The following is a 55971-nucleotide window of genomic DNA, read 5'->3' as shown; positions in this document are numbered from 1 at the left end:
GACGAGGTCGCCGGGGCGGGGCTTGGCGGGGTACAGGGGAGCCGTCATCGGCAGATCGTAGGGGTCAAGTGGGCGTGGGTGCAGATTATTTACGCCCGGGTGGGAGAGGCCGTGTGACGGCCCTTGCGCGGCTCGTGGGCCCCCGTCACGTCCCGGTGTCGAACGCGCGGCGCGCGGCGCGGCGCCAGCGGTTGGCGGGGAGGGCCGGGCGCAGGGCGGCGAACGCGCCGCAGTACTTGGTGAAGACGGCCGGCCGTACACCGTGGGAGTGCAGCAGGAGATCCGCCTCGGTGAGATGCCCCGCCGTCTTCGTCTCGACCAGGACGAGGCCCGGGTCGCAGCGCACCGTCCGGCCCGCGCGCAGGTCCTCGCAGACCAGCCCGGCGTCGCAGGTGATGCGTTCGCCGTCGGCCACCAGGGTCGCGCGGAGATAGTCGGTGCTCAGCGACGGGTGCAGCGTGGTCGGGGAGTCGATGCCGTAGGCGCGGTGGAGGGTGTCGGCGAGGAAGGCCCGGCCGCGGCCGTCGAGGGGGGTGTCCTCGCCGGTCAACGGCCGGCGGTGTTTGACGGTGTCTCCGCGCCGGCCCTTGAGTTTGATCTCGAACTGCCGCTCTCCCGAGTCCTGGTACACCCGCTCGCGGATCTTGAAGCGGAGCCGTCGGCCCTGCCGGTGGTCGTGGAACGAGCGCAGCCCGGGGGTGTCGTAGTAGACCGAGTGGTACCGGAAGGTGCGGCGGTCGTCGATGGTCAGGGCGCGGAACGGGCCGCCGGGCCGCCGGGGGTCGGTCAGCCGCTCGACCATCCGGAGGTAGACGTCGACGGGCACGAGATAGCTCCGGTCGAAACGGGCGAGCAGCTCGGCCCGCTCGTTGACCTCGGCGAGGGAGATGGCTCCGGTGCCGTGGGCCGCCTCGCCGATGGCCCGCACGGCCGCGGCCGTCGGCGGTGCCTGCGCGAGGGTGCTCATGCCGCCTCCCACGCGGGGGCGGTCGCGCGTACGGTCTCCGACGGCTCGGCCCGGCGGGTGTCCGCCCCCGGCTCGGGCTCGCGGTAGCGGACGTCGACGACCGTCAGATCGCGGACGAAGTCGACCTCCATGACCGTCCAGTGCAGCGGCTCGCCGAGTCGTCGGGCGAGATCGGCGCGCAGCGCGGCGGGGTCGCTGTGGACGGCGTCGAGCGTGACGAGCGTGCGACGGGAGCGGGCGAGCAGCCGGGGGTGGTCGGCGCCGTAGATGACGAGGAGCAGCAGGGCGCTCAGCGCGGCGGCGAGCGGGAACGCCAGGTGCGGCAGGCCGCAGATGAGGCCGAGGACGAGCGTGGTGAAGTAGTAGGCGACCTCCTCGTGCTGAACGGAGTCGGAGCGGAGCCTGATGATCGACAGCACGCCGAAGAGCCCGAAGCCGAGTGCGGTGCCACCGTTGCCGCCCACCTCCGCGAGGGCCGCGACGACGGTGAACAGGGCGACGTTCAGGGCCAGATAGGCCGGTACGAGATCGCGCCGCCGGTGTCGCGGACAGTAGATGGCGAAGGTCAGCAGGCACACGGCGGCGAGGTCGAGCCCCAGATGCGCGGCGAGGTGTCGTAGGGATTCCATGGCTTCGCTCTCTCCGGACGTTCGAAGGAATGCGGACGTAGAGAGAACTCTGGGTGAACAAGTGCACACATGTGAGTGGACATTGCGGATCGTTGACGGAACCGGATGCGGACTGTCCGGAAGGACACCCGTCCTGTCGCATTCGACGTTCTTGCGATGCGGTGTCCCACCTCTCACCCCTGCCCCGGGCCTGTCCCCCGTGGGGACCCCGGGCGAACGCCCGGCTCAGTCCGCCGCCGGGGCGCGCAGGGCGAGGATGGCCATGTCGTCGTGCCCGTCGCTCGGCCGCGCCGCGACCACGGCCTCACCCAGCGACTCCAGCGGCAGCCGGGCGTGTGCCGCCGCCACCTCGGCGACCGCCCGCAGACCCTCCTCCGGATCGCGGCCCGGGTGTTCGACCAGACCGTCGGTGAACATCAGCACCGTGGCCCCCGGAGGCAGCACATGCCGGTGGTCATGGCGGGCGAAAGCGGTGTCGACCCCGATCGGTACGTCCGGCTGCCCCTCGAGGTAACGCGCGGCGCCGTCCGCCGTGACCACCAGCGGCGGCGGATGACCGGCGCTGCTCCACACGATCGCCCACCCGTCGTCGTGGGGTTCGAGCCGGGCCAGGCACACGGTCGCCATGGTGGGTTCGGCGACGGCCTGCAGGGTGCGGTCGAGCCTGCCCAGCAGCTCGCTGGGCAGCACGCCCGAGTCGTAGGCGAGGGCGCGCAGCATATTGCGGACCTGCGCCATGGCGGCGGCCGCCCGTACGTCGTGGCCGACGACATCGCCCACGATCATCGCCCGGGCCCCGTCGGGCAGCAGGAAGGCGTCGTACCAGTCGCCTCCGATCAGGGCCGGCTCGGCCGCGGGCCGGTACAGGGACCAGGACGTGAAGGGCGCGAGCTCGGGCAGGCTCGGCAGCAGCAGCCGCTGGAACTGCTCGGCGGCCGTACGGATCTGGCCGTAGAGCCGGGCGTTCTCGATGGCCACGCCCGCCGCGCCGGCGAGGGCGATCACGACGGCCTCGTCATCGGCGTCGAACGGCTTGCCGTCCTGGCGGTCGGTCAGATACAGGTTGCCGTAGACACGACCGCGCACGCCGATGGCGACCCCGAGCAGTGTGGCCATCGGGGGATGGCCCGGCGGGAAACCCGCGGACATCGGGTGGGTGGTGATGGTGTCGACCCGCAGCGGACGCGGATCGCTGATGAGCAGGCCCAGCAGCCCCAGCCCGTGCGGGAGCGCCACCCCGGCCAGCCGCTCGTTCTCCTCCTGGCCCAGGCCCACGGGGATGAACTCGGCGAGCTCCGTACCCTGCTCGTCGAGCACCCCCAGCGCGCCGTAGCGGGCACCCACCAGCTCCATGGCGGTGGTCACGATGCGACGCAGGACGACCGGCAGCTCCAGCTCGCCGCTGATGGCGAGTACGGCCCCCAGCAGCCCCCGCATCCGCTCCTGGACGCGGGCGAATTCGGCCGGCTGCTCATCGGGCCATGCCGGGTTCGCGCCCAGGAGCACCCGATGGCTCGGGAGCCCGTACCGTGACTCTTCTTCGTCGTCTGCTTCCGCTTCGCCTCTCACCACTGGGCAAGGGTAATGAGTCGGTGCCCGCAAAGGGGTGGGTCGCCGTGGGTCGGGCGTGTGGGAGCGAGCCGCCCGGCGGAGCGCGGACCGTTCTCCTCGGAGTCCACCGGGGTGCGCGTCGGCTCGTGAGGGTGCCTCATACGGCCGCGCCGAAGAGCTGGGTCCAGTAGGTGCCGGCCCGGCTGCCGGTGGCGTAGCCGATGCCGATGTGGGTGAAGTGCGGTGTGAGGATGTTGGCGCGGTGACCCGGGCTCTTCATCCAGCCGCGCAGGACTTCGGCGGGGGAGCGCTGGCCGCAGGCGATGTTCTCGCCGATGCCCCGGTGCGGGCACCTGGCGGCGGCGGCCCGGTCCCATGGTTCGCGCCCTTCGGGAGTGGTGTGGGAGTAGAAGTCACGGCCCGCCATGTCGTCGCTGTGGCCCTGCGCGGCCACGGTGAGCCGCGCGTCGACGGCAAGCGGCCGCAGCCCGGCGGCGGCCCGCTCGGCGTTGGTGAGCGTGACCACCTCCGACGCGAACCGGGCCAGGCCCTCCTCGGTGAACGGCCGGGCCCACACAGCGGTCCAGTAGACGTCCCCCCGGCGGTCGCCGCCGACGGCGTGACCGATGCCGACGTGGGTGAAGTCCCCCTCGCGCAGCGGGAGCCCGCGCTCCGCCCCGGCCAGACAGTAGGCGACGAACTCGTCCGGGGTGCGGGGCCCGGAGACGAGGTGCTCGGCGAGGTTCAGACCCCGGTATCCGCCGGTGGCCATCCGGTGGAAGAGCGAGGTCCCGTCGGGGCCCTCGACACCGAGGCGGCCGTGCGCGGCCATGCTCGCGGCGTGCGCCCGCGCGGCGGTGACCAGGCGGGGTTCGAGGGCCACCGGTGCCGCACCGACCGCCGCCCGCTCGGCGTTGACCAGTCGGAGGAAGGCGGCCTCGTCGCTGGTGGGCTCGAGAAGCGTGGTGGCCGGCGGCTCGGTGTCGTCCAGGACGTCGACGCCGAAATCGCGGGCGACTCCGGCGAGACCGTCCGCGTACCCCTGGCCCAGGGCCCGGAGTTTCCAGCTTGCCCCGCGCCGGTAGAGCTCGGCCAGCAGCAGCACGGTCTCCCGCGTGGGCCCGGGCGGGGTGAAGCGGAGCAGCCCGGTCCCGGTGCTGCCCGTGACGGTCATGACGGGCACCGGCAGCCGGCCGAGCGGTGTGCCGGGCACGGCGGGGCTGACGACGACTGTGACCCGGTCCGCACCCGCCCGCAGCCGCCCGGGGTCGACGACGACGGTGTCCCCGCACAGCCGGGCGCCCGGCGCGGACGGCTGGTTGAAGAACACGAAGTCGGCGTCGCCCGCGACCTTGCCCGAAGCGTCGGTGACGATCACCGACAGGTCGAAGGGCCCCGGTACGTGGATCGAGAGGGCACCGTCCGGCAGCGCCCGATTGCCCCCGGCCGTCAACTCGTTCATCGTGCCCCTCCCGCTGCCGTCAGCCGACACCGAGTCAACGCGCGGCTGGGGGCGAGTGGTTCCGGCCCGGCTACCGTCTCCGACGTGAAGGCGAAGTTCCCTGCGCCTCTGTTCGTGACCCGCATGTGGGCGGTGATCGCGAACAGCCACCCTCTTCCGTACGGTCCCGATGGCCGACGACGCCACCTTGGAAGCCGACGGCAAAGGCCACACCGACCGACTGCCCGCGGTGCCGGTGCCGCGGGCAGGCCGAGGCGCGTGACACCGCGCCGCGTGCCCGTCAGTGACACCCGCGCCCGCCCGTTCGCCGTCAGCCGATGGTGAAGCGGCCACGTCCCTCGACCCGGCCGAGACCGCGCGTGAGGCATCCCCTGACGTCGTTGGTGGGAACCGCGGTGCCGGAGTACGAGCGGCCCGCCATGAGGCCGGAGGTCACCCTGCCGCCGAGGAAGGAGTCGAGGGGGGTATAGCCCTGCCGGCCGCCGGAGGCGGGCCGCACGGCGGACCGTCCCACGACGCCACCGGTGCGGTTCGCCCCCGCGTACCAGGTGACGGTGCCGCTGCCCTTGACGCCCGTCGCCCCGGAGCAGTTCGCGAGGCCGCTGCCGCTCAGGACGAGCCGCCCGGACCTGATCCGTGACCGCCTGCCGCCGGGGGAGACGCAGTCGTTGAGGTGGACGGTGCCGCGGGCGAGGACGCGCCGGGGGGTGGCGGAGACGGCGGGCGACAGCGTGATGCCGGGCGCCGTCCGCAGGGCGCACTTCAGGGTGCCGCCCGCCCGGACGGCGTCGGGTACGGCCCGGCCGGGCGGCCGCGCGGACGCCTCGGCGTGACCCGGCGCGGTGCCGGTCACGAGCAGGACGACGACCGCTCCGGCCGCGGTCGCCACGTCGGCGCCGCGCCGCACCCAGGCGGCAGCGGCGGTGCGGATGATGTGAGCCCTACCGGGCATGTGACCTCTCCTTTTGTCGCAGCGGTCCGTCGCCGCGACGGACGGCCGCGGCGAAGTGAACCCGTCACTCCCGGTCGCGCAAGGTAGCCCAAGCGCTCTCCGTATCGCCACAGTTCACCTGATTCCTTACGCCACACGAGTAACAAGTGATTTGCCGGAACTGCTCGCATTTCGCCAGGATTGCCGCGTCGACGAAGGGGCCCGCATGCGAGGCGAACGTCCGGTGGCCGTACCGAAGGCGCGCGGGGGCGGTGCGGCCGGGTGGTCCGCCCGGCACCCGTGGTGGGTCCTGACGACCGCTGCGGTGCTCGGTGCCCTGCTGGCGTTCGCCGCCCTCGGCACCCCCGACCGGTTGTCCAACGGCGGCTACATCGCCCACGGCACCGAGGCGACCCGTGCCGAGAGCGTGCTCGCCCAGCGATTCGACGCGGGCATTCCGGACCTCGTGCTGCACGTGCTCGCCGACGGGCCCGTCACCGGCCCCGAGGCGGCCGCGGCCGGGCGGGAGTTCGTCCGACAGCTGGCCCGGCGGCCCGGGGTGCGCCAGGTCCTCTCCTACTGGACCCTCGGGGACGCCCGGCTGCTGAGCGAGGACGGGCACGCCGCCCTCGTCGTCGTCGACCTCCAGGGCGACGAGCACGCGACGGCCCGGCGCGCCGCGACGCTGGTGCCGGGGCTGACGGGACCGCACGGGCCGCTGCGGGTCACCGCGACCGGTCCGGCGTGGGTCATGGCGCAAGCCACCGAACTCAGCGGACAAGAGCTCGTCCGGGCCGAACTCATCGGGGTGCCGCTGGCCGCCCTGGTGCTGCTGTTCGCCTTCGGCTCGGCTACCGCCGCCCTGCTGCCCGCGCTGGTCGGAGGGCTCGCGGTGGCCGGCACCTTCGCGGTGCTGCGGCTGCTGACCGCGTTCCTGCCCGTCTCCGCCTTCGCCTCGAACATCACCACGGCACTCGGCTTCGGTCTCGCCGTCGACTACGGGCTCTTCGTCGTCACGCGCTACCGGGAGGAACTGGCCGCCGCCGGCGACCCGGCCCGGGCCGTCATCCGTACCATGCGCACCGCAGGCCGCACCGTGAGCTACTCCGCGGCCACCGTCGTCGTCTGTCTGAGCGCGCTGCTGCTCTTTCCCCTGGGATTCCTGCGGTCCCTGGCCGTCGCGGGGGTGAGCGTGGTCGTGCTGGCGGCGGTCACCACGGCGCTGGTCCTGCCCGCTCTGCTGTCCGTCCTCGGTACCCGTGTCGACCGCGGTGATGTCTTCGCACCCCTGCGCCGGACCCGGCGCGGCACGGTCGTGTCACCGTGGCACCGCGCGGCCCGCGCCGCCACGGCGCGACCGGTGCTGGCAGGTGGCTGCGCGGTCCTCTTCCTCGCTACGCTCGCCCTTCCCTTCGCGCACGTCCGCTTCGGCGTCGCGGACGAGCGCGTACTGCCCGAGCGGGTCGAGTCGCACGCCACCGCCCTCACCGTGGAGCGGGACTTCCATCTGCCGTGGAACCGCACCCTGACCGTGCTCCTGCCGGACGTCGACGCCGTGGACCAGGAGGCGGAACTGGACGCCTACGCCCGCCGCGTCTCCGCCCTGCCCACAGTGGACCAGGTCTCCACCGGCCTCGGCACCTACGACGACGGCCGGCTCACCCAGGGCCCGGACGTCGGAGCGCTCGCCCACATCACCCAGGGCGCGACCTGGCTGGCCGTGACCGGCAGCGGACCGCCGGGACAGGACGAGCGCCTGGTCGAGGAACTGCGCGCCCTGCCGTCCCCCGGCCCCCACCTCGTCGGAGGCCGGCCGGCCCGGGTGCTCGACACCAAGAACGCCGTCTGCGCGGCCCTGCCGACGGCGGCGGCCGTCGTCATCGGCGGGGTCCTCCTGCTGCTGTTCCTCTTCACCGGCTCGGTCCTCATCCCCGTCAAGGCGGTGCTGATGGGGGCGTTGAGCCTGACCGCGAGCTTCGGCGTCATGGTCCATGTCTTCCAGGACGGCCACCTGCGCGGCCTCCTGGGCGACTTCACCGTCACGGGGGAGCTGGAGACCTCCATGCCCGTCCTGGTCTTCGGCGCGGCCTTCGCGCTCTCCATGGACTACGAGCTCTTCCTCGTCTCGCGCATCCAGGAGGAGTACCGGGCCTCGGGCGACCACCGCGGTGCCGTGGTGACCGGCGTCGCCCGCACCGGAAAGATGATCACGACGGCTTCGATGATCTTCGCCGTCGCGCTCCTTCCGCTGGTCACCTCCGAGATCACGCTGCTCAAACTCATCGGATGGGGACTGGCATTGGCCGTCCTGGTCGACGCCACCGTCGTCCGGGGCGTGCTCGTACCGGCCTTCATGCGGCTGACGGGCCACGCCAACTGGTGGGCGCCGCGCCCGCTCGCCGCGCTCCACCGACGGCTGGGCGCCGACCGGTGGCAGGAGCCGCCGCCCCGGCCCGCGGGCGTACCGCCCGCCCGGCACCTCACCCCGGGAGGGCAGCAGTACGAAGCAGTCGGCCGGGCGCCGGGCGAGGGGTCGCCCTGAGACAGGCCTCGTCGTAGCGGCGCAGCACCAAGCGGGCCACCGCCTCGTGCGCGCCCAAGGGCGTGCAGGTGACGCTCGCGCCGCAGGCCGCCGCGCGCCGGGCGAAGAAGCCGGGAGCCAGCAGATAAGGGGCCACCGCCGTGAACCGGTGGCCCCGCGCCCGCAGGGCGGTGACGGCCTCGGCGGGCGTGGGGGACGCACCGCTCAGATACGACGGCACGACCGGGCAGCCGAGCCGCACTTCGAGCAGCCGTGCCGCCTCGGCCGTCGCGGCGTGCGTCGCCGGGTCCCGGGAGCCGGCGGCCGCGAGGACGACGGCCCCGCCCCGCGCGTGCCCCGGCCCGCCGACCTCGCGCAGTCGGTCACCGAGGGCCGTCGTGAGCAGCGGATCCGGGCCGAGGACACGGGCCACGGGAGCCCGGCCGAACCCGGCCGCGGCCAGGGCGGCGGGGATGTCGGTACGGACGTGGTAGCCCGTTCCCAGCAGCAGCGGCACCACGACCGGGGGGCCGTGGAGGGCGTCGAGCGTCTCCGTCAGCCCGGGATCGGCGTGGTCGAGGAAGCCGGCCCTCACCCGCAGTTCCGGCCGCAATGCCTTGACCCGGGAGAGGAGTCGGCGAATGGTCCGGATGCCCGCCGGGTCGCGCGTGCCATGGGCGACGGCGACCAGCACCGGCGTGCGCGCGGGACGACACGCGGGGGTCATTCGGCACCGACCAGCCGATAGCCGCGCTTGGGCACCGTACGGACCAGGTCCGCGTGCGGTCCCAGGGCCGACCGCAACCGGGCTATGGCCACCTCCACCGCGTGCTCGTCGGCGCGGGCGGCGTCCGGCCAGGCGCGGCGCAGCAGCTCACCGCGGCTGAGCACATGTCCGTGCCGCTCGGCCAGGGCCCGCAGCACGGCGGCGAGCAGCGGCGGCAGCCACACCGCCGTGCCGTCGCGGAGCAGCGCGTTGCCCTGGAGCACCAACCGCCCGGGCGGCTCCAGGAGTTCCAGCCGGCCACGTCCCGGCAGTACGTCACCGAGGGTCCGCACCAGCGAGCCCAGCCGGCCCCGCTCCGGGCAGTGCGGCCGAAGGCCGAGCTCCAGCAGGGGCCGCGCGCAGACCGGCCCGACACACACCCCCAGCACGTCCTCGCGCAGCGCCGACAGCAGCGCGTCGTGGCGGCCCAGATCGGCGGCGGTCTCCAGCAGGGCGACCACCGCCGGGGCGCTGGTGAAGGTCAGGGCGTGCACCTCCCCGCGCACGGTCGCCTCCACCAGCCTCCGCAGCGCCTCCGGGTCCTGGGGCGGGCCCCACCGGTAGACCGGCACCTCGATGACCTCCGCGCCGCGTTCGCGCAACGCCGCGGCGAAGCCGTCGAGCGGGGCGCCGTGTTCCTGGACCGCCACCCGCCGGCCGCGCAGATCGCGGGCCAGCAGCCACGTCAGCAGCTCGTGGTTGGCCTCGGAATCGGGGGAGTAGGCCTCGTCCACGCCGCTCGCCCGGACCGCCCCGGTGGCCTTCGGGCCGCGGCTGATGACGGTGGCGTCGCGGCACAGCCGGGTGAGGTCCGCTCCCATGCCCCAGCCGTCGGCGGTGCTCATCCAGCCGCGCCAGCCCAGCCCCGTGGTGGCCACCACGTAGTCCAGTGCCCCGTCGAGGCAGCGCTCGGTGGCCCGGCGCAGCGTGGTGTCGTCCTCGAGCGGGACGATGCTCAGTGCGGGTGCCTCGATGACCCGGGCGCCGCGCCGGCACAGCAGCGCCACCAGCTCCTCCCGGCGGCGTGCGGCCGTCACCCCGATGGTGAAGCCCGTCAGCGGCCCCACGGGTGAGTCGTTCGGTGGCGCGGTGGCCGTGCGGGTAGTCCTCATGCATGCAGGCTGCGCGCCCGGTGTTTCCGCCGGATTGCCCCGCCGTCACACCCGGGTGAGATCCCGGGGCTGCTTTGTTACGGCACATGTCGTGGTCATCACCGAGCCACCCGGGGCGTATGAGGAGCCCGTACCCCGCGCGCAACATCGCGGACGCCGCCGTGAAACGGCCGGGGGCGAACCTGGTCGGCATGACGACGACCGACACGCACTGCCCGTACTGCGCACTGCAGTGCGGCATGGGGCTGCGACGCCCTCCCCCCGGCGCCGGCCCCGGCGTGCCACCCGTGGAGGTCGTCGAGCGTCCCGGCTTCCCCGTCAACCGGGGCGCGCTGTGCGGCAAGGGCCGCACCGCCGCCGCCGTCCTGGACCCCGCCGTGCGGCTGACGGCCCCGCTCGTCCGCGACCCCGCCACCGGCACCCTCGTGCGGGCGTCGTGGGACGAGGCCCTGCACCGGGTCGCGGCCGGGCTCGAGGAGACCGCCACCCGCTATGGGCGTGAGGCCACCGGCGTCTTCGGCGGCGGCGGACTGACCAACGAGAAGGCCTATCTGCTGGGCAAGTTCGCACGCGTCGTGCTGCGCACCCCGCACATCGACTACAACGGCCGCTTCTGCATGTCGTCCGCCGCCGCGGCCCACCGGGCCGCGTTCGGCATCGACCGGGGGCTGCCCTTCCCGGTCGAGGACATCGCCACAGCCGGGTGCGTCATCCTGGTCGGCGCCAACCCCGCCGAGACCATGCCGCCCCTGCTGCGGTACTTCACCGAACTGCGCCGCAACGGCGGCCATCTCATCGTCGTCGACCCGCGCCGCACCCGCACCGCCGAACAGGCCGACACACACCTGCGCCCGGTGCCGGGCACCGACCTCGCGCTCGCCCTGGGACTGCTGCATCTCGCCATCGCCGACGGCCACCTGGACGAGGAGTTCATCGCCGACCGCACCACCGGCTACGAACAGGCCCGGGCGGCGGCCATGGCGCACTGGCCCGAGCGGGTCGAACAGCTCACCGGGGTACCGGTGCCGCTGATGCGCGAGGTGGTCCGCCGGTTCGCCGACGCCCCCACCGCCATGGTCCTCACCGCCCGGGGCGCCGAGCAGCACAGCAAGGGCACCGACACCGTCGGCGCGTGGATCAACCTGTGCCTGGCCACCGGCAAGGCCGGCCGCCCGGGCAGCGGCTACGGCTGTCTGACCGGCCAGGGCAACGGCCAGGGCGGGCGCGAACACGGCCAGAAGGCCGACCAGCTGCCCGGCTACCGCTCCCTCACCGACCCCGCGGCACGCGCCCACGTCGCGAAGGTGTGGGGCGTGGACCCCGGCACGCTGCCGGGCCCCGGGGTGAGCGCGTACGAGCTGCTGGACCGCCTCGGCACCCCCGGCGGCGTCAGGGCCCTGCTGGTGGCGGGCTCCAACCCGGTGGTGTCCGCCCCGCGCGCGTCCCACATCACCGAACGCCTCGCGGCACTGGACTTCCTCGCCGTCAGCGATGTCGTGCTCTCGGAGACCGCGGCGCTGGCCGATGTGGTCCTGCCCGTGGCGCAGTGGGCCGAGGAGACCGGCACCACCACCAACCTGGAGGGCCGGGTCATCCTGCGACAGGCCGCCGTCACCCCGCCCGACGGCGTACGCACCGACCTCGAAGTGCTGCGCGGACTCGCCGCGCGCCTCGGCGTCCCCCAGGGCTTCCCCGACGACCCGCAAGAGGTGTTCGAGGAGCTGCGGCGCGCCTCCGCGGGCGGCCCCGCCGACTACGCGGGCATCAGCTACCGCCGGATCCGGGCCGAGGACGGCGTCTTCTGGCCCTGCCCCCGGCCCACCCACCCGGGCACCCCGCGCCTCTTCCTCGACCGCTTCGCCACCCCCGACGGCCGGGCCCGCTTCGCCGCCGTCTCCCACCGGCCGGCCGCCGAGGAGCCCGACGCCCACTACCCGCTGCACCTGACCACCGGTCGGGTCACCGCCCAGTACCAGAGCGGGGCGCAGACCCGGCGCGTGCCCGAACTCAACGCGGCCGCGCCCGGCCCGTTCGTCGAACTCCACCCCCGCCTCGCCACGCGCCTCGGGGTCACCGACGGCCAACTGCTGGCCGTCACCAGCCGCCGCGGCCGGGCCCTGGCCCCCGCCCGCATCACCGACACCATCCGCCCCGACACCGTCTTCATGCCCTTCCACTGGCCCGGCGCGGGCCGCGCCAACACCCTCACCAACCCCGCACTCGACCCGGTATCGAAAATGCCTGAATTCAAGGTGTGCGCCGTCCGGGTGGAGATAGCGACGACCGGAGAGCAGTCATGAGCCCCCACCGCATCGCGGTCGTCGGCGCCGGCATGGCCGCCGCCCGCTTCGCCCGGCAACTCCGGGCCCACAGCGCCCCCGAGGACATCGAGCTGACGCTCTACGGAGCCGAACCCGACGCCCCCTACAACCGGACCCTGCTCACGGAGGTCCTCACCGGCCGGTACGCCGACGTCGATCTCCCCTACGGACCGGGCACCACGGTCCGTACCGGCACCGAGGTCGTCGCCCTCGACACGGACGCGCACAAGCTCGTCCTCGCGGACGGGGAGCACACCGCCTACGACACCCTGGTCCTGGCCACCGGGGCGAGCCCCGTGCGGCCGTCCCTGGCGGGCTCGCGCACACCGGACGGCGCCCTCCTCGACGGCGTGCACCTCCTGCGCACGCTCACCGACTGCCGGCGCCTCGCTGCGGCCGCCGCCCGGGCCACCCGGGCCGTCGTCATCGGCGGGGGAGTGCTGGGCGTCAGCGCCGCCCGGGCGCTCGCCTCCCTCGGTCCGCACGTCGAGATCGTCCACCGCGAATCCCACCTGATGGACCGGCACCTCGACGCCGAGTCGGCGGCGGCACTGCGTCATCAGCTGACCGGCCTCGGCATCGGCACCCACGTGGGCGAGGAGGCCCGCGCCCTGCACGGCACCGGCCGCCCGGCCGCCGTCGAACTGGCCGACGGCTCCCACCTGCCCACCGACCTCGTGCTCCTGACCTGCGGAGTCCGCCCCCGCACCCACCTGGCCCGGGCCGCCGGGCTCGCCGTGCGCCAAGGGATCGTCGTCGACGACCGCCTGGCGACCTCCGCCCCCGACATCCACGCCCTCGGCGACTGCGCCGAACACCGGGGCGTCGTCCACGGTCTGGCGGATCCCGCCTGGCGGCAGGCGGACACCCTGGCCGCCCTCCTCTCGGGCGCCGACCCGCACGCCCGCTACACCGGCACCCGCCCCCCGACCCGGCTGACGGCGGGCCCCCTGCACCTGGCCGCCTTCGGCGATCCGGCCGCCGAACACCAGGGCGGCCACGAGGTACTGCGCCTCGCCGACGCCACCCGCGGCACCCACAAGAAGCTCGTCCGACGCGGCGACCGGCTGGCGGGCGCCGTCCTGCTCGGCGACCTCACCACCCTCGGCGACCTGCTCGCCGTATGGCAACGCGACGAGGACCTCCCCGCCGACCCCCTGTACCTGATCCACGAAGGAGCCCGCTCGTGACGCGACCGTCCGATGCCACCGACACCCGCCGCCACCTCGTCCTGGTCGGCCACGGCATGGTCGGCCAGCGCTTCCTGGAAGCGCTGTACGAGAAGGAGGGCGCGGACCGCCGGTGGCGCGTCACCGTACTGGCCGAGGAACCCCGGCCCGCCTACGACCGCGTGCACCTCACCGCCACCTTCAACGGCACCCGCGCCGAGGACCTGGCCCTCACCCCGCCCGGCTTCCTCGACACCCACGGCATCGACCTGCGCCTGGGGGAGCCCGCCACCGCCATCGACCGCGAGGGGCGCACCGTCACCACCGCGTCCGGGGCCCGGATCGGCTACGACGCCCTGGTCCTGGCCACCGGCTCCTACCCCTTCGTGCCGCCCGTACCCGGCCACGACGCCGACGGCTGCCACGTCTACCGCACCATCGAGGACGTCGCAGCCATCCGCGCCCGCGCCGCCGGCGCGCGCACCGGAGTCGTCGTCGGCGGCGGACTCCTCGGCCTGGAGGCCGCCGGAGCCCTGCGCGCCCTCGGCCTGCGGACGCACGTCGTCGAATTCGCCCCCCGCCTGATGGCCCTCCAGATCGACGACGCCGGAGGCGCCGCCCTGCGCCGCAAGATCGAAGAGCTGGGCGTGTCCGTCCACACCGGAGCCGGCGCCGAACGGATCGACTCGGGCGCCGACGGCAAGGTCCGCGCCCTGGCCCTCTCCGACGGCACCGTCCTCGACGCGGACCTCGTCGTCTTCTCCGCGGGCGTACGGCCCAGGGACCAGCTCGCCCGCGACTGCGGACTGCCCGTCGGAGAGCGCGGCGGCATCATCGTCGACACCGGCTGCCGCACCGCCGACCCCCGCGTCCACGCCATCGGCGAATGCGCCCTCGCCGCCGACGGCCGGGTCTACGGACTCGTGGCCCCCGGCTACGCCATGGCCGAGACCGCGGCCCGCCGACTGGACGGCGGGGAGGACGAGTTCACCGGCGCCGACACCTCCACCAAACTCAAACTCCTCGGCGTCGACGTCGCCAGCTTCGGCGACGCCCACGGCACCACCGAAGGCGCACTGGACGTCCTCTACGCCGACAGCCGGGCCGGCGTCTACAAGAAACTCGTCATCGGCCCCGACGGCAGCCTGCTCGGCGGCATCCTCGTCGGGGACGCAGACTCCTACGCTACCCTCCGACCGCTCGCCGGGAGCCGCGCCCCCCTGCCCGTACCGCCCGAACAGCTCCTGCTGCCCGACTCGGCCGGACCCGCGGGCGGCCCGGTGGGGGCCGCGGCCCTCCCCGACGACGCGGTCATCTGCTCCTGTCACAACGTCAGCAAGGGCACGATCCGCGCCGCGGTCGGCGAAGGCGGCTGCGCCACGGTCGCCGCCGTCAAGAAGTGCACCAAGGCCGGCACCGGCTGCGGCAGCTGCGAGAAGGCCCTCACCACCCTCGTCACCGACGAACTCGCCGCCACCGGCACCGAGACGGCCCGGGGCCTGTGCGAACACTTCAGCCACACCCGCGCCGAGCTGTACGAGATCATCCGGGTCAAGGGCATCACCACCTTCACCCGGCTCCTCGCCGAGCACGGCAGCGGCCAGGGCTGCGCCGTCTGCAAACCCACCGTCGCCTCCATCCTGGCGACCCTCGGGGACACCCCCTACATCCTCGACGGCGAACAGGCCGCTCTCCAGGACACCAACGACCACTTCCTCGCCAACCTCCAGCGCAACGGCTCCTACTCCGTCGTCCCCCGCGTCCCCGGCGGCGAGATCACCCCCGACGGGCTCATCACCATCGGGGAGATCGCCCGCGACTTCGGCCTCTACACCAAAATCACCGGCGGCCAGCGCATCGACATGTTCGGCGCGACCGTCGACCAGCTGCCCCCGATCTGGCGCCGCCTGGTGGACGCCGGATTCGAGTCCGGCCACGCCTACGGCAAGGCCCTGCGCACCGTGAAGTCGTGCGTCGGTCAGACCTGGTGCCGCTACGGCGTACAGGACTCCGTCGCCCTCGCCATCGACCTCGAACTGCGCTACCGGGGCCTGCGTGCCCCGCACAAACTCAAGTCCGCGGTCTCCGGCTGCGCCCGCGAGTGCGCCGAGGCACAGAGCAAGGACTTCGGTGTCATCGCCACTTCCACCGGCTGGAACCTCTACGTCGGCGGCAACGGCGGCATGACACCCCGCCACGCCGACCTGCTGGTCCAGGACGTCGACCGCACCACGCTCATCCGCACCATCGACCGGTTCCTGATGTTCTACATCCGCACCGCCGACCGGCTCGAGCGCACCGCCCCCTGGATCGAGCGACTCGAAGGCGGCCTCGACCACCTGCGCGCCGTGATCCTCGACGACGCGCTGGGCATCTGCGCCGAACTCGACGCGCTGATGGACCGCCACGTCGGCACCTACCAGGACGAATGGGCCGCGACCCTGGACGACCCCGAACGCCTGCGCCGCTTCGCCTCCTTCGTCAACGCCCCCGGCACCCCCGACCCCGCCGTGCGCTTCGTCCCCGAACGCGCCCAGATCCGACCCGCCCGCCCCGGCGACGCGGACGGCACGGCCCCGTCCACGCCCCTGATCGCCGGCCCCGCCCTGAAGGTGCGTACCTCATGACCGACACCGCTCACGCCCCCACGGCCCTCACCGAGCAGCCCGCGCTTCCACCACCCCCACCGAACGAAGTGGCGGGCACGGCTCCCGCCCCGGACGCGCTCGTCGAGATCGGCGACGGCGACACCTGGACCAGCGTGTGCCGCTACGGCGACCTCACCCCCGGCCGGGGCGTCACCGCGCTCGTCGGCGGCGAACAGGTCGCCCTCTTCCGCGACGCCGGCGGAGCGCTCCACGCCCTCGCCAACCGCGACCCCTTCAGCGGCGCGTACGTCATCTCCCGCGGTGTCACCGGCAGCCGCGCCGGTACCCCCGTGGTGACCTCGCCCATGTACAAGCAGGCATTCGACCTGCGCACCGGCGACTGCCTCGACGAGGAGAGCACCCCCGACGGCGCCCCCGCCGCCCTGCGCACCTGGCCCGTACGCACCACCGCGCCGGCCACCCCGCCGCCACCGCCCCGGTCCGCACGGCCCGCACCTGCACGGGCCCGCACCCTCACCGAATGGCGCCCCGAGGACCCCGCGTTCTGGGAACGCGTCGGCGCCCGCATCGCCCGGCGCAACCTCTGGCTGTCGGTCCTCACCGAACACATCGGTTTCTCGATCTGGAGCATGTGGTCGGTCCTCGTGCTCTTCCTCGGCCCGGAGTACGGCATCGACGCCGCCGGGAAGTTCACCCTCACCGCCGTTCCCACAGCCGTCGGCGCGGCGCTGCGCCTGCCCTACACCGCCGCGGTCGGCCGCTTCGGCGGCCGGAACTGGACCGTCGTCAGCGCCCTGCTGCTTCTGATCCCCACCGCGTTCGTCGCCGTCGTCCTCGAACCCGGCGTCTCCTACTCCACGCTGCTCGTCGCCGCCGCCGTGGCCGGCGTCGGCGGCGGCAACTTCGCCTCCTCCATGGCCAACATCAACGCCTTCTACCCGCAGCGGCTCAAGGGCCGGGCCCTCGGCATCAACGCGGGCGGCGGCAACCTCGGCGTCCCCGCCGTGCAGCTCGTCGGCCTGCTGATCCTCGCCACCGCCGGTGCCGCGCACCCGCGCCTGCTGCCCCTGATCTACCTCCCGCTGATCGCCCTGACCGCCGTCGTGGCCTTCCTCCGCATGGACAACGTGCCCACCACGCGGGAGACCGGACCCGCCCTGCGCGAGATCACCCGGGACCGTCACACCTGGGTGATGTCACTGCTGTACCTGGGCACGTTCGGATCGTTCATCGGCTTCAGCTTCGCCTTCGGACTGGTCCTCCAGGCGCAGTTCCACCACCAGCTCGACACCCCGGTCAAGGTCGCGTGCCTGACGGTGCTGGGCCCGCTGCTCGGTTCGCTCGCCCGGCCCTTCGGCGGTGCGTGGGCCGACCGCCACGGTGGTGCGCGGGTGACCCTGGTGACCTTCGCCGCCATGGCCGTCGGCGCCGCCCTGATCCTCACCGCCTCCCGGCTCCATCTCCCGGCCCTCTTCCTCGCCGCGTTCGCCGCGCTGTTCGTCCTCAGCGGCATCGGCAACGGCTCCACCTATCGCATGATCCCCGCGCTCCACCGCGCCAAGGCCCGCCACCGGACCCTGACCGGCGGTACCGATCCCGCCGCGGCCGAGGCCACCGCTCAACGCCACGCCACCGCCCTGATCGGCCTCGCGGGGGCGATCGGCGCCTTCGGGGGCGTGCTCGTCAACGTCGCCTTCCGGCAGAGCTTCCTCACCGCACACAACGGCGACGCGGCCTACGTCGCCTTCCTCGCCTTCTACGCCGTCTGCTCGGCCCTGACCTGGACCGTGTACCTGCGCCCGTCACCGCACCGGCTGAGCGGAGTCTGACCCCGGGGCCGATTCCTCTTCCTCGAAGAAGCCCCGGGGAAGGAGAAACGGTAGTGTGGCCGCCGCTTCTTCGTGAGGGAGGGACCATGGCCGACGCGCCGCAGGCCACCACCGTGCGCGGGACCCGCAAGGACCAGGCCCGCAACCGGCGACGGCTGCTCGATGCCGCCCGCGAGGCGTTCGGGGAACAGGGCCCGGACGCCGGCATCGACGGCATCGCCCGCCGGGCGGGCGTCGGCGCCACCACCTTCTACCGGCACTTCCCGACGAAGGACGACCTGGTCGACGCGCTGCTCGACGAACTGTCCGAAGGCGCCCGCGACGCCGCCGAGCAGGCCGTCGGCATCACCGACGGCTGGACGGCCTTCCGGGCCGTCTTCACCCGGGGCTGTGTCGCGCACGAGGAGGACCTCGCGCTGTTCGACACCCTGTGCCGCACCAGCGCGCGGGCGGCCGAGCACGGGCGGTGCGCCACCGTCGAGCTGATCGGCCCCGCCGTCGAACGCGCCCGACGCGAGGGGCTGTTGCGCGCCGACGCGACCGTGGAGGACATCGCCGCGTTCATGCGCATGGCCGACTCGGCCGCCTCCGCCCGGCAACGCCGCCGGGCACACGACGTCCTCCTGGCCGGTCTCCGCTCCCGCGACGGTGCCCCCGACGCCTGACGTCACGGCGGCGGCCCGAGGCGTTACCGCCCGGCCGGTGCGGCGGCTTCGAGGTCGTCGACGCTGCCGGACATGAGGGTGGGCACGTGCTCGGTGATGTGCTCGGCGGGCCAGTCCCACCACGCCAGGGCGAGCAGACGGGCGATGTCGGCCTCGCCGAACCGGGTGCGGATGAGCTTGGCCGGATTGCCGCCCACGATGCCGTAGTCGGGAACGTCGTCGACGACGACCGAGCCGGAGGCGACGATCGCGCCGTGTCCGATGCGGACGCCGGGCATCACCATGACGCCGTAGCCGAACCACACATCGTTGCCGACCACGGTGTCCCCCCGGCCGGGCAGCCCGCTCAGCAGATCGAAGTGCTCGGCCCAGGAACCGCCCATGACGGGGAAGGGAAACGTCGAGGGGCCGTCCATCCGGTGGTTGGCGCCGTTCATGATGAACCGCACCCCGGTGCCCAGCGCGCAGAACTTCCCGATGACGAGCTTCTCCGGCCCGTAGTGGTAGAGCACGTTGCGGCTCTCGAACGCGGTCGGCTCGTCCGGGTCGTCGTAGTAGGAGTACTCCCCGGCCTCGATCAGCGCGGAGGTCACCAGCGGCTTCAACTGGACGACGCGCGGCTGGTCGGGAAAGGGGTGGAGCGCGGTGGGATCGGCGGGAACGCGGCGCACGGTGCATCACTTCCGGGTCGTGGTGGGTGACCTCCATGATGCCGCGCCCGTTCCACGCGTTCCCGCCGTGCCGGCAGCGGTATTCGGCCGATTCCACCGGGCCGCCCACGGGCGCTCTTCCGCGGGACCTCGGCTGCCCGGCCCGCGTTGCCGGGTGTGACCGGCTGTGTTGAAGTGGAGCCGACCGTAATGTCTCCCATGCCGCCGCGGCCGTTCACGGGCCGCGGGGCGAGGTCGGATCATGGACGACGATCTTCGGGCGCCGGGACACCCCGGCGCCGCGCCGCACGGTGCCGCCTCGGCGGGCCGCCATGGCTGAGACCCCGGCCGACGCCCGACTGCGCAAGGTCACCGGCGCGAAGGTCTTCGCGAGCGACTACCGCCCGCGCGACCTCGCCGCCGAGGGATGGCCCGCCGACTGCGCCCACGCCCTGCTGCTGCGCAGCAGCCACGTCGACCGGCCCTACCTCCGCCTCGACCTCGACCTGCTCCCCGCCGAGCTGCGACCCGACCAGCTCGTACGGGCCCAGGACCTCACCTCCCCGCCCTACCGCAACCAGATCTCGGCCGAGTCCGTCCAGGCCCTGCTCCCCGAGGGAGAAGTGGCCGACTACCTCGGGCAACCCGTCGCCATCGCCCTCTACGGCGACTTCGTGCGGTTCCGCCGCGCGGCACAGGAACTGCGCGAGGACGCCGGCCCCTTGGTGTACGGACCGCCTCAGGCGACCGGCCCCACCCCCACGACCGCGCAGGAGCTGGAGGAGTGGACGCACCTGCGGGCCACCGGTGCCCAGCGGCAAGCGCACTTCCTCCTCGACACCACCGTTCCCCAGGGCTACTCCCACTGGAACCGGGGACGGGTCACCTTCGACGGCACGGCCTTCATCCGTGACGACGAGCCGGACCCCGAGGCGGACGAGCTGTTCAGGGCCCTCGCAGCCGAACCGACCGACCCCACGGAAACCCAGCTCGTCACGACGACCTTCACCCAGCAGACCGACCCGGCATTCCTGGAGCCCGAAGCCGGACTCGGCTGGCTGGACCGTACGACCCAGGACCTGCACCTGCTCCTCGGCACCCAGTCCCCGCACGGCGACGTGCCCGATCTGCGCAGACTCCTCGGCGCCGGCAACCCGGCGGTGAAGTCCATCCGGCTGACCACGACCGACAGCGGCGGCGGCTTCGGCGGGCGGGACAAGTCGTACGTCGCCGGCGACACCTACCTGGGCCGCCTGGCGATCCGCCATGTCCTCACCCCGCCACTCCTGGAATGGGGCGGCCACATCGGCTACGACATCCGCCCCTCCGCCCGCCGTCGCGGCCACGCGACGGCGATGCTGCGCGCCGCACTCCCCATCGCCCGCGACCTCGGCATCGACCGGGCACTGATCACCTGCGATCCGGACAACGTCGCCTCCCGCAAGGTGATCGAGGCCTGCGGCGGCGTCTACGAGGACCGGCGACGGCAGAAGCTGCGCTTCTGGGTCTCCACGACCGGCGAGCAGGGTGCTGCCACGGGGCGGTGAGTTCCGTCGCGGAAAAGAAAATGCCCCGGACCGTATTGACGGCCGGGGCATTTCTCTGCGTATATTGGAGAATTCCATGCCCAGATGAACTCATGGCATGGAGAAGCGTTATGAGGCCATGATATCCGGGTGGGAGCAGAATTGTCAAACGAGAAATTGGCACACGAGCAGGAATTCATCGATCTGCTCCACGGCCGCCTGGCCGAACTGCGGGCAGCCGCCGAGGCGTCGGTGGAGGACGCCCTGGCTCCGGCGGGGAACGGCCTCCAGGCGCGGCTGGAGCGGGATGTACTGGTCGCCGAGCAGTCCGGGCTGCTCGCCGCCTTCAATGCCGGGGAGAACGGGCTGTGCTTCGGTCGGCTGGTGTTCCGGGACGGACGCGATCACCACATCGGCCGGATCGGTATCCGGCGTGACGACGCCGACCGCACCCCGCTGGTCATCGACTGGCGGGCGGAGGTCGCCCGCCCCTTCTATCTCGCCACCGGGCACACCCCCATGGGGCTGAGCCGCAGGCGTCACATCACCACCGAAGGCCACCGGGTCACCGCTCTGCACGACGAGATCCTGGACCTCGCCGACACCCTGCGCACCGGCCATGAGGGAACCGACGCGGACGCCGTCCTGCTCGCGGCGCTGGACGCCTCCCGCACCGGCCGGATGCATGACATCGTGCAGACCATCCAGGCCGAGCAGGACCGCATCATCCGCGCCCCGCACCACGGCGTCCTCGTCGTGGAGGGCGGCCCCGGCACCGGGAAGACCGTCGTGGCCCTGCACCGGGCCGCCTTCCTGCTCTATGCCCACCGGGAGCAGCTGGCCCGCCGGGCCGTGCTGATCGTCGGGCCCAACCCCGCCTTCCTCGGCTATATCTCGGAGGTGCTGCCCTCCCTCGGGGAGACCGGCGTCCTGCTCGCCACGCCGGGCGAGCTCTTCCCCGGCGTGACCGCCACCGGAGCCGACACCGCCCGGGCCGCCGCCGTCAAGGGCGGTGCCGCGATGGCGGACGCGCTGGCGCGGTTCGTGCGGGACCGGCAGACGCTGCCCGACCCCGTCACCGTGATCGAGCACGAGGACGGCGAACTGCTGCTGGACGCCGAGATCGCCGACGAGGCCCGGCGCCGGGCCCGCGAGACCCGGCTGCCGCACAACCTCGCCCGCCCCTACTTCGCGTTCCGCGTCATCGACGCGCTGACCGCACAACTGGCGGACCGGCTCGGCGCCGACCCCTACGGCGGCCCGAACTTCCTCGGCCCCGACGACATCGCCCAGCTCGGCAAGGCCATCGCCGTCAGTCCCCACGTGCGCTCCGCCATCGAGGAGCTGTGGCCCGCCCTCACACCGGAGCAACTGGTCGCCGACTTCCTCGCCGACCCCGTCCACCTGCCGGAAGCCGACGCGCGGGCCATCCGCCGCACCGGCGGCGACTGGACCCCCGCGGACGTCCCGCTGCTCGACGAGGCAGCCGAACTCCTCGGCGAGGACGACGCGGCGGCCCGTGCGGCCGCCGAGGCCGAGCGCCAGGAGCGCATCGCCTACGCGCAGGGCGTCCTCGACCTCAGCTACGGCTCCCGCACCCAGGAGTTCGAGGACCGTGAGGACGAGGACTCGGAGGTGCTGGCCGCGCACGACCTGGTCGACGCGGAACGGCTCGCGGACCGGCACGAGGAGGCCGACCACCGCAGCGCCGCCGAACGCGCCGCCGCCGACCGCACCTGGGCGTTCGGCCACATCATCGTGGACGAGGCGCAGGAGCTGTCCGCGATGGCGTGGCGGCTGCTCATGCGCCGCTGTCCGACCCGCTCGATGACCCTGGTCGGCGACCCGGCGCAGACCGCCGAACCGGGTGGCTGCGGTGCGTGGGAGCCGATCCTCGCGCCGTACGTCGAGGGCCGCTGGGAACACATCAAGCTGGGCGTCAACTACCGGACGCCGACGGAGATCATGGAGATCGCCGCGGACGTGATCCGGTCCGTGGACACCGCGTTCGAGCCGCCGCGCTCGATCCGTTCCACGGGCGTACGACCCTGGGCGCGGCACACCGGCGACCTGCCCGGCGCGGTCGCCGAGGCCGTGGCCCGGGAGACGCGCCCGGAAGGCCGCCTCGCGGTGATCGCCCCGCGCGGCCACCACGACGCCCTGGCCGCGGCCATCCCGGCTGCCTCCGCCGGCGCTTCCCCGGATCTGACCAGCCCGGTGGTGCTGCTCGACCCGAGGCAGGCCAAGGGCCTGGAGTTCGACACGGTGATCGTGGCGGAACCGGGGGAGTTCGGGGTGAGCGACCTGTATGTCGCGCTCACCCGGGCGACGCAGCGGCTGGGCGTGGTCCACACGGGGGCGCTGCCCGCGGGGCTGGAGACGCTGGGAGCCGGTGACACCGCCGCTGTGTCCGGCCGGTGACCGCTCGGTGCGGGGACGCGCCGCGTCCCCGCACCGAGAAGGAGAGGAGCCGAGCCCTACGGCTTTGCCGAGTCCATCCCCGGGCGGGCCTGCCGCCACAGCCCCCGTGTGAAGTCGGGGATGGCCTGCGGCGCGCCCTGTGCCTTGATCGAGGCATGGCTGAGCGGCACGGGAGCGGTCCAGGTGGCCCCGTCGTACACGTCGAAGTCGGGCACCAGGCCCAGGAGCATGCACTGCATCAGCCGGAAGACCATGATGTAGTCCATGCCGCCGTGCCCGCCGGGCGGATTGGCGTGCTCCTTCCACAGCCAGTGGTCCCACTTCTCGTACTTCTTGAAATCGCCCCACGTGTCATCGGACATCTCCGGCTCGAGGTAGATCCTCGGCGGGTAGTCCTCGAAGACCCCCTTCGTGCCGCCCAGAATGTTCAGACGGCTGTAGGGATGCGGATTGGAGACCGCGTGCTCCAGCCGGATCACCCGGCCCTTCGCCGTCTGGACGAGACTGATCGACATGTCGCTCTGGACATAGCTCTCCTTCCAGCTGGGATCGCCCGGCGGCATGTGTTCCGCGCGATAGGCGGCCAGCCCCAGGGCGGGGGAGCCGAACGTCGTGATCCGCACCGCTCGGTCCCCGCGGTTGACGTCCATGTAGTTGGCGACCGGCCCGAACCCGTGGTTGGGGTAGAGGTCACCCTTGAGCCGGGTGTGCCAGAGCCGCCGCCACGGGCTCTCGTAGTACGTCGGCGAGAACATCAGGCCGCGCAGATCGTGGATGTACGCGCCCGCGCCGTGCAGAAGGTCACCGAAGAGACCCGCGTGCGCCATGCGCAGGACCCGCATCTCGTTTCTGCCGTAACAGCAGTTCTCCATCTGTATGCAGTGCCGACGGGTGCGCTCCGAGAGGTCCACCAACCGCCACAGCTGGCCGAGCTCCATGGCGAGCGGACACTCGACGCCGACGTGCTTGCCGTTCAGCAAGGCCGCTTCGGCCATCGGGAAGTGCCATTCCCAGGGCGTCGCGACGTAGACGAAGTCCAGATCACCACGCGCGCAGAGCTGTTCGTAGTCGTCCTCGCCCTTGGTGTAGAGGGCGGGAGCCGGCCGGCCCGCGGCCGTGACCTTGGCGGCGACCTTCTCCGCCTTCGCTCTGACCGGGTCGCACAGCGCGTTGACCGTGACACCGGGGACGGCGAGGAAGAGGTCGGTCATGGCATCGCCGCGATTGCCCAGGCCGATGATCCCGACCCGGACGGTGCCACGTCGCTCGAACGGTGTGCCGATCATGGTCTTGCCCTGGCGGGCCGGCCAGGCCGGCTCGTCGGCCGCCTGCCGCACCGGGGCGCCGGGGACCTGGGGGGCTGCCGCGGCGCTCGCCGCGCCGAGTCCGCCGAGGCCCACGCCGAGTCCGGCGCCGGCGGCGCCCGCGGACCTCAGCACGGAGCGGCGGCTGACCTCGGGGTCCTCGTGGTGGTGCTGCGGGGCTGGCTCGTGCATCGGTCCTCCTGGGAGCTGATGATGAGCTGCACGTGCGTGAACGTCGGTAAGGACCTTGACGGTTGAGGCGGATGCAGCGCAAGAGGCCCGGGGGGCTACGTGCCGGTTCGTCGAGCAGTCCAGCAGCCCAGCAGCAGTCGAACAGTGGTGCGTCAGAGGGGCCGGGCGCCGGAGCCTGCGACGCCCGGCGGCGGCCTGCCGTGCATGGCGCCATCGTCGGCGGTCGGTGGCCGTCCTGCCCCCGCACCGGCGATCGGCACGGTCGCGACCCTCTGCCCCCGGTCCGGGCGGCCCGACTCTCGTCGCCCCCGGCCCCGCCCCGCGCGCGGCGTAACCCCGGCTCGTAGCCCGATTGGTTCGAATCCGGTCGGCATCGGCTTCACCGAGTCCGTGACCGGTGATGTGTTGTCACGGGGAGGGGATCATCGAAGGAAGGATCTCTATGCGCAGCCAACTGCTCAGACGCGGGGTGAGGACGGCGGCCGTCGCCGCCCTCACCTTCGCCACCACCGTGGGCGGAGCGAGCGGTGCCACCGCACAACGGCACGGGACGTCCCCGGTCGACGTCACCGTCAACGCCTCCGGAATCAAGGCACCGCACCACCACGAAGGCGGCCGTGTCGCCTTCCGGGTCTCGACCGACGCCAAGGACGGCCGTCAGCTCCAGGTCGTGCGCCCGCACAAGGGCGTACCCATCCGCCGCGTGCTCCGCGACCTGGCCGACGCGGTCAGTCAGACCCCGTCCAAGGCGGCGGCCGGAATGCGGGCGTTCGAGGCCGACGCCGAGGCCGTGGGCGGAGCCTTCGTCACCCGGAAGGTGCACGAGGAATTCGTCACGTCGATCCCGGACGGCACGGTCTACCTGATCGACTTCACGGCGTTCCTGGCCCATCCCACCAAGCCGGTGGTGAAGTCCCTCAAGCTGTACGGTTCGCACGACGGGCACCACAAGGCCCTGACGAGGTCACCGCACAGCACCGTGACCTTCCGGGACACCGACGCGGGACCGCGTTTTGGTACCGAGGGTCTGGTCTCCTCCCACAAGCCCATCCTGATCCGCAACGCTTCGTCCGAGGTCCACGAGGCCCAGATCCAGCGGGTCGTCGCCGGTACCACCGACCGCGGGCTCCGCAAGTACTTCGACGCGATGGCGCAGGGCAAGAAGGCGAAGTCGCCGTTCACCGGTCAGCCCGTGGGCTTCGGTGGTATCTCGCCCGGTCACAAGGCGCTTTTGCGCATCCACGGGCTGAAGCCGGGCACCTACGCGCTGACATGCTTCGTTCCCGATGAGCACAGCGGTCTGCCCCACGCCTTCGTGGGCATGTACAAGATCGTTCACCTGCGTTGAGGGAAGGGAGGTCATCGGGGGTGGTTCTCCACCCCCGATGACCTCCGCTCACGCCGCGGCCTTCTCGAACTCGCCGGTGAAGGCAGCGCAGAAGGCCTCCAGATCGCCGGGCTTGCGGCTGGTGACGAGCGTATTGGGGCCGCTCGCGCAGACCGCGACCTGCTCGTCGACCCAGGTGCCCCCGGCATTGCGGACATCGGTGCGCAGACTCGGCCACGAGGTGAGGGTCCGGCCCCGCACGACGTCGGCCTCCACCAGGGTCCAAGCGGCGTGGCAGATGGCCGCGACGGGTTTGCCCGCGTCGAAGAACCCCTTCACGAAGGCCACAGCCCGCTCGTCCATCCGCAGGGCGTCGGGGTTGGCGACGCCTCCGGGCAGGACCAACGCGTCGTAGTCGTCGACGCCGGTGTGATCCAGCTCCGCGTCCACGGCGAAGGTGTCACCCTTGTCCAGATGGTGGAACGCCTGGATCCGGCCGGACTTCGTGGAGACCAGCCGGGGGGTGCCGCCCCTGTCGAGCACCGCCTGCCAGGGGTCGGTGAGCTCGATCTGTTCGACACCTTCCGGTGCCACCAGGAACGCGATCCGCATGCTGCTCATCATGGTCCTCTCATTGTCGGAGAAGTGGTTCTGACCGGTGGCGACGGGGCGGCGCGGCCGCACGGGTCACGCGGTCCCGCCCCACGCCGGTACGGGTGACCGGACGGCGGCCGGTAAAACCCCCGCCCGCCCCGAATCCCCTCGAACGACGCGCCCGGGCTACTCCCTCGGCTTGTGGCGGTGCAGGGCCCAGCCGGGCAGTCCGAACCAGCACAGCAGCAACCAGGCGACCACCCCCGCGACCAGCCACGGCACGGCCGCGTTGTCCAGCGCGATCCGCAGGATCAACAGCAGCGCCGAGGCGACGGTGGCCAGGAGCAGCACGATCCCGACCATGGTCAGCCGCGCGGCCCAGGCGACGGTCTGCGGCTTCATCCGGCGTCCGCTCAGGATCCGGTGGAACGAGACAGGGCCGACGAGCGCGCCGGTGGTGGCCGCGCCCAGGACGACCGTGACCACGTAGATGACGCGATCGGTGTCGTCCAGGGTGGCGAACCGGGGCGTGAAGACCACGGTCAGCAGGAAACCGAAGAGGATCTGCACGCCCGTCTGCGTGACGCGGACCTCCTGGAGCAGCTCGCTCCAGAGCCGGTCCGCCCGTTCGTCGGCCGACTCGTCGCGCCCGCTGTGCCGCTCCTCGCCCGGCCCGGTCCTGTCGTCCTGCCCTCCGGTCACCGCCATACGGCCCCTCCTTCCTGTCCTCTCGCCACCGTCCCGCCGCCGCGCCGCGATGTTTGGCGCTCCTCTCAGCTTGCGCCGGATCGCTCTCCGGGGTGGTCCGGGCGGAGGGGGAGCGGCGAGTGGAAAGGTGGGGGGATCCTCTCCGCCCGGGCCGCTCCCCACGCGGGGGAGAGAAGCCGTCACCCGGTCGGCTGCCCGCCGACCGGCTTCGTTGCGCCGTCCGGTACCCCACGTCGGGGCGGGGCCGCCACCGACGGATTCGACAGCGGAGACGGCGTCCGCGATCGCTCCCGAGGCCGGGGTGGAGACGGGTGTCGCGGCACTGCAAGGCTTGCGCCACGCACGGCTGCGGACCGAGCACGGGGCCGAACCGGCCCCGGCCTGTCGTTCCCGGTGGTCGCCACCGTACGGGCCCCCGGCCAACTCCCGTCCCACCCTCGCGATTTCCTGTCGGCACTCGCCGATCGGATCGCCGACGGCTCGGTCCCGCACGGACCCGGCCGTCCGCCCTCGGGGAACCACTCGGAATTCCCGGCAATGACGGCGACGACAGGGGGAACAAGGAAACACAAACACGTCAGGCCGAGTGCGGTTGCGGACCTCGAAGGCCGCCCACAGGGTGGGTTTTGAAGGCAGCCGCCTTCCGACAGACAGGAGACCGGACCATGAGCAAGGCAAAGGGCAAGGCCAAGCAGGTCAAGGGCAAGCTGAAGGAGACCGCCGGCCGCGCCACCGACGACAAGCGGATGGAAGCCGAGGGGCGTGCCGAGAAGGTGCAGGGCAAGGCCCACGAAACGGTGTCGGACGCCAAGAAGAAGTTCGAGCGCTGACACCTCCGGTTCCGGCGACGGCTTCCACGGCCGCCGACCTCAGGGTGAGGTGACCTCAGGGTCGGCGGCCGTCGCCGATCATCGGCAGCCACTGCCTAGCCCGCACTGGTGGCATACTGCCTTCGCCCCTTGCGGATGGCCTGTCGGTCCGCCTCGCTCGTCGCACCCCATACCCCGTATTCCTGACCGGAGTTCATGGCCCAGCGCAGGCACTCTTCCATGACGGGGCAGCGTCGGCACACGGACTTGGCGTCCTCGGTCTGCGTGACGGCGGGGCCCGTGGTGCCGACGGGGAAGAACAGGTCGGGGTCCTCTTCCCGGCAGGCGGCGTCTTGTCGCCAGTTCACGTGGCAACTCCCTCTGTCGCGATCGGATCGGCTGTCTCTCTTCGCGTTGCCGGGAAAAGACGGCGTATTCCTGATCCCGGCGCCGGGCCGGGACTTCCGCGCGTCAGCCGTCCAGCAGACGGCTCACCACCCTGCCGAAGACCAGTCGGCCGGTCCAGGTGATCAGCGGGTCGAACAGCCGCGGCAGCCCGCGGACACGGAGGTCCTCCTCCCAGACGGCCCACGACCCCGCACCGTGCGCGCGTACTTCCAGCTCGGCCCAGCCGGTGACCACCGAACCTCGCTTCTCCAGCCGGCAGCGGCCGGGGGCGGTGGCGGAGGGGGGCTGCCAGCGGACGACGTCCATGGAGTCGTCGAAGGAAACGCGCCCGACTCCCGTGCGGGCCACGAACCTCGTCCCCACACCGGGCGGATGCGGCGTCAGCACGACGATCCGGGTGAGCGGGACATGCGCCGCGTGGTCCTCCCAGCGGGTGAGCCGTTGCCACGCGGCATCGACGGGCAGCCGTGACGGGCGTTCGATCAGGAACGGGGCCATGACGGCATCGTAGGCGGCGGTGCCTCGGCGCCCCGGGCCCGTCATGGCCGGAGCGGGCCCGGAAGAACCGCCGTGGGGTGGCCGCGTCAGCCGAAGACGGACTCCACCCCGATCGCGACGGTCAGCAGCGCCATGAAGAAGGCCACCACGCCCGCGCAACCACCGAACAGCACCGTGCGCGCCCGCACCGGCCGTCCCTCGGCGGAGCGGCGCCGGGCGAGTCGCGCCAGCAGCCCCGCGGGGATGATCAGGGACGTCACCGCGAGCCACCACCAGAGGTAGACAGGGGGAGCCGCCACGCCCCCGCGGACCCCGGCCCCCACACCCACCACGGCGACCCCGGCCGCCGAGACCGCCGAGGCCCCGGCCGGTATCCACCACCAGGCTCCCGCTCCGCCCCACCACACGCCGGCCCGGCGCGCCAGCGCGACGGTGGGCATCACCAACGTCAGCGCCAGGACCAGGGCCACGCCGGCCACGACCGGGAGGAGGAACGGCAGGGCCACGACGGCCAAGGCTCCGCTTTCGTCCTCGGGGCCGGGATGGGTCACCCCCCAGGACCACAGCGCGGCGGCCGCGAACGCCATCTCGACCATCAGCGCCGAAACCGTCACCGCGAGCCCGGAGAACGGCCGCCCGTCGCAGTCTGCTGTCACTGTCCGCACGCCCTGATCATCCCCCGTCCCTCCTCCTGCGTGCGTCCCTCCTTCCACGTGGCCCCAGGTGTGGATCATGTAGTGTGACCAACACCAGTACGGAAACGACCGAGGAGGTGAGCCCCATTACCGCTGTAGCAGGCTGGGTGCTCTCATCTCACGGCTGTACGGTTCACTTGTCGCAGTGACCGGGAGAGCGCCCTTCGGTACCCCGAAAGGCTTCCCATGTCGGTTTCCCCGTCATCGCTCTCTTCTTCCCTCTCCCGATCCGTCCTCGTCACCAGGCTCCGGGCCGTCGGCTGTGTCTTCGCCGAGGACGAGGCGGAACTGCTCCTCTCCACGGCACGTACCCCCGCCGACCTCGCCGCCATGGTGGACCGCCGGATCGCCGGACTTCCCCTCGAACACGTCCTCGGCTGGGCGGAGTTCCACGGGTTGCGCATAGCCGTCGGCCCCGGAGTCTTCGTCCCCCGCCGCCGCACCGAGTTCCTCGTCGGCCAGGCCGTCGCCCTCGCCCGGCAGACCATGGCCACCGCCGCGCGGACCGCACCCGTCGTCCTCGACCTGTGCTGCGGCTCGGGCGCGGTGGGCGCCGCGCTCGGCGCGGCCCTGGACCGGATCGAGTTGCACGCCGCCGACATAGACCCCGCCGCGGTGCGCTGCGCCCGCGGCAACCTCGCCGCGGCCGGTGGCCGGGTCTACGAGGGCGACCTCTACGAACCGCTGCCCACCACCCTGCGGGGCCGCGTCGACCTCCTCGTCGCCAACGCGCCCTACGTACCGACCGAGGCCATCGGACTGCTGCCCCCGGAGGCCCGTCTGTACGAGCCCCTGGTGTCGCTCGACGGCGGCGCGGACGGGCTGGAGGTCCAGCGGCGGGTGACCGCCGCGGCGCCGCTGTGGCTGGCGCCGGGCGGCCACCTGCTGGTCGAGACGAGCGAGCGTCAGGCACCGAGGACCGTCGAGGCCTTCGCTGCCGGCGGGCTGGTCCCGCGCGTGGTCACCTGCGACGACCTGAACGCCACCGTCGTCATCGGAACCAAGCCCGCCGCCGCGTCCACGGGGGAGCGGCACGGCCGGTAGCACCCGCGGGCGCCACCGCCCCGCGCCCCGGCCGCCCGGTCATCGGGGCGGGGCGGCCAAGCCCTCCTGAACCACAGCCGGTTGAGCGGCACCGTCCCCGCTGTCTGCCCTCAGATACCAGCGCAGCAGTTCCACCGTCCGGCCGCCCAGGACGGGTTCGGCCCGGTCGATCAGTACGTTCAGGCGCGTGCGCTCGACGGGGGAGAGGGCCGCGTACGCCGACGCCGCGTCGGCGGGGCACCACCGTGGCACGGCGGCCCGGGCCCGGACGCGCAGCCCCGGCTCCGGGTCGTCCAGCAGGCTCAGGAGACAGCGCAACCGGACCAGGCTGCGGTGCTCCGACAGCAGACGGTAGGCAGCCGTCCGCACATGCCGGGACCGGTCGACGGCCAGACGCTCCCACAGCCACGCCTCGGGGAGCTCCGCGGCGTACGGCATGAGCGCGACGGACGCCTCGCGCACGACGGACGCCGACGGGTCATCCAACAGCAGGCGCAGCCACGTGGGGTCCGCCGCGCCCAGCGTGCGCAGCGCGCCGACCGCGCGGGCCCGCACCGGGCCGCTCGGATGCGCGAGCAGGGGGCGCAGCCCGTCGGCATCCGCCCGGTTGCCGCACTCGCCCAGCCCGGCGACGGCCCCCGGAGAGACGGCCCCGGCCGGGCCGGCGCACGCCTTCCGGTAGTGCGGCAGCGGGTCCTGGCCGTGTTGGCGCAGAACCCACCGCGCGCAGGCGCGGACGACGCCAGAGCGGTCGGCGAGGAAGACCGTGGCCTCCTCGGCGCGTCCGGTCCGGCCCAGCGCCGTCACCCCCGCCGCACGCACACGCGAGTGGCGGGAGCCCAGCAACGGCCGGAGGATCTCGTCATGCCGACCGTCCCCGGCGCGGGCAAGAGCGGCGTCGGCGCACAAGTCCTGGACGACCACGTCGTCGTCGGTGGCCGCGAGGTGGGCGAGACGGGCGGGGGAGAAGCGTTCCCGGTCGATCGCGATCCGGTGCGCGAGGCGGCGGGTGGCCCGGTCCCGGGTGCCCAGCAAGGCGTCGGTGAGCTCGTCGTCGGCCCGCCGCAGGGTCTCCACGACCAGCTCCCGGGCCCACTCACCGTGCCGGCGCCGTGCCGTGCGCAGCACGATGGCGGTCACGGTGGCCAGGGTCGTCGGATCCGGGCCGGCCAGTGCCGAGCGCAGCAACTCCCGGGCCTGCGCGCGGACCGGGACGGCCCAGTCCGCGCAGCGCACGGCGACGAGCGGCAGCAACGCCGGGACGGCCGCGCCGCGCACCAGGGCGGCCTGTCGTATCCGACCGTCGGGGTGGCACAGGGCCACGGCGAGCGACGGTTCGTTCGCGGGCGGCTCGCCGGCCCGTACCCACGCCATGGAGGGCAGCGCGTCCGACCAGGGCCAGGACGAGGACAGCCGCCGTATTCCGAGGTCGAGTGCGATCCAGTGCTCGGCGTCCCCGGGGTCGAGAACGCTCTCCAGCGCCACCGCGCTTTCCCGGCGGGCGGCGTCGACCGCCTTCCGGGCCGGCTCGTCAGGCTTGTTCACGTGATGTCTCTCCGCTCTCGCCGAACTCGTCGCATCCACCGTCGCCCTGCACCTGCACCTTTACCTGCGCGCGCTCGGCCGGATGAACACCGGCCGGGCGGCAGGGCTCAGTCGCGCGGGCGGCGCCGCCAGGCGCCGACCAACTGGCCGCCGAAGTAGAGAGCGGAGACGGACGCGAGCAACGGCCGGAGGAACATCACGTCGTCCGACATCCAGCCCCGGACCGCCATCGTGATACAGAGCGGCAGGAAGAGCAGACGCAGCGTCCACCAGTGCCAGGGCTTGCGCACGGTGTAGACCCGGTGGGGTGCCTGTCCGTCGGCGGCGGTGGCCTTCTCCCAGTCGCCCATCGCTCCGGGGCGGGTGAGGATGCGGGCGTCGGGCAGCTCGGTGAGAGCCTCGGCGCGGGTCCCGAACGCCGCGGGCAGGGGCGGCATGCGCAGCGCCGCGGCGAGATCCGCCTGCCGGCGCGGGGCGTCGTCGGAGCCGCGCAGCAGGGCGATGAGCGGACGGATGTCGGCGATGTCGTACGCGGTGGCCAGCGCCTGGGCCGTGGCCGTCACCTCGTCGAGGCCGGGTACGGGGGCGGCCGGATCCCACTGGTGCTCGGCCAGTGATTTGCCCTGGTGCACCAGGGTGAAGCCGTGCCGGTCGCCCGACCGGTGGAGTATCAGGGCGGGCCACCGCTCCCGGGTGGTGAAGGTGCCCGCCGCGGTGACGAGCCGGTCCCGGGTGTGCAGCGAGCCGCGGCGCGCGGGGTCGGGGTGGAGCGCTATCTCGACCAGTGTGTGCCAGCCGTTGGCGGCCGTGGCCATGCGCAGGGGCGGCCCGGTGGTGGGGCTCGCCTCGGCGACCGTGTCGAGGGTCGCGGCGACGACGGCGAGGGAGCAGTGCGCCGCCGCCGGATACGGATCGCCGGTCGCCGTCGCACCGGCCGGCGCGGGGACGGCCGCCGGGGTCGGCAGCGGGGGCCGGCCGAAGAACGGGGTGGTCCCCGCGACCTGCATCCGCACTCCGGTGCGGTATTCCAGGAACTCCTGGCGCGGGTCCCCCACATAGGCCCAGGGGAACTCGGTGGCGTGCACGCCGATGGCCCGGAACTGTTCCAGCGACTCGGCCCAGCGGCCGGCGTTGGCCAGCATCAGGGCGAGATGGTTGCGTACGTCGGCGACCTCCGGGTCGCCCGCCTCGTAGTGCGCGACCATGTCGAGGGCGCGCTGGATCGCGGCATCGATCCGGGCCGGGTCGATCGGCCCGTCCGCGACGGCGGAGGCCACGACGACGTACTCGACGGCCGCCTGGAGCGGCAGCGACTGCAGCTTGGACAGGGGCAGCGCCTCGTCGGCGGCGCGCTCCGCGAAGGCGAACATCTCCTCGTGCGAGCCGTACCACTTGTCGCACAGATACTGCAGGGCCGTCGAGTGACAGCCGAAGTGATGGGGGGAGCGGGCGGTGGCCTCCTTCCAGTAGCTGTCGAAGATCTCACGGGGCGCCTGGCAGCCCCGGGCATGCGTGAGCGCGATGCGCCAGGGGACCGGGTCGGCGGGGTTGAGCTCGATGGCCGCCCCGATCACCGGGACGGCGTCCTCCAACAGCGCGAAGAAGCCGCGAAACCGGTCCTCGCTCACCTCGTCGGCCCGTGCCGAGCTGCGGATCTCCCACGCCTGCCGGATGCACAGGTCCGCCTTGACCAGCATGGCGTCCGGGTCCTCGGGCGCCGCGGACAGCCAGGCGTCCAGCCAGCCGGGGTTGTGCAGCGCGAAGGAGGCCAGGTCCGAGACGCAGGCGTCGCGGCGTTCCCACTGCATGTCGAGCCGTGTGGTGGCGAGGAGTTCACGGGCCGCACCGAAGTCGCCGGAGGCGGCCGCGGCGAAGGCGGTGCGCAGCGGCGCGTCCGGGGCGTCGACGACGACGGCCTCGTCGGGCGGCAGCCCCACGCTCAGGGCGGAGGCATGGCGCGCCATGCGCGGGTAAGTGATCAAGGAACGCGGAGAGAACATAGGGTCCCTATTAAAGGATGTATTCCCGCATTCACCCAATCAAATAAGACCGCCCAGGGGCCCGATGGCCCCGGGACGCCGACCGCGGACCGGCCTTATCCGGTCGTCGGACGGTGGGCGGCCTCCTCAGGGGTGCGGTCCTCGGCCGGGGAGTCGCCGCGCAGGGGGACCTCACGGATGAACCAGGCGGTCGCGAAGGCGATCACCGACGCGACGGCGGCACCGACGAGGATGCCGTGCAGACCACTGGTGACGGCGGCCCGGTAGGCGTCGCGGACGGGAGCGGCCATGTCCCGCACCAGGGCCGGAGTCACGTCACCGGCTCCGGAAGCCGCCCGATGCCCGGCCTCGGAGCCGGGCTTCCCGGCCAGGCTCGCCTCCATACGGCTCGCGTAGACGGCACCGAGCAGCGCGATGCCGAGTGAGCCGCCGATGGTGCGCATCAACGTGACTGTTCCGCTGGCGGCACCCATGTCACGGGGGTCGGCGCTGTTCATGGTGATGAGCATGGTGCTCTGCATCAGCAGGCCCATGCCGAGCCCGGTGACGAGGGTGAGCGCGGAAGCCACGGCCGTACCGGTGTCGACGTCGAGCAGCAGCAGGAGGAGCGAGCCCACGGTCATGGCGGCACCACCGAGGATCGGGTAGACGCGGTAGCGGCCGTTGCGGCTGACGAGACGGCCCGTCGTGAGCTGGGCGCCGAGCATGCCGAACATCAGCGGGAGCAGCAGCATGCCGCTGGCCGTCGGGGACGTGCCCTGCACGAACTGCATGTACTGCGGAAGGTAGTTCGTCACCGAGAGCATCACCGCTCCGATGAGGAAGCTGAGGATCTGGGCCAGGGTGAAGTTGCGGTCGCCGAACAGCCGGGGCGGGATGACCGGCTCCTCGGCACGCCGCTCGGTGTACACGAACCCGGCCAGCGTGAGGACACTGACGGCACCCAGGGCGAGGATGACCGGCGAGGACCAGGCGTAGCTGGTGCCACCCCAGCTGGCGAGCAGCGTCAGCGCCAGGATCCCGGCGGTGAGCAGGCCCGCTCCGGCGTAGTCGATCCGGGCCTTGATCCGCTCGGTGCGCAGCCGGATCCCGCTGCCCACGATCAGCAGGGCGGCGGCTCCGATGGGCACGTTCACGTAGAAGGTCCAGCGCCAGCTCAGGTGGTCGGTGAGAAAGCCGCCGACCAGCGGGCCGCCGATGAAGGCGACCGGCATCATCGCGCCGATCATCGACTGCAGACGGCCGCTCTCCCTCGGCGGCACCAGCACGCCGATGATCGACAGGGCGCCGACCATCAGCCCGCCCGCCCCGATGCCCTGTACGGCGCGGAACGCGATGAGCTGGCCCATGTCCCGCGCGAGCCCGGCGAGCATCGAGCCGGTCAGGAAGAGTACGACGGCGGTCATGAAGGCGCCCTTACGGCCGTAGAGGTCGCCGAGCTTGCCCCAGATGGGGGTGGTGGCGGCAGTGGTGAGCAGATAGGCCGTCACCACCCAGGACAAGTGGTTCAGTCCGCCGAGCTCGCCGACGATCGTGGGCAGCGCCGTGCCCACGATCAGGCCGTCCAGCATGGCCAGGAACATGCCGAGCATCAGGCCGAACACGCCGAAGTAGATGCGGCGTGCCGGTGGTTCGTCCCGTTCCGTCTCCTGTGTCGGACTGTGGACGTCGTGTTCGTGCATCGCTGATCCCCCTGGCAGTGATGGGCGGCCGAGGCCGTGACGTGAGTACGTCAGGCCTCGCCGTGTACGTCGTATCGAGTCGCGTACAACGTACACACCGCTGTGTACGCTGTCTACTGGAGATACGATGTACACACACCAGCTAAGGAGCCCGACCCGTGACCGACCGGAAGAAGGGCGAGGAAGAGGCCCCGGTCTCCCTCTGGGAGCGGCTCGAACGCCCCTCGCCCACCCCACGGGCAGCAGCCCTGACGCCTCATCGGATCGCCACCGTGGCCGTCGGCATCGCCGACACCGAAGGTCTCGACGCCGTCACCATGCGGCGGCTCGCCACCGCCCTGGGGGTCGCGCCGATGGCCGCCTACCGTTACGTGTCGGGCAAGGACGACGTCCTGGCGCTGATGGTCGACCACGTCTACGGAGAGCTGGAGGTCCCCGCCGCCACCGACTGGCGGCAGAGCATGCGCGCGCTCGCCCTCAACACACGGGCCCTGATGCTCGAACACCCCTGGCTCACCCGGCTCTCCGAACCGCAGACGGTGCTCGAGCTGACCCCGAACCGGATGGCCGTGACGGAGCGGGCCCTGGCAGCCCTCGACGGCCTGGGCCTGGACGCCGACACGATGATGTCCGTGCTGCAAACCGTCTCCGCGTACACCTACGGCAGCACCCACTCCGAGATCGCCCTACGGCAGCTGATGGAGGGTCAGGGCTGGTCCAGCGGCCACGAGGTGAGGACGGCGCTGGCTCCCCAGATGATGTGGCTCATGAGCACCGGCCGCTATCCCGCCTTCCAGCGCTACGCCCGGGGAGCCCGCCGTAAGGACGACGCGCAGTGGCGCTTCGAAACCGGCCTGGACTACGTCCTGGACGGCATCGCGGCCCGCATGGGGGGCTGACCGCAGCCCGTCTGATCGCCTGTGGACACCGGGGGCGGGGTGGGCCGACAATCACCCCATGACGTCTCCCGATTTCCGTACGCAGGTGAGCCGGCGACCGTCGGAGGCGGAGCGCGACCGGGCGCTCGAGGTGCTGCGGGCCGGCACCGGCGAGGGCCGGCTCTCGCACGACACGTTCATGCACCGCATGCAGATCGTCCTCACCGCCCGCAGCCGGACCGAGATCGACGTCATCGTGGCCGATCTGCCGGCCCGCAGAAGCCTCTCGGACGCCATCGTCCGCGCGGTGGCGCGTTTCTCGGCCCTCGGGGTCCGTCTGCGCGAGGCCCGGCACCTGGCACGCCTGCCCGGACTGCGCCTTCCCGCACCGGACCCGAAGCCGCTCTGCATCGGCCGTTCCCCGCTGTCGGATCTGCGCTTCGACCACGACACGGTCTCCCGTCGGCATGCCGAACTGCGTTATGTGAGCGACTCCTGGCGGTTGTCCGACCTGGGCTCACGCAACGGCACGTACGTCAACGGCCTCCGCATCGCCGGCACCGTGTGCGTCCGTCCGGGCGACCACGTCGCCTTCGGCAGCCTTCACTTCCGTCTGTCCGCGTGAGCCGACCCGCTTGCGTGAGCCGGTCCCGCCCGGCGGTCAGGCGGGCGGCTTCCACAGCGTCAGCGTGCCTGAATGAGGTTCTCCTTCGAGGTCATCGTGCACAGCATGTCTCCCTCCCTCAGGACTCCCTCCTTGTTCATGGCCTCGTAATCCCCACTCATCGACGCGATCGGTCCAAGTGGGGTGCCGTCGGGCCCCGGACGGACGACGATGTCCGCCATGACGACCTCCTCGCGTGCCCGTTCCTTCGACGCGGCCGCCGCCCGCTACGCGGCGCACCGCCCCTCCTATCCGCCCGCCCTCCTGGACGCCGTCGAGGAGCTTGCCGGGCGCCCGCTCGCCGGGGCCCGCGTCGCGGACGTCGGGGCGGGCACCGGCATCGCCACCCGCCTTCTGCGAGCCCGCGGCGCCGACGTCGTCGCCGTCGAGCCCGGTGACGGCATGGCGGCACAGTTCCGCCGGGCCCTCCCCGACGTGCCGGTCGTGCGCGGCGACGGCGACCACCTGCCGCTGGCCTCCGCCTCCGTCGACTTCCTCACCTACGCCCAGGCCTGGCACTGGACGGACCGGAGCCGATCGGTCCCCGAAGCGCTCCGCGTCCTGCGCCCCGGCGGCGCGCTCGCCCTCTGGTGGAACGATTTCGACACCGCCGTCCCGTGGATCGCCGACCAGGCCATCCGTCTGCGCCACTTCTTCGGCGAGGCCGAGAGCACCCGGTTCGCTCCCGTGCACCTGCGCCTCCCGCCGACCGGGCTCGGCCTCGTCAACCGCCAGGTGCACTGGTCCCGCCGCGTGCCGATCGACGTTCATCTGGGCAATCTCGGCAGCCATTCCGCCTTCCTCGTCATCGGTAGCGAAGCCGCCGACGCCTTCCTCGCCGCCGAGCGCGACCGCCTGACCGGCCTCTTCCCGGACGGCATGGTGGAGGAGAGCTATACGGTCAGCCTCAGCGTCGCGCGCACCAGCGGCCCGTCCCGGGGCGGCAGGCCGTGACCGCCCGCGCGATGAGGTGGACGCCCCGGCGCCATCGGTGCGATCGTCGGCGATCGTGAAGCACGGTTTCCTGGCGCTGGCGCCGCAGTACACCCCGACCCGCGAACTGCTCGCGTCCTCCGCCCGGCGGCGGGGCATGGGCGTCGAGCTCCTCCCCGCCCGCGGCGGTGTGGCAGACACGACGGCGGAGGAGAACGGCGGGCACTACTACGGCGGCCCCGTGTTCGCGGCGGGCGTCGTCGACGAACTCGCCGTCGCCCTTCTCGAACCGGACGACGACTGGCTGGCCGGCCTGCCCCACGCGTACACCCGACGGCACATCACCACGTCGACCCTGGGCGAGGCACGCCGTCTGTCCGAGCCCGCCTTCGTCAAGCCGCCCAGCGACAAGAGCTTCCGGGCCGCCGTCCACGACACCGGCGGCTCCCTGCCCGAGGGCCCGGAGCTGCCACCGGAATCGCCGGTGCTGATCAGCGACGTGGTGACCTGGGCGGTGGAGTTCCGGCTGTTCGTCCTGGACGGCGAGGTCCGTACGGGTTCGCAGTACGCCACCTACGGCCGTTCCGATTCCGTGCCCCTTGACGGACACCACCATCGCGACGCCGTCCTGGAGTTCGCCGACGACCTGCTGGCCACCTGTGGTGACAGCCTGCCCAGCGCGGTCGTGGTGGACGTCGGCCTGCTGACGACCCCCGAAAACGGCGCGGGCTCGGACTGGGCGGTCGTCGAGGCGAACATGGCGTGGTTCAGCGACTGCTACGCCGCCGACCCCGACCGGGCCCTGGACGTCGTCCTGCGTGCGGCCGGTCCACGGGCACGGATCGCCGACCGGGACCGCCCGTTCTGCCGGAACCGCGGCGACGCCCGCCCGCCTGCTCGACGCACGCCCTGACCGCCGCCCCGGCGGCACGGAGAACGACGTTGCCTTTCCCGTTTGCCTTTTCTGAGGCCGTTTTTGATGCGCTCGAGATCCGATGCCTTGAGAAGCGGAATCGCGGGCACCCGCTGGGGGACCGATCTTTTCGCCCGACTCACCGAGTCCGATTCACCGAGGAGGAGACGTCATGTCACAGATCGAGGAGTCCGTCGAGGTCGCCGTTCCGGTCACCACGGCCTACAACCAGTGGACCCAGTTCGAGGACTTCCCCCGGTTCATGAAGGGCGTCGAGCGGATCGAACAGCGCACGCCGACCCTCACCCACTGGGTGACGAAGATCGACGGCGTCACCCGGGAATTCGACGCCGAGATCACGGAACAGATCCCTGACGAGCGCGTGGCCTGGACGAGCGTGTCCGGCGAGGTCCGTCAGGCAGGTGTGGTCACCTTCCACCGCCTCGACCCGGCACGCACCAAGGTCATGCTGCAGTTCGACCACGCCCCCGAAGGCATCGTCGACACCGTCGGCGACAAGCTCGGCTTCGTCCGCCGCCAGGCCAAGGACGATCTGGAGCGCTTCAAGACCTTCATCGAGTCCCGTGGCACCGAGTCCGGCCAGTGGCGGGGCACCGTCGTCTGACCCGCCGGTTTGCGTCAAGGAGGGCCGGGTACTCGATGGCTCGGCCTTCCGCCACGGCGGGCCGGGCCCACGGGCAAGCGGTGATCAGGAGGAACGATGGACCGGGGAAGCAGCAAGCACGGCGCCAAGCGGGACGACGAACTGAAGAAAGAGGTGCAAGGCCTGACCCGCTCCGGGAGGCCGACGCGCGCCCAGGAGTGGCGCGAGGCGGAGGCTCCGCCGGCCGAGGAGGCCGCGGGGGAGGAGGGGACCGCCCCGGGAGAGGGCAAGAGCGGTAGGTAAGCGCCCCCTGGACCCGTGAACGGGCCGGGGGCCGAGTCGGCGAACACCGTCAGACAAGCAGCTTCTCCGGGTGGAGAGGCAGGTCGCGGACGCGTACGCCCGTCGCGTGGTGCACCGCGTTGGCGATCGCCGCGGCCGTGCCCACGATGCCGATCTCGCCGATGCCCTTGCTGCCCATGGGGTTCAGATGAGGGTCGTGCTCGTCGATCCAGTGCGCCTCGATGTCGCGGATGTCCGCGCAGGCCGGCACGTGGTACGCGGCGAGGTCGCGCTCGGCGAAGTCACCGAACCGGGTGTCCAGGGTGCTGCCTTCGAGGAGCGCCATTCCCACCCCCATCACCATCCCGCCGATGAGTTGACTGCGCCCGGTACGGGCGTTGAGGATCCGGCCCGCGGCGAAGACGCCCAGGAGACGGCGGACGCGGATCTCGCCGGTGTCGGCGTCGACCCGCACCTCGGCGAACTGCGCGCCGAAGGAGGACTTCGCGTACGGCGGCTCGGACTCGATGTCGTCCGAGGTGTCGGCGGTGGCCGTCAGACCGCCGGGCGGGGGCGTCCCCCCGTGCTCGCCGATCAGGTCCACCAGGGCCCGGCAGGCCTTGTGCACCGCCCACCCCCAGGAGGCGGTCCCGCAGGAACCCCCGGCGAGCGGGGCGGCGGGCAGGGCACTGCTGCCGATCTCGACCGCGACGCGGTCCATCGGCACGGCGAGCGCCTCGGCCGCGATCTGCGCCAGCACGGTACGGGCGCCCGTACCGATGTCCGTGGCGTTGACCCGTACGCAATAGCGGCCGGCCCCGTCCACCCGCACCTCCGCCGACGAGGGCGCCACGTAGACGGGATAGCAGGAGGAGGCCACGCCGATACCGATGAGCTGGCGGCCCTCGGCGCGTGAGCGGGGGCGCGGATCACGCTCGTGCCAGCCGAAGCGCCGCGCGCCCTCCCGCAGACACTCCACCAGGTGTCGGCTGCTGAACGGTTTCCCGCTGTCCGGCTCGGTCGCCGTGTCGTTGCGCACCCGCAGTTCGACGGGGTCCACCCCGGTGGCGCAGGCGAGTTCGTCCATCGCGCACTCCAGCGCGTACATCCCCGAGGCCTCGCCCGGGGCCCGCATCCAGGACGGACTGGGGACGTCGAGCTCGACGACCCGGTGGGTGGTCCGGCTGTGCGGCGAGACGTACATGGTCCGCGAGGGGGTGGCGGCCTGTTCCACGAACTGCCGGACGGTGGAGGTCTGAGTGGTGACCTCGTGCGCGAGGGCGCTGATCGTCCCGTCCTCGCCCGCGCCGAGCCGGAGGCGCTGGACGACTGGCGGTCGATGACCGACGACGGCCGCGAGCTGCGCCCGCGGCAGCGCGAGCTTGACGGGTACCCCGGTGTGCCGGGCGGCCATCACGGCCAGGACCACCTGCGGGCGGGGCGTGCCTTTGCAGCCGAAGCCGCCGCCCACGTGCTCGGAGACGACGGTGATCCGCTCCGTGTCCATGCCGAAGAGCGCGGCCAGTGTCTGCTGGACGGTGGTGGCGCCCTGGCTGGAGTCGTGGGCGAAGAGGTGGTCGCCCTCCCACCGGGCGCTCGTGGCGTGCGGTTCCATGGGGTGGTTGTGCAGACCGGTCATGGTGTACGTGGCATCGACGCGCACGGCGGCCCGCGCGTACGCCGCGTCGAAGTCGCCCCACTCGCGACTGCCGGGAAAGCCGCCGTTGGCCTCGTCGGGGGTGTAGAGGCCCGGGTGGTGGGGGGTCAGCGCGGCGTCGTGGTCCTCGGCCGCGTACGTGACCTCCACCGCGGCGGCCATGGCGCGCGCGGCCTCCAGGCTGCGGGCGACCGCCAGCGCGACGTACCAGCCGCGGTGCGGCACGCGGTCGTTCTGCAGGACGAGCAGGGTTGCGTCGTCCACGTCCTTCAGCCGCGGGGCATTCTCGTGGGTCAGGACGGCGAGGGCCCCGGGCTCGTCCATCGCCCGCCCCGCGTCGACCGAGACGATGCGCCCCCGGGCGATCGTGGCGGGAACCGGCCAGGCGTAGGCGGTGCCGGGCGGGGTGTGTTCGGCGGCGTACCGGGCCGCCCCGGTGACCTTCTCGCGCCCTTCGACGCGTACCGGGCCGGGCGTACTCGTGGTGCTCATGAGGTGGTCCCCTCGGTGACTGCGGCGGTGCCGCCGAGACCGGCGAGTCCGCTGAGGACGCGCACGGCCAGATGGCGCGCGAGGGGCACCTTGAAGGCGTTGTCGCGCAGTGGCTCCGCGGCCGCCAGCTCGGCGTCGGCGGCCCGGGTGAAGGACTCCTCGGTGGCCCGGGCCCCCCGCAGCGCGTCCTCCGCCGCGCGGGCCCGCCACGGCTTGTGGGCGAGACCGCCGAACGCCAGCCGAACGTCGTGGACGGTGCCCTCGCGCACATCGAGCGCGGCCGCGACGGAGACGAGGGCGAAGGCGAACGAGGCGCGGTCGCGCACCTTGCGGTATCCGGAGCCGCCCGTCGGCGGGGGCGGCAGCTCGACGGCGAGGACCAGCTCGCCGTGGCGGATGACCGTGTCCAGGTGGGGTTCGTCGCCGGGCAGCCGGTGGAAGTCCGTGAGGTCGACCGTCCGCTCGCCCTCCGGTCCCCGCAGGTGCACGACGGCGTCGAGCGCCGCGAGAGCCACGGCCATGTCGGACGGATGCGTGGCCACACAGGCCTCGGAATGGCCGAGCACGGCGAGGTCACGGTGGACACCCTCGCGGGCCGGGCAGCCACTGCCCGGAACGCGCTTGTTGCACGGCTTTCCGACGTCCTGGAAGTACAGGCAGCGGGTGCGCTGGAGCAGGTTCCCGCCCGTGGTGGCGGCGTTGCGGAGCTGGCCGGACGCGCCCGCCAGCACCGCCTGGGACAGCGCCGGGTAGCGGGTGCGTACGGCCGGGTGGGCGGCGAGGTCGCTGTTGCGGACGCCCGCGCCGATCCACAGGCCGCCGCCCGCCGTCTCCCGGATCTCCGCGAGGGGCAGCCTGCTGACGTCCACCAGCAGACCGGGGGACACCACGCCCAGCTTCATCAGGTCGACCAGGTTCGTACCGCCGCCGAGGAACACACCGTCAGGGCAGTCGGCCAGGGCCGCGATCGCCGCGTCCACGTCCTCGGCGCGTGTGTAGGCGAACCTCCTCACCGCGTCACGTCCTCGATCGCGCCGACGATGTTCGGGTACGCACCGCACCGGCACAGATTGCCGCTCATCCGCTCACGGATCTCGTCGGGGGAGAGGGGGACGGCCGGGCCGGGAGGACCATCCGTCAGGGGGGTGACGTACGAGGGATGACCCGCCGCGGCCTCGGAGATCGCCCCGACCGCCGAGCAGAGCTGCCCCGGGGTGCAGTAGCCGCACTGGAATCCGTCGCGGTCGACGAAAGCCCGTTGGAGCGGATGCAACCCGTCACCGGCCTGCCCCGCCAATCCCGCCAGTCCTTCAACGGTCGTGATCTCGGCGTCGTCGTACGCGACCGCCGGCAACAGGCAACTGTTCATACGCCGCCCGTCGACCAGCACGGTGCACGCCCCGCACTGTCCGTGATCGCACCCCTTCTTGGCACCGGTGAGGTCCAGGTGCTCGCGCAGGGCGTCGAGCACGGTCGTCCGGTTGTCGAGGGTCAGCCGCCGGGGCACGCCGTTGACCCGGAGGATCACTGTCGAGGTGGTAGTCCGGTCAGGATCGCCGGACCGGCCCGGACCGGGGGGCCGGTCGGGGGCGGGGTGCGTTGCCACGGTGCCTCGCCTTTCGCTGGTGTCCCATCAGCACCGTGACGAGGTCCCCGGTTCCCCGGCGCGCGTAAACGCACCGGGGAGGGACGACACCCATTCGGCCCGCCTCGCGGCAGCCCCGGGGCCGCACCCTTCCGACCTCCGGCTACGCCTGCTCGGCGGCGGCCCGGAGCGCGGCCACATCGAGCTTCTTCATGCCCAGCATGGCCTTCATGGCCCGCTGGGAGCGCCCCTCGTCGGGATCGGCCAGCAACTCCTCCAGGACAGCGGGGACGACCTGCCAGGACAGCCCGTACTTGTCCTTCACCCAACCGCACGGGCCCTCCTCACCCCCCTCGGAGAGCTTGGCCCAGTAGTAGTCGACCTCGTCCTGATCGGCGCAGTCGATCTGGAACGAGATCGCCTCGTCGAAGGTGAACTCGGGGCCGCCGTTGATCGCGGTGTACGGCTGACCGTCGAGAGCGAACTCGACGGTCATGACGGTGCCGGCCGGCCGTGGGCCGGCCTCGCCGTAGAAGGTGACATGCCTGATCTCGGAGTTCGGGAACACCGAGACGTAGAACTCGGCGGCCTCCTTGCCCTGGGTGTCGAACCAGAGGCTGGGGGTGATCCGGGGCATGACACTCTCCTGAGTCGTCGGCGTTACGGCCCTGATGCCTCTTTCCACCGTGGCACCGGACGGACACCGTCGCTACCGCGCGCGCCGGGATGGTGTCACTTCAGCGCGCTGCGCTGCTGCCACTGCTCCCAGTTCTCCTGCCAGACCTCCAGGCCGTTGCCGACATCCGTCTTCTTGGTGCTGGTGGTGCCCTTGACCTCGACGGTGGAGCCGATGGACAGGAAGTCGTAGGCCCTCTTGGCGTCACTGGTGGTCATGCCGAAGCAGCCGTGGCTGTTGTTCTCCACGCCGATGGAGTTGTTCCAGGGCGCCGAGTGCAGGAAGGTCCCGGAGGCGGTCAGATGGGTCACCCACTTCGCGTCCAGCATCCACTGCTTGCCGTATCCGATGGTGGCCGAGTCCATGGTCTCCGCGGCGTTCTTGCTGCGTACCGTGTGGATGCCGCCGCGCGTGGGGTCGGTGGGGGAGCCCGCCGACCCCTTGATGTCGCCGATGGGCTTGCCGTCCTCGTACATGGTCAGGGTGTGGCCGGGGACGTCGATGACGGCCTTGCGGTCGGCGCCTATGGTGAAGCCGAAGTTGTAGTTCCGCGCGAACCAACCGCCCTCACCGGAGTTGATTCCGGACAGCGAGCCGTTCACGGAGACCTTGGTCCCGCTCGGCCAGTAGGTCTTGGGCCGCCAGTCGATCCGGTCCTGGCCCGAGTAGTCCTTGACCCACCCCCAGGAGCCTTCCACCTTCGGCTGGGTGGTGACCTTCAGGGACTTCTCGATCTCGGCCCGCTTGCTGTCGTCCACCGGCTTGTCGAAGAGGATCGAGACCGGCATGCCCGTACCGACGGTCTGCCCGTTGCTCGGCGTGTTGGTGAGCTTGTTGACCGTCGGCGCCTGCCGTGTGGTGAAGGTGGCGGTCGAGGACGACTCCTTGCCCTTGCCGTCCTTGCCGCCCTTGGCCGTGGCCCGGACGGTGTACGTGGTCTGGGGGCCGGCCTTGCCGTCCGAGGCCCAGGAGGAACCGTCGGCCGCCAGCTGCCCTGTGACCTTGTTGCCCTTGTCGTCCTTGACGTCCACCTGGGTGAGCCGTCCGCCGTCCGCCTTCACCGCTATCGGTGAGCCGAGCGCGACATCCTTGCCGCCCGCCGGACTCACGGTGATTTTGGCTTCCGACCCCCCGTCGGAACCGGAGCCGCCCCCGCACGCGGTGAGCATCATCGAGCCCGTGAGAGCGGAAACCAACAGTACGGAGCGACGGCTCGATCCGAGGTGCACGTCAGTCGACCTTTCCAGCAACAAGAACAAGAGCGGTGGGTCACGGCCTCGGTGACCCACCGGCGCGGCGGCAAACGCCGTCCACAGCTCTACAGATGAGCTGCGCGCTTGTGCGGTTGCATGGAGAAAGAAACCTTTGTGCGACGGTTGGACCGGAGTGTCCGCCTCCGCCGGCCGACGGCCGGTTCTACGCGGTGAATTCCGTGAGATCGATGGAGTGGACGACCAGCGGGATGTCGTACTCGGGATGCGTGATCTCGCGCTCCTGCGTCATGCCGAGCTTGCGCAGCACGTTCCGAGAGGCGTCGTCGCCCGGCCGGGACACGCTGATGACACGGTCGAGCCCACGCTCCTGCAAGGCGAACTCCAACGTGGCCTGGGCCCCTTCGGACGCGTAACCCTGGCCCCAGAACTGCCGTCCGAGCCGCCAGCTGATCTGGACCTCGTGCTCCAGCCCGGGCAGCGAGACGGGGACGGAAAGACCGACGCACCCGGCCAGTTCACCGGAGGCGAGCAGCTCGACGGCGAAAAGGCCGAAGCCCTCGTCGTCCCACTCCTCCTCCCACCTCTCGATGTCCTCGGCGGTCTCCTCCAGGTCCCGGACCGAGCCGTCACCGACCCAGCGCATGACCTCCGGATCGGCGTTGATGTCGGCCATCGGGCCGAGATCGTCCTCGCGCCAGCGGCGGAGCATCAGTCGGGGCGTTCGAATCTCTGTCACGGCGATCATCCTGCCGACAGGAGGCGGACAAAGCCAACCGGGACGCGCCACCGTGCCCCGGCACCGCCGTGTGACGTCATCGCCGCCATGCCTTCCGACGGCTGTTCCGGTGTGACCGGCGCCGTCTCCGGGTGAGGCATCGAGTGCCGCGCGCCTCATCGTCATCCACCTTCACCACGGTGCCACCGTGGAATCGCGTACTGCTCCGGAGATCCGACACCGCATGCCCACCTCCTTCAACCAATCCGTCATCGAGGAGTTCCGAGCCAACGACGGAAAGGTCGGCGGCCCCTTCGAGGGCGGCGACCTCCTCCTTCTCACCACCACCGGCGCGAAGTCGGGAGAGGAGCACATCGTTCCGCTCGGTTACGTCCGCGTCGGCGGCCTGCTGCTCGTCATCGGCTCCGCCGCCGGCGCGCCCCGTCACCCCGCCTGGTACCACAATCTGCTCGCCCACCCGCTGGTGCGGGTGGAGCTCGGCACCGAGGAGTTCGAAGCGATCGCGGTGCCCGCCGAAGGCACGCGGCGCGACCGCCTCTTCGCGCAAGTGGCCCTGGTGGAACCGGGATACGCCGACTACCAGATGCGCACCACCCGGCTCCTGCCGGTCGTGGCGCTGGAGCGTACCGAAATCGAGCCGGGGGAGGGGCCGGGCGAGGTCGCCACCCTCGCCGACAAGCTCCTGGAGGTCCACACCTGGCTGCGCGCACAGCTGCGGCATGTGGCCGCCGAGGTCGACGCCCACTTCGCCGCGCGGGCGGACCGTACCGGCCCGGCGAACCCCCTGCGCCCGGGCTGGGACTGCAGATACGGCAGCACTGCCTGGCGTTCTGCCAGTCCCTGGAGTTCCATCACACCGGTGAGGACGCGTATGTCTTCCCCGCACGCGCCAGTCGTCACCCCCATCTGGCAGCCGTGCTCGACCGGCTCCGTGACGAACACCGGACCGTCGCACGCCTCCAGGGCGAGCTGGTCGCCTTGCTGGCCGACATCGGCGGCGCCGACCCCGTGCGCTTCCGCACCGAGCTGAACCGCATGGCACGCGAGCTGACGGCACATCTCGACTACGAGGAGGAGTCGCTGATCCCCGCCCTCGCCCCGATCCCGTTCCCCCCGGCGCCCGCCGCGACCGACACCGCGACCGCCTGACGGATCACACAAGGGGTGGCGGTCCGCTGTCGCCCCTTGTGGCCGTCGGGTGGGTCCGGGTGATCGGTCCGGATCCACCTTTTCCCAGGGGCGCGCCGTGCCGGCGAACCCGTCACCACCCGACTCGCGGTGGAAACAGCCCCACCGCTACGCGTCAGCTCGGCTCGAGCGCCCGGATCCGATGATCGAGCTCCCGCTGGTAGAAGTCGATGAACCCGTCCGGGTCCGGGCCGGCGTTCTGCATGACCAAGTGGTCGAAGCCGGCGTCGACGTACCCCTGCGCGGCCTCGACGTAGCGGGCGGGATCCGGGCCGCAGGCGAACTGCTCGAGGATGTCCTCCTCGCGGACGGTGCTCGTCGCGGCGTCGAAATTGGCCGGGTTGGGCAGCTCGCTCATCACCTTCCAGCCCGTCACAGCCCAGCGTGAGGTCTCCAGCACGGCCTTCGCGGCGGTGTGTTCGTCGGCCGCCCATGCCATGGGCACCTCGGCATAACACGGTCCGCTGCCACCGGCCTCGCGGTAGTGCCGGACGAGCTCCGACTTCGGTTCGGTCGCGAACAGCCCGTCCCCGAGCTCGGCCGCGATCCGGGCCGCCGCCGCCCCGCCGGCTGCCACCGGGATCAGCGGCAGCTGCTCCGGCAGGTCGAAGACCCGCGCGTCCTCCAGCCGCAGGTGCTTGCCTTCATAGGAGCGGTAGCCACCGCGCCACAGCGACCGGATGATCTCCAGCGCTTCGCGGAGCATCTCGTGGCGCACCCGGACAGAGCCGGCGAACCCCGGGCCGATGACGTGTTCGTTGAGCCGTTCCCCGGACCCGACACCGAGGGTGAAGCGGCCGTCACAAACCAGGGCGAGCGTCGCGGCGGCCTGAGCGATGATCGCCGGGTGGTAGCGCACCGTCGGGCAGGTCACGCCCGTCACCAGGCCGATCCGCTCGGTCTTCACCGCGATCGCCCCCAGCACCGTCCAGGTGAACGGCGAATGCCCCTGGTTGTCCAGCCAGGGGTGGAAATGGTCACTCATCTCCACGAAGTCGAAGCCGGCCTGCTCGGCCCGCACGGCCTGCCGGATCAGCTCACCCGGCCCGAAGGACTCCGTCGCCAGCTTGTAGCCGACCTTCATCTGCCTCACTCCTTTGGCTCGTGCGTCATGTCCGATGAGTCCCCCGTCGCCTGACGCGTTCCCCGGTCGGCGCGCGGCAATGACCGGGCGGCGCCGTTGATGACGGGGCGAGCCCCCGGCCGTCGCCGCTCGCGTCGGCCGGGGTGGGAGGGGTTACGGCGGTCTATCGGCCGTTCCCCGCGGCGGCCTTGTGGTTCTTGTGGCTGTCGTGACAGATGCCGCCCTGTACGAGACCGAGGTGCATGGCGACGGTGGGCCGGAGCTTCTTCGCCAGGTGCCGGACCTTCTCGTTGTGGCCGTACTTGATCTCGTGGTCGATCAGGTCCAGGGTCTTCTCGTGCCCGGCGGCCTGTGCCTTGAGCCATGCGATGTCGTACGCCTTGGTGTGGGCCTTCGCCCGCAGCTGCGCGAGCTGCTTCTTCTGCTCGTCGGTGGGGGAGCTCGGCAGAGAGGTCCCCACCTTGTCCGCCACCCTCTTCACCTCGTCGTCCATCTTCATGTGGTCGCGGAGCAGCACCTTGGCGACCCGCTTCACACAGGACGTGGTGGCGTTCTTGCCGGCGTCCTTCGCGGTGGCGATCTCGGCCAGATTGCCCCGGTGAGCGGTGCGCAGGAAGGTGTCGTCGGCCGAACTGGTGCGGGGACAGGTGGCCAGGGCGGGGCTGATGGCCGCACCGCTCACGGCCAGTACCGCCACCGCCGTGGCCAGCTGGTGTCGCATACGCATGGGTTGCTCCGTTCGTTCTCGGGCTGACGGCGCGCGCGACGATGGATGCCGGGCTGGCCGCCGTACGGTGCCGGGTCACGCGGGTCGCTGATGCGGCGGCCCGGCGACAACATGCCTGCCACCGCGCCGGGCCAGCGCGCGCAGCATCCCGCGAACGGCGCAGCGGGCGCACCCGGGTGGCTCAGTCGACGGGCGTCCGGCTCACCGGATGGTGCCCTTGACCGGTGCCGACACCCCGCACGCCGGCCTCAGTCGCGGTCGACGTGCTCGCGGAGGATCTTGCGGTGGGTCGCGTCGATGTCGAAGGTGGTCTTGTTCCAGTCGCCGGTCGTCACGACGTCGACGGACCAGATGACCTTGCCGGCGTCCGTGTCGTCGAGCTCGACGGCGGTGACCGTGCCCTTGGTCCTGCCGAGGGCCGTCGCGGCCGCGTCCCGCGGTGAGACCTTGGCCTTGCTCAGACGGTCGGCCAGCTCCTGCTTGTCCCCGTCGTCCTGGTCCGCCTTCGCCTGGGACTCGAGGACCTTTCCGGAGACGGCGTCGACGCGGACGACGTGGGCGGTGCCGTCCGGGGCCGCCACCTCGGTGTGCCACTGGGGACCCGCCCCGGCGGCGCGCTTCAGCTCCACGGAGACCAGCCTGCTGCCGGGGACCTTCTCCGACGCGGCGTCCGCGGCGCGCTTGTAGCCGACCTCCGCCGCCGGCACCAGTGCCTTGCGTTCGGCCTGGTCCTCGGTGAGCTGTCCCGTGGCCGTCGCCGCGTCGGCGGACGGCGTGGACGACGTGGCGCTGCTCCCGCCGCCGTCACCGTCACCGTCACCGCACCCCGCCACCAGTGCGAGCGAGAGGGCGAGCCCGCACAGCGCGACGGGGCCGCGACGGCGCCCGGAGCGCGGGCCGCCGTGGATGTCGGATGCCGATCCGGAGGTATCGTCCATGGGCACACGTGTTGCCCCGGCTCATCCCGGTCATGCCCCCTCCCGTGGGGAATCACCCGACGGTGGGCGGCGGTGCGCGGGCTCATCCGGCGTTGTCGACGCGGAGGCGCACCTGCTCCTCCAAGCGCTCCAGACTCCGTTCCAGCGCGGTGCGCACGGTCTCCTCACCGGGATCGTGCCGCTCGTCGAAGAAGGACAGATGGACCGTCACCTCGCTCGCGCCGACTCCGACGCCGGTGACCTGGAGCCATCCGGCGTAGCTCGAGCTGTCCCGTGTCCCCCACTCCAGCCGCAGCCGGTCCGGCTGCGTGCGGAACAACGCGGCCGCGTCCTCGCCGGTGCGGTCCTCGTGCACGGTCACGGCCGGGAGCCCCTGCGCCTCCTGCACATGCAGGTCCGACGGCAGCCAACTGGCGAGCCGGCTCACCGTGCTCGCCTGATCGAAGACATGCTCAGGCAGCGCGGGCATCGTACGGGAACGCTCGTAATCGCTCATGCCACACCCATCGTCGGTCCGGAACCTTCCTTGACCCGCCTGCCCCGTCGACGGCACCCGAGGCGCGAAACCACCCGTTCGCTGCGGACCGGTCCGTCCTTCGGCCCCGCACGGGTCGCGGCCGGTTTTCGTGTCCCGGCCACCCCCCTCACGAAGGGATGTGGGCGATACTGGCCACCGGCGGCGGAAGGCGGGGGCGAGTCCATGGATGGGCCACACGAGGTCAGGGCGGGCGACGAAGCGCCCGGAGGCGGCGTTCTCGACATCCGCCCCTGCGCGGACCGGCCGGGAATGTCCGCCTCGGGCGAGATCAGCCTGACGTCGCAGACGGAGTGGGAGGACGCGTTGGAAGGCCTGCTCTCGTCCGGCGGGGACGCCTACCTGGAACTGTCGGCCGTCACGTTCGTCGACGTCGCCGGCACCTCCGCCCTGGCCCTCACGGCCCAGCGGCTCGGCCGCGCCGGCCGGCGGATCGTCGTCCACGGACCACCGCCGTCGTTGCGTCGCGCGTTGGAGATGTTCTGGTCCGATCTGACGGTGATCGAGGTAACGGGATGACAGGCGTGACGGTCAGCGACGAGGCGTTCGTACACCCTGCCCTCTTCTACCGCGATGACACCGAATACCTGACCGCCACCGTGCCCTTCATCCGGGACGGACTGGCCGCGGGGGAGCCGGTGGCCGTGGCCGTCCCCGAAAGGAACCTCACGCTGCTCCGGGAAGCCCTGGGCGAGCACGCCGACTCGGTGCGCCTCATCGACATGCAACAGGCCGGGCGCAATCCGGGCCGGATCATTCCGCGTGTCCTGCGCGCGTTCGCCGACGCCCATCAGGGCCGTCATGCGCGGATCATCGGAGAGCCGATCTGGGCCGGCCGCACCGCGGCGGAGTACCCGGCGTGCGCGCAGCACGAGGCGCTGATCAATTACGCGTTCACGGGACGCGACGTCACCATCCTGTGCCCCTACGACACCGGCCGGCTGTCCGCCGCCGTGCTGGCCGATGCCGAGGCCACCCATCCCGTCGTCGTCAGCGGCGGCCTGGAGCGGACCAGCGACGCCTACGCGCCCGACCGCGTCATCGCCCGGTACAACGAGCCCCTGCCCCTGCCGCCCGGAGTGTCCGCCTTCACCTTCGACGCGGAGAGCCTCTCCGACGCCCGGCACTTCGCCGCCGGACTCGCCACGGGGTTCGGGCTGCCCGACGGCCGCCACAGTGATCTGGAACTCTCGGTGGCGGAGCTGACCACCAACAGCGTGGTGCACGGCGGCGGTGCGGGCACCCTGCGGGTCTGGGCCGAGGGCGACCACCTGGTCTGCGAGGTCGAGGACGGCGGACACATCAGCGCCCCCCTGGCCGGCCGCTGTCCGCCCCCGCCGACCCAGCCCGGTGGCCGGGGCCTGCTCATGGTTCACTACGTCACCGACCTGGTCCGCACCCACACCCGTCCGCAGGGCACCACCACTCGCTTCTACCTCCGGCGTTGACCGGCCACGACGCGAGCACCGTCACCGTCGGCGTCGAGGGGCCCGGCCTCGTGGTCCCTCTCCCCCCGAACCGCGGACCGGGGGCATTTGTCCTGCTGTTCACCCGTCATATCGTCATGTCCTGATACGGGTCGGTAGGCGACCGCCGGACACCGGTCGGCGGCACAAGCCCCCGAGGCGCCAGCGCCCTGCCGCGCGCGCCGTGCGCACGAGCAGTGCGCCGCGCGCTGGATCATGCGCACGGGGTGTCTTTTCCCCTCATGTCCCCCTCGTGCGTCCCACAAGACGACCCCCGCTGCAGATTTCCCCAAGGAGATCGACTGCGACCCTACTGTCTGGACATGGGACACACCGCCTCGGAACCGGCACATCCCGCCGGATACCGCGAACTCGTCACCCGTCCCCTGCTGATCTGGGCGGCGGTCATGACCACCGCCCGACTGCCCGTCGCCATAATGCCGCTGGCCTGCGTCTTCCTCGTCCGCGAGGAACCCGGTGGCTACGCACTGGGCGCATTTCTCGCCGCGGCGTTCACGCTGGGCGAGGTCGTGGGCGGGGCAATCCTCGGGCCACGGCTACGACCCAAACGCGTCGTCGGCCAGCTGGCCTGCGGGCTCGGCGGTGGAGCCGTCGCCTTCGCGGCGCTCGGCATGCTGCGGGGCGCTCATCCGGTGCTCCTGGCGGCGCTCGCCGCTCTGGCGGGCGCCGCCCCGGCCGCGAGCCCCGCGGGTCTGCGCACGCTGCTCACCACCCAGGTGCCCGCACAACTGCGCCCCCGCGTCCTGAGCGCCGAGACCATGCTGGCCTACACCACCTCGGCCGTCGGCCCGGCACTCGTCAGCTGGCTGGCTCTGGATTTCGCCTCCTGCGCCCCCCTGTGGGTGGCCGCCCTGCTGGCCTTCACCGCGGCCAAGGCGCTCCGCGCGCTGCCGATGCGATGGGAGTCCGAAGAGACGACCCGCACCGGCCCCTCACTCCTGCGGTGCGTTCTCCCCGCCTGGCCCGCCTATCTCGCGGGCGCCGCCGCGCTCATCCTGTTCGCCCTGTCGGAACTGGCGCTGCCCGCGCTGATGGAGGAGTGCGGCGCGCCCATCGGCTGGGTGGGCCCCATGCTCACCATGCAATCGGGCTTCGCCGTGCTGGGCGCCATGATCTACGGGCTTCGGCGCTGGCCGGGCCACCCCCAGCGGCAAGGGCTCGTCCTGGTGCTCGGCATCGCGGGCTGTGTGATGTCCGCGGCCCTCGGCCACTGCCTCGCGGCCATCGTGGCCGCGCTGGCGGTCGCCGGAGTGCTGTACGCCGGCGCCCAGGTCACCCGGCACATGGCGGTGCGCGAGAGACTGGAGCCCGCCGCACTGGCCGCCGGCTACTCGGTGATGGGGGCGATCGCCGCCATCGGTTACGCGGGCGGCGCGACCCTGGCGGGTGCCATGCTCAGCTCCACCACCCCCACGTTCACTCTTCTCACCGGGGTGGCCGTCGCCTGTGTCCTCCTCGCCATCGGCGCACTGGGCGACCGACGCCGCCGCGACCCCCCCGCCCAGGAGGCCGCCGCACCGGACCAGGAAGAGCCGAGAGTGCCACGTCAGGCGTTGGGCGGATCCCCGGACACCGCGCGGACCCACCACGACCCGTGAGGGAGGGTCTGCGGTGGCCGCGACCGCATCACGCGCCGAGCAGGTCGAGGATGTCGTCGGCGTGCTCCTCTTCCTCCTCGAGGATGGACTCCAGCAGTCGGCGCGTGGTGGGGTCGCGGTCCGCCAGCCAGCGGACGATCTCCTGGTAGCTGGAAATGACGATCCGCTCGGCGAGCAGATTGTGTTCCAGCATCTCCTTCAGATCGCTCGCCGACGGGGTGGTGTAGTCGGTGTGCGCACGCCGGGCCAGGGTCGCCGGGTCGAAATCCGGCTCGCCACCGAGCTGGGAGACGCGCTCGGCCGCCCGCATGGCGTGCTGCATCTCCTGCGCCGCGTGCTCGGTGAACTCGGCGGCCACCTGCGCCCGGTCGATGCCGGTCGCCGAGATGGCGTGCCGCGTGTAGCGCAGCCAGCACACCATCTCCGTCGCGATGACGTCATTGAGGATGTCGATCACCCGTTCGCTGTCGACGCCGTACGAGTCGGTGACGGGCCCCGCCTCCATCTTCCGCCGTGCGTCCTCGCGGATCCTGGTGACATCCAGCACGAAGTCGTCGCTCATGCCCAGCCCTCTCTGCTCGCGGCGCGCCCCGCTTCCGGCGCTCGGGAAGATGAGGGTTCCCCCGGGGCGGGGCGCAGCCACGCGGGCCGGCCCAAGATGACCGGTTCGCCGCAACGGGCGGCGGGGGTCAGTCGCGCACGGGGACCTTGTGGGCCACCGCGGTGACGTGGAGTTCACCGTGGTCGACGATGTCGCCCAGCGCGATGGTGCGATAGGTCGTGGCACCCGGCGGCGTCACCCGCAGATGGTCGGCGCGCCGGGCCTCGGTGCCGGAGTGGGTCCAGGCGACGTTGGCCTGCGCCGCCTCACCCGGACGCAGACGGATGACCTTGTTACCGGGGTCGTCCGCGTACCAGGTGCTGCCCCGCACCGTGCGGGTGGGCAGCGAGGCATGACGGGCGTTCTCCAACCCCAGCCCCGGATAGCCGCGCAATGCGCAGAGGCGGCCGGAGGTGTTCCTCAGCTCCAGCGTGCCGCCGGCGTGGTTCATTCCGCCGCCGAGCCGGTCGCGGAAGGAGATCCGCAGGTCGGAGGTGCCGCATGTGGCGACCGCGGGCGGGGCGGACGCTTCCGCCGGAGCGGCCTGGGCGGCCCCCGCCCCGGCCGCCACGGCGAGCGCCGTGCTGATCGCGGCGGCGGTGGCGACGAGTGTGGCGGTGGTGGGACGTATCACGAGCGTGTCCTTTCCACGGGCGCTGGACATGTGTCGTCCTGGCACGGCCCGGCGCACGCCGGGCCAACTGGCCGCCTACCCGCCGGGCGCGCGGGCGAACACGGGCGAATCGCGCCGACCTCGCGCCCCGGAGGACGCCGGAACGAACGTGACGCTGGCCCGCTCGGCACCCTGGGGGGCGAGCGGACCGACGCGGTGTCCGGGACATGCGCGGGGCACTCAGCCCAGGATGTGCACCTCGGTGCTGTTCGTCCCCGTGCGGCTCTTCTTGACGGCCACGAGGTCCGGGCGGCCGTCACGGTTCCAGTCGGCGACGGAGAAGTCGAACGTTCCGTCCGTCTCATGGAGTGCTGTGCCGGTCTGGAGGTTGAAGCGTTGGAAGTTGCTGGCGCCGGAGAGGATGTGGACTTCGGTGCTGTTGGTGCCGGTTCTGTTTTTCTTTATGGCGACGAGGTCGGGGCGGGTGTCTCGGTCCCAGTCGGTTATGGCGAAGTCGAACGAGTCGTCTGTTTCGTGGAGTGCTGTGCCGGTCTGGAGGTTGAAGCGTTGGAAGTTGCTGGCGCCGGAGAGGATGTGGACTTCGGTGCTGTTGGTGCCGGTTCTGTTTTTC

At 72.2% G+C, this 55971-nt stretch carries 50 protein-coding genes and 4 pseudogenes (1 of these 54 cut by a window edge); 22 read left to right on the top strand and 32 right to left on the bottom strand.

Translation table 11 applies throughout. The features are described from left to right. The 6 genes and pseudogenes from ACZ53N_RS22265 to ACZ53N_RS22240 form a co-directional block, all read right to left on the bottom strand. Positions 1-48: pseudogene (locus tag ACZ53N_RS22265) on the bottom strand (LD-carboxypeptidase) (it extends 728 nt beyond the left edge of the window). Positions 49-145: 97 nt separating this feature from the next. Beyond that, positions 146-967 carry a polyphosphate polymerase domain-containing protein gene (locus ACZ53N_RS22260; RefSeq protein WP_469142567.1) on the bottom strand — a complete coding sequence of 274 codons (822 nt, stop codon included), beginning with the start codon at positions 965-967 and terminating at the stop codon, positions 146-148. Then, positions 964-1596 (bottom strand): DUF4956 domain-containing protein, encoded by a 633-nt coding sequence (locus ACZ53N_RS22255; RefSeq protein WP_469142566.1) that lies wholly within the window; start codon positions 1594-1596, stop codon positions 964-966. The genes ACZ53N_RS22260 and ACZ53N_RS22255 overlap by 4 nt, the downstream gene beginning before the upstream one ends. Positions 1597-1821: 225 nt before the next feature. Next, positions 1822-3033 (bottom strand): PP2C family protein-serine/threonine phosphatase, encoded by a 1212-nt coding sequence (locus ACZ53N_RS22250; RefSeq protein ID WP_469142600.1) that lies wholly within the window; start codon positions 3031-3033, stop codon positions 1822-1824. Between the two features lie 271 nt (positions 3034-3304). Beyond that, entirely contained in the window at positions 3305-4609 is a 1305-nt protein-coding gene (locus ACZ53N_RS22245; protein WP_469142565.1) for a CAP domain-containing protein, read from the bottom strand. Between the two features lie 310 nt (positions 4610-4919). Further along, on the bottom strand, positions 4920-5561 hold the full coding sequence (locus tag ACZ53N_RS22240) for a hypothetical protein (protein WP_469142564.1): 642 nt from the start codon (positions 5559-5561) through the stop codon (positions 4920-4922). 205 nt (positions 5562-5766) lie between these two features. On the opposite strand from ACZ53N_RS22240, the gene ACZ53N_RS22235 reads away from it, so the two are divergent. Further along, positions 5767-8082, top strand: coding sequence for an MMPL family transporter (locus tag ACZ53N_RS22235; protein WP_469142563.1), 2316 nt, complete (start codon positions 5767-5769; stop codon positions 8080-8082). On the opposite strand, the gene ACZ53N_RS22230 is transcribed toward ACZ53N_RS22235, so the two are convergent. Together ACZ53N_RS22230 and ACZ53N_RS22225 are read right to left on the bottom strand one after the other, a co-directional pair. Continuing rightward, complete coding sequence (locus ACZ53N_RS22230; protein ID WP_469142562.1) at positions 8021-8788, bottom strand: sirohydrochlorin chelatase; 768 nt, start codon at positions 8786-8788, stop codon at positions 8021-8023. The two genes, ACZ53N_RS22235 and ACZ53N_RS22230, sit on opposite strands and share 62 nt — an antisense overlap. Then, the gene (locus ACZ53N_RS22225; RefSeq protein WP_469142561.1) at positions 8785-9939 is read right to left on the bottom strand and encodes a uroporphyrinogen-III synthase; all 1155 of its coding nucleotides are present in this window, start codon (positions 9937-9939) and stop codon (positions 8785-8787) included. Before ACZ53N_RS22225 ends, ACZ53N_RS22230 begins: the two co-directional genes overlap by 4 nt. Before the next feature lie 191 nt (positions 9940-10130). On the opposite strand from ACZ53N_RS22225, the gene ACZ53N_RS22220 reads away from it, so the two are divergent. The 5 genes from ACZ53N_RS22220 (at position 10131) to ACZ53N_RS22200 (ending at position 18532) form a co-directional block, all read left to right on the top strand. Further along, positions 10131-12239, top strand: coding sequence for a molybdopterin oxidoreductase family protein (locus tag ACZ53N_RS22220; RefSeq protein ID WP_469142599.1), 2109 nt, complete (start codon positions 10131-10133; stop codon positions 12237-12239). Continuing rightward, complete coding sequence (locus tag ACZ53N_RS22215) at positions 12236-13450, top strand: NAD(P)/FAD-dependent oxidoreductase (protein ID WP_469142560.1); 1215 nt, start codon at positions 12236-12238, stop codon at positions 13448-13450. The genes ACZ53N_RS22220 and ACZ53N_RS22215 overlap by 4 nt, the downstream gene beginning before the upstream one ends. 56 nt (positions 13451-13506) lie before the next feature. After that, entirely contained in the window at positions 13507-16056 is a 2550-nt protein-coding gene (gene nirB / locus ACZ53N_RS22210; RefSeq protein WP_469142598.1) for a nitrite reductase large subunit NirB, read from the top strand. Continuing rightward, positions 16053-17867 carry an MFS transporter gene (locus ACZ53N_RS22205; RefSeq protein WP_469142559.1) on the top strand — a complete coding sequence of 605 codons (1815 nt, stop codon included), beginning with the start codon at positions 16053-16055 and terminating at the stop codon, positions 17865-17867. The genes nirB and ACZ53N_RS22205 overlap by 4 nt, the downstream gene beginning before the upstream one ends. An 86-nt stretch (positions 17868-17953) precedes the next feature. After that, positions 17954-18532 carry a TetR/AcrR family transcriptional regulator gene (locus ACZ53N_RS22200; protein ID WP_469142558.1) on the top strand — a complete coding sequence of 193 codons (579 nt, stop codon included), beginning with the start codon at positions 17954-17956 and terminating at the stop codon, positions 18530-18532. 23 nt (positions 18533-18555) lie between these two features. On the opposite strand, the gene ACZ53N_RS22195 is transcribed toward ACZ53N_RS22200, so the two are convergent. Then, positions 18556-19203, bottom strand: coding sequence for a CatB-related O-acetyltransferase (locus ACZ53N_RS22195; RefSeq protein WP_469142557.1), 648 nt, complete (start codon positions 19201-19203; stop codon positions 18556-18558). A 311-nt stretch (positions 19204-19514) separates the two neighbouring features. On the opposite strand from ACZ53N_RS22195, the pseudogene ACZ53N_RS22190 reads away from it, so the two are divergent. The 3 genes and pseudogenes from ACZ53N_RS22190 to ACZ53N_RS22180 form a co-directional block, all read left to right on the top strand. Then, positions 19515-20396: pseudogene (locus tag ACZ53N_RS22190) on the top strand (molybdopterin cofactor-binding domain-containing protein); the annotation flags it as partial. Between the two features lie 9 nt (positions 20397-20405). Further along, positions 20406-20729 (top strand): annotated as a pseudogene (locus tag ACZ53N_RS22185) (GNAT family N-acetyltransferase); the annotation flags it as partial. Positions 20730-20885: 156 nt separating this feature from the next. Beyond that, entirely contained in the window at positions 20886-23129 is a 2244-nt protein-coding gene (locus ACZ53N_RS22180; protein ID WP_469142556.1) for a HelD family protein, read from the top strand. 56 nt (positions 23130-23185) lie between these two features. Here ACZ53N_RS22180 and ACZ53N_RS22175 read toward each other — a convergent pair whose 3' ends face one another. Further along, a complete protein-coding gene (locus ACZ53N_RS22175; RefSeq protein WP_469142555.1) occupies positions 23186-24625 on the bottom strand; it encodes a Gfo/Idh/MocA family protein in 1440 nt (479 codons plus the stop codon). Positions 24626-25067: 442 nt separating this feature from the next. Between ACZ53N_RS22175 and ACZ53N_RS22170 the strand changes: the two genes are divergently transcribed. Further along, positions 25068-25973 (top strand): hypothetical protein, encoded by a 906-nt coding sequence (locus tag ACZ53N_RS22170; protein WP_469142554.1) that lies wholly within the window; start codon positions 25068-25070, stop codon positions 25971-25973. 48 nt (positions 25974-26021) lie between these two features. Here the strand turns inward: ACZ53N_RS22170 and ACZ53N_RS22165 are convergent, their stop codons facing one another. Then, on the bottom strand, positions 26022-26564 hold the full coding sequence (locus ACZ53N_RS22165; RefSeq protein WP_469142553.1) for a type 1 glutamine amidotransferase domain-containing protein: 543 nt from the start codon (positions 26562-26564) through the stop codon (positions 26022-26024). Between the two features lie 168 nt (positions 26565-26732). Then, positions 26733-27254, bottom strand: coding sequence for a DUF6328 family protein (locus ACZ53N_RS22160; RefSeq protein ID WP_469142552.1), 522 nt, complete (start codon positions 27252-27254; stop codon positions 26733-26735). A 665-nt stretch (positions 27255-27919) separates the two neighbouring features. On the opposite strand from ACZ53N_RS22160, the gene ACZ53N_RS22155 reads away from it, so the two are divergent. Next, a complete protein-coding gene (locus ACZ53N_RS22155) occupies positions 27920-28084 on the top strand; it encodes a CsbD family protein (RefSeq protein ID WP_469142551.1) in 165 nt (54 codons plus the stop codon). Positions 28085-28179: 95 nt separating this feature from the next. Here the strand turns inward: ACZ53N_RS22155 and ACZ53N_RS22150 are convergent, their stop codons facing one another. The 3 genes from ACZ53N_RS22150 to ACZ53N_RS22140 all read right to left on the bottom strand — a co-directional run bounded on the left by ACZ53N_RS22150 (position 28180) and on the right by ACZ53N_RS22140 (position 29634). Then, positions 28180-28431, bottom strand: a complete 252-nt coding sequence (locus tag ACZ53N_RS22150) for a WhiB family transcriptional regulator (protein WP_469142550.1) — start codon at positions 28429-28431, stop codon at positions 28180-28182. Between the two features lie 103 nt (positions 28432-28534). Continuing rightward, positions 28535-28969 (bottom strand): SRPBCC family protein, encoded by a 435-nt coding sequence (locus ACZ53N_RS22145; protein WP_469142549.1) that lies wholly within the window; start codon positions 28967-28969, stop codon positions 28535-28537. Between the two features lie 86 nt (positions 28970-29055). Continuing rightward, positions 29056-29634 carry a hypothetical protein gene (locus tag ACZ53N_RS22140; protein ID WP_469142548.1) on the bottom strand — a complete coding sequence of 193 codons (579 nt, stop codon included), beginning with the start codon at positions 29632-29634 and terminating at the stop codon, positions 29056-29058. A gap of 216 nt (positions 29635-29850) precedes the next feature. Between ACZ53N_RS22140 and ACZ53N_RS22135 the strand changes: the two genes are divergently transcribed. Beyond that, a complete protein-coding gene (locus ACZ53N_RS22135; protein WP_469142547.1) occupies positions 29851-30708 on the top strand; it encodes a putative protein N(5)-glutamine methyltransferase in 858 nt (285 codons plus the stop codon). A 39-nt stretch (positions 30709-30747) separates the two neighbouring features. On the opposite strand, the gene ACZ53N_RS22130 is transcribed toward ACZ53N_RS22135, so the two are convergent. The 3 genes from ACZ53N_RS22130 to ACZ53N_RS22120 all read right to left on the bottom strand — a co-directional run bounded on the left by ACZ53N_RS22130 (position 30748) and on the right by ACZ53N_RS22120 (position 35935). Then, positions 30748-32253, bottom strand: a complete 1506-nt coding sequence (locus ACZ53N_RS22130; RefSeq protein ID WP_469142546.1) for a hypothetical protein — start codon at positions 32251-32253, stop codon at positions 30748-30750. Between the two features lie 107 nt (positions 32254-32360). After that, a complete protein-coding gene (locus ACZ53N_RS22125) occupies positions 32361-34217 on the bottom strand; it encodes a hypothetical protein (protein WP_469142545.1) in 1857 nt (618 codons plus the stop codon). Between the two features lie 131 nt (positions 34218-34348). Continuing rightward, on the bottom strand, positions 34349-35935 hold the full coding sequence (locus ACZ53N_RS22120) for an MDR family MFS transporter (RefSeq protein ID WP_469142544.1): 1587 nt from the start codon (positions 35933-35935) through the stop codon (positions 34349-34351). A 158-nt stretch (positions 35936-36093) separates the two neighbouring features. Between ACZ53N_RS22120 and ACZ53N_RS22115 the strand changes: the two genes are divergently transcribed. Together ACZ53N_RS22115 and ACZ53N_RS22110 are read left to right on the top strand one after the other, a co-directional pair. Then, complete coding sequence (locus tag ACZ53N_RS22115; protein ID WP_469142543.1) at positions 36094-36834, top strand: TetR/AcrR family transcriptional regulator; 741 nt, start codon at positions 36094-36096, stop codon at positions 36832-36834. Between the two features lie 58 nt (positions 36835-36892). Beyond that, entirely contained in the window at positions 36893-37438 is a 546-nt protein-coding gene (locus ACZ53N_RS22110) for an FHA domain-containing protein (protein ID WP_469142542.1), read from the top strand. Between the two features lie 59 nt (positions 37439-37497). On the opposite strand, the gene ACZ53N_RS22105 is transcribed toward ACZ53N_RS22110, so the two are convergent. Beyond that, positions 37498-37659, bottom strand: coding sequence for a hypothetical protein (locus ACZ53N_RS22105; RefSeq protein WP_469142541.1), 162 nt, complete (start codon positions 37657-37659; stop codon positions 37498-37500). Here ACZ53N_RS22105 and ACZ53N_RS22100 point away from each other — a divergent pair. The 4 genes from ACZ53N_RS22100 (at position 37658) to ACZ53N_RS22085 (ending at position 40230) form a co-directional block, all read left to right on the top strand. Further along, positions 37658-38431, top strand: a complete 774-nt coding sequence (locus ACZ53N_RS22100; RefSeq protein WP_469142540.1) for a class I SAM-dependent methyltransferase — start codon at positions 37658-37660, stop codon at positions 38429-38431. The two genes, ACZ53N_RS22105 and ACZ53N_RS22100, sit on opposite strands and share 2 nt — an antisense overlap. A gap of 55 nt (positions 38432-38486) precedes the next feature. Continuing rightward, positions 38487-39323, top strand: coding sequence for an ATP-grasp domain-containing protein (locus ACZ53N_RS22095; RefSeq protein WP_469142539.1), 837 nt, complete (start codon positions 38487-38489; stop codon positions 39321-39323). A gap of 172 nt (positions 39324-39495) precedes the next feature. Beyond that, the gene (locus ACZ53N_RS22090; protein ID WP_469142538.1) at positions 39496-39948 is read left to right on the top strand and encodes an SRPBCC family protein; all 453 of its coding nucleotides are present in this window, start codon (positions 39496-39498) and stop codon (positions 39946-39948) included. Between the two features lie 96 nt (positions 39949-40044). Beyond that, positions 40045-40230: a hypothetical protein gene (locus tag ACZ53N_RS22085; RefSeq protein WP_469142537.1), complete on the top strand. Its 186-nt coding sequence runs from the start codon at positions 40045-40047 to the stop codon at positions 40228-40230. A gap of 49 nt (positions 40231-40279) precedes the next feature. Here the strand turns inward: ACZ53N_RS22085 and ACZ53N_RS22080 are convergent, their stop codons facing one another. The 6 genes from ACZ53N_RS22080 to ACZ53N_RS22055 all read right to left on the bottom strand — a co-directional run bounded on the left by ACZ53N_RS22080 (position 40280) and on the right by ACZ53N_RS22055 (position 46569). Continuing rightward, on the bottom strand, positions 40280-42358 hold the full coding sequence (locus ACZ53N_RS22080; RefSeq protein ID WP_469142536.1) for a xanthine dehydrogenase family protein molybdopterin-binding subunit: 2079 nt from the start codon (positions 42356-42358) through the stop codon (positions 40280-40282). After that, the gene (locus tag ACZ53N_RS22075) at positions 42355-43371 is read right to left on the bottom strand and encodes an FAD binding domain-containing protein (protein ID WP_469142535.1); all 1017 of its coding nucleotides are present in this window, start codon (positions 43369-43371) and stop codon (positions 42355-42357) included. The genes ACZ53N_RS22080 and ACZ53N_RS22075 overlap by 4 nt, the downstream gene beginning before the upstream one ends. After that, positions 43368-43886, bottom strand: a complete 519-nt coding sequence (locus tag ACZ53N_RS22070) for a 2Fe-2S iron-sulfur cluster-binding protein (protein WP_469142534.1) — start codon at positions 43884-43886, stop codon at positions 43368-43370. The genes ACZ53N_RS22075 and ACZ53N_RS22070 overlap by 4 nt, the downstream gene beginning before the upstream one ends. A 220-nt stretch (positions 43887-44106) precedes the next feature. After that, positions 44107-44580: a VOC family protein gene (locus ACZ53N_RS22065; RefSeq protein ID WP_469142533.1), complete on the bottom strand. Its 474-nt coding sequence runs from the start codon at positions 44578-44580 to the stop codon at positions 44107-44109. Between the two features lie 95 nt (positions 44581-44675). Then, a complete protein-coding gene (locus ACZ53N_RS22060) occupies positions 44676-45728 on the bottom strand; it encodes a L,D-transpeptidase (RefSeq protein ID WP_469142532.1) in 1053 nt (350 codons plus the stop codon). Between the two features lie 307 nt (positions 45729-46035). Continuing rightward, positions 46036-46569 (bottom strand): GNAT family N-acetyltransferase, encoded by a 534-nt coding sequence (locus ACZ53N_RS22055; RefSeq protein WP_469142531.1) that lies wholly within the window; start codon positions 46567-46569, stop codon positions 46036-46038. Between the two features lie 223 nt (positions 46570-46792). Between ACZ53N_RS22055 and ACZ53N_RS22050 the strand changes: the two are divergent. Beyond that, positions 46793-47718 (top strand): annotated as a pseudogene (locus tag ACZ53N_RS22050) (nitroreductase/quinone reductase family protein). Positions 47719-47872: 154 nt separating this feature from the next. On the opposite strand, the gene ACZ53N_RS22045 reads toward ACZ53N_RS22050, so the two are convergent. The 4 genes from ACZ53N_RS22045 to ACZ53N_RS22030 form a co-directional block, all read right to left on the bottom strand. Beyond that, complete coding sequence (locus ACZ53N_RS22045; RefSeq protein ID WP_469142530.1) at positions 47873-48841, bottom strand: TIGR03557 family F420-dependent LLM class oxidoreductase; 969 nt, start codon at positions 48839-48841, stop codon at positions 47873-47875. Between the two features lie 163 nt (positions 48842-49004). Then, positions 49005-49568 (bottom strand): DUF4142 domain-containing protein, encoded by a 564-nt coding sequence (locus ACZ53N_RS22040; protein WP_469142529.1) that lies wholly within the window; start codon positions 49566-49568, stop codon positions 49005-49007. A 248-nt stretch (positions 49569-49816) separates the two neighbouring features. Continuing rightward, positions 49817-50506, bottom strand: a complete 690-nt coding sequence (locus ACZ53N_RS22035) for a PepSY domain-containing protein (protein WP_469142528.1) — start codon at positions 50504-50506, stop codon at positions 49817-49819. A gap of 82 nt (positions 50507-50588) precedes the next feature. After that, positions 50589-51002, bottom strand: a complete 414-nt coding sequence (locus ACZ53N_RS22030; protein ID WP_469142527.1) for an SRPBCC family protein — start codon at positions 51000-51002, stop codon at positions 50589-50591. 204 nt (positions 51003-51206) lie between these two features. Between ACZ53N_RS22030 and ACZ53N_RS22025 the strand changes: the two genes are divergently transcribed. The 3 genes from ACZ53N_RS22025 (at position 51207) to ACZ53N_RS22015 (ending at position 54126) form a co-directional block, all read left to right on the top strand. Beyond that, a complete protein-coding gene (locus ACZ53N_RS22025; protein WP_469142526.1) occupies positions 51207-51560 on the top strand; it encodes an STAS domain-containing protein in 354 nt (117 codons plus the stop codon). Continuing rightward, complete coding sequence (locus ACZ53N_RS22020; protein WP_469142525.1) at positions 51557-52489, top strand: anti-sigma factor RsbA family regulatory protein; 933 nt, start codon at positions 51557-51559, stop codon at positions 52487-52489. The genes ACZ53N_RS22025 and ACZ53N_RS22020 overlap by 4 nt, the downstream gene beginning before the upstream one ends. 341 nt (positions 52490-52830) lie before the next feature. Continuing rightward, entirely contained in the window at positions 52831-54126 is a 1296-nt protein-coding gene (locus tag ACZ53N_RS22015; RefSeq protein ID WP_469142524.1) for an MFS transporter, read from the top strand. Positions 54127-54154: 28 nt separating this feature from the next. Here the strand turns inward: ACZ53N_RS22015 and ACZ53N_RS22010 are convergent, their stop codons facing one another. The 3 genes from ACZ53N_RS22010 to ACZ53N_RS22000 form a co-directional block, all read right to left on the bottom strand. Further along, positions 54155-54688: a ferritin-like domain-containing protein gene (locus tag ACZ53N_RS22010; RefSeq protein WP_469142523.1), complete on the bottom strand. Its 534-nt coding sequence runs from the start codon at positions 54686-54688 to the stop codon at positions 54155-54157. 127 nt (positions 54689-54815) lie between these two features. Continuing rightward, positions 54816-55361 (bottom strand): DUF4232 domain-containing protein, encoded by a 546-nt coding sequence (locus ACZ53N_RS22005; RefSeq protein WP_469142522.1) that lies wholly within the window; start codon positions 55359-55361, stop codon positions 54816-54818. 219 nt (positions 55362-55580) lie between these two features. Beyond that, positions 55581-55971, bottom strand: a 391-nt coding sequence (locus ACZ53N_RS22000) for an FG-GAP repeat domain-containing protein (RefSeq protein ID WP_469142521.1), incomplete at its 5' end; no start/stop codon positions are given.

It is taken from the genome of Streptomyces sp. NPDC033229 (genome assembly GCF_055576875.1).
This window is presented reverse-complemented; position numbering and strand designations above follow the sequence as displayed.

What these genes read in the sequence shown, in the direction of transcription:
- ACZ53N_RS22260 (WP_469142567.1), bottom strand. Translation starts at nt 967, where the DNA reads ATGAGCACCCTCGCGCAGGCACCGCCGACGGCCGCGGCCGTGCGGGCC.
- ACZ53N_RS22255 (WP_469142566.1), bottom strand. Translation starts at nt 1,596, where the DNA reads ATGGAATCCCTACGACACCTCGCCGCGCATCTGGGGCTCGACCTCGCC.
- ACZ53N_RS22250 (WP_469142600.1), bottom strand. Translation starts at nt 3,033, where the DNA reads ATGCGGGGGCTGCTGGGGGCCGTACTCGCCATCAGCGGCGAGCTGGAG.
- ACZ53N_RS22245 (WP_469142565.1), bottom strand. Translation starts at nt 4,609, where the DNA reads ATGAACGAGTTGACGGCCGGGGGCAATCGGGCGCTGCCGGACGGTGCC.
- ACZ53N_RS22240 (WP_469142564.1), bottom strand. Translation starts at nt 5,561, where the DNA reads ATGCCCGGTAGGGCTCACATCATCCGCACCGCCGCTGCCGCCTGGGTG.
- ACZ53N_RS22235 (WP_469142563.1), top strand. Translation starts at nt 5,767, where the DNA reads ATGCGAGGCGAACGTCCGGTGGCCGTACCGAAGGCGCGCGGGGGCGGT.
- ACZ53N_RS22230 (WP_469142562.1), bottom strand. Translation starts at nt 8,788, where the DNA reads ATGACCCCCGCGTGTCGTCCCGCGCGCACGCCGGTGCTGGTCGCCGTC.
- ACZ53N_RS22225 (WP_469142561.1), bottom strand. Translation starts at nt 9,939, where the DNA reads ATGAGGACTACCCGCACGGCCACCGCGCCACCGAACGACTCACCCGTG.
- ACZ53N_RS22220 (WP_469142599.1), top strand. Translation starts at nt 10,131, where the DNA reads ATGACGACGACCGACACGCACTGCCCGTACTGCGCACTGCAGTGCGGC.
- ACZ53N_RS22215 (WP_469142560.1), top strand. Translation starts at nt 12,236, where the DNA reads ATGAGCCCCCACCGCATCGCGGTCGTCGGCGCCGGCATGGCCGCCGCC.
- nirB (WP_469142598.1), top strand. Translation starts at nt 13,507, where the DNA reads ATGGTCGGCCAGCGCTTCCTGGAAGCGCTGTACGAGAAGGAGGGCGCG.
- ACZ53N_RS22205 (WP_469142559.1), top strand. Translation starts at nt 16,053, where the DNA reads ATGACCGACACCGCTCACGCCCCCACGGCCCTCACCGAGCAGCCCGCG.
- ACZ53N_RS22200 (WP_469142558.1), top strand. Translation starts at nt 17,954, where the DNA reads ATGGCCGACGCGCCGCAGGCCACCACCGTGCGCGGGACCCGCAAGGAC.
- ACZ53N_RS22175 (WP_469142555.1), bottom strand. Translation starts at nt 24,625, where the DNA reads ATGCACGAGCCAGCCCCGCAGCACCACCACGAGGACCCCGAGGTCAGC.
- ACZ53N_RS22170 (WP_469142554.1), top strand. Translation starts at nt 25,068, where the DNA reads ATGCGCAGCCAACTGCTCAGACGCGGGGTGAGGACGGCGGCCGTCGCC.
- ACZ53N_RS22165 (WP_469142553.1), bottom strand. Translation starts at nt 26,564, where the DNA reads ATGCGGATCGCGTTCCTGGTGGCACCGGAAGGTGTCGAACAGATCGAG.
- ACZ53N_RS22160 (WP_469142552.1), bottom strand. Translation starts at nt 27,254, where the DNA reads ATGGCGGTGACCGGAGGGCAGGACGACAGGACCGGGCCGGGCGAGGAG.
- ACZ53N_RS22155 (WP_469142551.1), top strand. Translation starts at nt 27,920, where the DNA reads ATGAGCAAGGCAAAGGGCAAGGCCAAGCAGGTCAAGGGCAAGCTGAAG.
- ACZ53N_RS22145 (WP_469142549.1), bottom strand. Translation starts at nt 28,969, where the DNA reads ATGGCCCCGTTCCTGATCGAACGCCCGTCACGGCTGCCCGTCGATGCC.
- ACZ53N_RS22135 (WP_469142547.1), top strand. Translation starts at nt 29,851, where the DNA reads ATGTCGGTTTCCCCGTCATCGCTCTCTTCTTCCCTCTCCCGATCCGTC.
- ACZ53N_RS22125 (WP_469142545.1), bottom strand. Translation starts at nt 34,217, where the DNA reads ATGGCGCGCCATGCCTCCGCCCTGAGCGTGGGGCTGCCGCCCGACGAG.
- ACZ53N_RS22120 (WP_469142544.1), bottom strand. Translation starts at nt 35,935, where the DNA reads ATGCACGAACACGACGTCCACAGTCCGACACAGGAGACGGAACGGGAC.
- ACZ53N_RS22110 (WP_469142542.1), top strand. Translation starts at nt 36,893, where the DNA reads ATGACGTCTCCCGATTTCCGTACGCAGGTGAGCCGGCGACCGTCGGAG.
- ACZ53N_RS22100 (WP_469142540.1), top strand. Translation starts at nt 37,658, where the DNA reads ATGACGACCTCCTCGCGTGCCCGTTCCTTCGACGCGGCCGCCGCCCGC.
- ACZ53N_RS22105 (WP_469142541.1), bottom strand. Translation starts at nt 37,659, where the DNA reads ATGGCGGACATCGTCGTCCGTCCGGGGCCCGACGGCACCCCACTTGGA.
- ACZ53N_RS22090 (WP_469142538.1), top strand. Translation starts at nt 39,496, where the DNA reads ATGTCACAGATCGAGGAGTCCGTCGAGGTCGCCGTTCCGGTCACCACG.
- ACZ53N_RS22085 (WP_469142537.1), top strand. Translation starts at nt 40,045, where the DNA reads ATGGACCGGGGAAGCAGCAAGCACGGCGCCAAGCGGGACGACGAACTG.
- ACZ53N_RS22080 (WP_469142536.1), bottom strand. Translation starts at nt 42,358, where the DNA reads ATGAGCACCACGAGTACGCCCGGCCCGGTACGCGTCGAAGGGCGCGAG.
- ACZ53N_RS22065 (WP_469142533.1), bottom strand. Translation starts at nt 44,580, where the DNA reads ATGCCCCGGATCACCCCCAGCCTCTGGTTCGACACCCAGGGCAAGGAG.
- ACZ53N_RS22045 (WP_469142530.1), bottom strand. Translation starts at nt 48,841, where the DNA reads ATGAAGGTCGGCTACAAGCTGGCGACGGAGTCCTTCGGGCCGGGTGAG.
- ACZ53N_RS22040 (WP_469142529.1), bottom strand. Translation starts at nt 49,568, where the DNA reads ATGCGTATGCGACACCAGCTGGCCACGGCGGTGGCGGTACTGGCCGTG.
- ACZ53N_RS22035 (WP_469142528.1), bottom strand. Translation starts at nt 50,506, where the DNA reads ATGGACGATACCTCCGGATCGGCATCCGACATCCACGGCGGCCCGCGC.
- ACZ53N_RS22030 (WP_469142527.1), bottom strand. Translation starts at nt 51,002, where the DNA reads ATGAGCGATTACGAGCGTTCCCGTACGATGCCCGCGCTGCCTGAGCAT.
- ACZ53N_RS22025 (WP_469142526.1), top strand. Translation starts at nt 51,207, where the DNA reads ATGGATGGGCCACACGAGGTCAGGGCGGGCGACGAAGCGCCCGGAGGC.
- ACZ53N_RS22020 (WP_469142525.1), top strand. Translation starts at nt 51,557, where the DNA reads ATGACAGGCGTGACGGTCAGCGACGAGGCGTTCGTACACCCTGCCCTC.
- ACZ53N_RS22015 (WP_469142524.1), top strand. Translation starts at nt 52,831, where the DNA reads ATGGGACACACCGCCTCGGAACCGGCACATCCCGCCGGATACCGCGAA.
- ACZ53N_RS22010 (WP_469142523.1), bottom strand. Translation starts at nt 54,688, where the DNA reads ATGAGCGACGACTTCGTGCTGGATGTCACCAGGATCCGCGAGGACGCA.